A 56,778-nucleotide genomic window follows, 5' to 3' on the forward strand; every position below is an offset into this window, starting at 1 on the left:
TCCGGGTCGGTGACGGGAGCGACCGACAGCGTCGGCGTCAGCGACGTCGACACCGTGCCGTCCGCCGGGCCCACCAGCGTCGTCGCCGGAGCCGGCGTGCCGGTGTCGACGGTCAGCGTGGCGTTGAGGTTCTTGTACGTCCAGGTGCCGGGGTTCTCGGCGCCGATCATCATGAAGAACACCGAGCCGTCGCGGGCGTTGACGCGGTCGCGGATGAACCCGGTCAGGCCTTCGCCGACGAACGACCCGACGTCGCCGACCAGCGCGCTGGTCATGTAGCCGCCGACACCGTTGAAGTTGAACGCCGACGCGTGGTACAGGTTCGCGTTCCACGTCTTCAGCGAGCCGACGACGCTGGTGTTGCGGGTCAGGTCCATGCGGGCGCCGACCACGGTCTTGCCGAACAGCGGCGAGTAGTCCATGTGGAAGACGCTGCGGTTGTAGGTGTCGCCGTTGGCCTGGCTGTTGCCGATGCGCAGGCCACAGGCGTCGCAGACGGTGCCGTCGGAGCGGTAGGCGTGCGACTCGGTGACGCCGTAGGTGAAGGTCGGATCGACGGACACCGGGTAGACGCGCTTGGGATCGCGCAGCCAGTTCGGGTCGACCGCGACGGTCAGCCACCAGTCCGCCCCCGCCTTGTCGAGGGTGTACGTACCGCCGGTCATCGCCGGAGCGGTCTCGCCGTTGCCCGCGGAGTCCCAGGTCTCGATCGGCGGCAGCACGATCTTCGCCGCGCCGGTCTTGTCGGCGAGGGTGACCGCGCCGTTCTTCTCCAGCCTCGGGGTCAGGTCACCGGTGGTGAGCTTGAACTTCCACGACGACCGCCCATCGGCCGGCGGCCGCTTGAGCTTGATCGTCTCCTTGACCGCGCCCGGCGTGACCTCGTAGTCCAGGTCCGTGCCCGCGGTGACTTCCGGGTAGGTGACCGAATCACCTTTCACGGTGGCTGTCGCCGGGGCGGCCTGGTCGAGTGCCAGGCCCGCGGTGTGGCCGCCGGACTCGACCTGCAACACCGCGGCGTCGTTGGCCTTGGTGGCCAGGGACGGGCTCAGCGGGTGGTGGTCGGCGTCGGCGCGCTTGGTCGCCGGGTCGGTGGCCAGCGTGGTCTGGACCGGCTGCCACTGACCCCTCTCGTCCTGCACGTTCAGGGGCTGGTTCGACTGCTTCACCGAGTGCGTGCCGTCGGCGTTGACGTACTCGGTGACGAACGTCGACCGTGACACCGGCGTCGACCGCTGCGGGTCGAAGTGCGTTCCGGAGCCCCCGTCCAACCGGCTCTGAGCCGCGAAATCCGCCTTCGACGGCGCTTGCGGCACAACTGGCGCCGTCGTAGCCGACGACAGCAACCCGACATCGCGCGGATCGATCGGCTTCGGCGCTTCCGTCACCCGCGGTGGCGCCGCGATCGCTTCGGTGCTGCCGACGAGCAGCGTCACGGTCAAAGCGAGCACGATCGCTCTGACCCAGCGGACCAGATGGACAGGACGCGACAACCGCAGCACGACCGGTTCCTCCCCCAGCGACCCGGCATTCGCCGTGGTCGCCCCAGTGGCCCGCGGAGCCCACTGCATCCGCGGGTTGTTATCAGGCAATTCGCGCATAAATGCCCGTTTTGCCTGGGAAGTCAGGAATTCTCGTCCCTCATCCGCACCCTGCATCGACGAAACCTGACATCGTCGTTACACGATCCAGTGAGACGAATCACACAGTGGTAAATCCATTGTTCACGCGGTAAAACCGCCGACCACGGACCGATCCCGCGCAGGACCGCGCTTCCCGCCGGTGACCGCCTTTCGAATGCTCGACCTTCACGATTTCGCGCGCGGCGGCTCGGCCGGAGCGCGTAAGCCCGCCGCGACGAACGCGACCAGCCGTTCGCGTTCGGCCCGGCCGGAGAGGCCCGGACCCGAGGACAGGGCAGCGAAGGCGAGGATCGCCCCCACCGCGAGGCGGACCCGCTGCGCCGCCTGACCGGCGGGGACGAGGCCCCGATCCCGGAGTTCGCCGATCAGCCTGCCCACACCCGGATCCTCGAGCACCCGGTCGAGCGGCCGGCGCCCCGCCGTCGAATCGGACGCGACGGCCGACAGCACCCCCTGGACGGCGGACGCCGGCTCCTCGCTGAGCGGGTCGAGGAAGGCCCGCACCACGTCCTCGATGCCCGCCCCAGAGGTGAGCCAGGAAGTGCGCTGACGGCCGGTGTTTCAAGCGGGACCGATTCGCCATCCGTCGAGGGTCACCAAGCGACCCGGCCTTCGTCGTCGAAGAATCCGCCGGTTTCGGCGTCGTCGCCCACGGTTGCCCAGTGGACCGACGCGCGTGCCCCCTCCTCGGTGGTGCGGACACCCCTGAAGTTGTTGAGATCCGTCGCCACGAAGCCCGGTGTCACGGCGTTCACCTTGATGTGCGCGAGCTCCGGGTCGTCGAGGAACGCGTTGGCGTACTTGACCGTCAGCATGTTCACCGCGGCCTTCGTCGCCGAGTACACAAAAGACTCGTGAGACCGTGCGAACATCGAGCCCGGCTCGGTGGCCTTGGCGAACATCGCCGAATCGCTCGCCACATTCACGATCCGGGCCGAGCTCGACCGCCGGAGCAGCGGCAGCATCGCGTGGATCACCCGCACGAGCCCGAAGACGTTGGTCTCGAACTCGGGCCGCATGTCCTCGGCCGTCACCTCCACCGCCGGCTTGCGGATCAGCAGTCCGGCGTTGTTGACCAGCACGTCGAGCCGGCCGAACTCCCGCCCCACCCGAGCGGCGGCCTCCTGCACCGACGCGTCGTCGGCGACGTCGATGCGCACCGGGTGCGCCGTCAGGCCGTCGTCCGCCAGCTCCTTCGCCGCCTGGGTGCCCTTTTCCAGGTCGCGGGCACCGAGCAGCACCGTCAGGCCGCGCTCGGCGAGCTGCCGCGCGGTAGCCAGGCCGACACCCTTGTTCGCCCCGGTGACCAGCGCGATCGTTTCCGTGGACATGGTCCCCGTCCTCCCGTGCACGAAGCACGTAACATGAGAAGTGAAAGTACCCCTACACTTTAACCGTAGGGTTCCTACGGTTGTCAAACGAGGGAGGCGCGATGGAGCTGGTGCTCCCGAGCCGGCGACCCAAGCGCGCCGATGCCCAGCGCAACTTCGACGCGCTGGTCACGGCGGCCAGGGAAGCCTTCGAAGAACGGCGGTCACCGGTCTCGCTGGAGGACGTCGCGCGCCGGGCCGGAGTGAGCATCGCCACGCTCTACCGGAACTTCCCCACTCGTGAGGACCTGGTCGAGGAGGTCAACCGGGAGGCGGTCGAGGCGCTGTGCCAGGCCGCGGACGCGGTCGCCGGTCTCGAGCCGTGGGACGCACTCGCGACGTGGCTCCGGCGTTTCGTCGAGTACATCGGCACGAAGCTGACGTTCGCCGAGTCGCTCAACCGCACCACGGACGGCTTTCAGGCCTGCCGCAGGGCGATGCGCGAGGCGGGTGGGCCGTTGCTAGCCCGAGCGCAGGAAGCGGGCGTCGCTCGCCCCGAAGCGTCGATCGACGACATCCTGCGCATGATCTCCGGGATCACCGCGGTCGAATACGTCGACGAGGCCCAGCGCGAACGGGTCTTCGGCTTCGCGCTCTCCGGGCTGCGGCGCTGATGGGAGTGCCGTGGTCGGCGTCTCCCCAGGGTGATCGTCGGCTGTCGCGTTCGATCACCGCATGATCGCGGTGAGCACGTCGACGCCCATCGGCAGCAGGCGCTGGAGGTTCAGGCGGTGCTGGACCATCCGGCCGTCCCGGCGGGAGACCAGCAGGCCCGCCTCGCGCAGGCGGCCGAGGTGACGGGACACCTGCGGCACCGTCATGCCGGTCCGCGCCGCGAGGTCGGAGGTCGTGATCGGCTCGTTGACCAGGTGGCGGCACAGCGACAGCCGGGCCGGATCGGCGAGGATCGCCAGGCGCAGGCGGACCTGGGCCAGCGTGTCGCGAGCGCCGTCGCCCTCCACCGGGAAGTGCACGACCACCGGGTACTCCGGATCGACCTTGACGATCAGGTGCGGCCGGGCGTGCACGGACGGCACCAGCAGGCAGCGGCGGCCGCGCAGGTCCGCGTGCAGCGACTGCAGCTTGTCGAACACCACCGACGCCGGATCGTGCCGCACGGCCGCGTTCGGGCTCAGTGACGCCAGCACCTCGGCCACCGACAGCGCGCCCGTCCGGGCCCGCACCGCCGTGCACTCGGCTTCCAGCCGGTGCGACACCCGCGCCCACTCGTCGGCGAAGAACTCCTCGGCGCAGGCGCGCAGCACGTCCAGCAGGTCCGCGCGGAAGGCGTCCGGATCGGCGACCAGGTGCCGGGCCAGCTCTCCGCGGCCGAACGACCTCCGCTCGCACGAGACGACATAGGCGTCCCTCGCCGCCGCGTCGCCCAGCAGGTCTCCGAGCTCGACCAGGCCGCCGTGGATCGCCTCGGCCGCGGTCGAGGCGAACCGGTCGAGCGGCAACGCTTCGATCCGCCGCAGCTCCGCGTCGAAGGTCTGTCCGAGCGGCAGTTCGAACGGCAGCAACAGCCGGCAGCGGCGCCGGGCCCACAGGGGCGCGTAGGTGTTCAACCGGCCTTGAAGGACCTCCGACGTATCCGCGCGGATCCGGGTGAGCCACGGCCGTACCTCGAAGTGGTGTTCCGGCTCGGCGATCGAATGCAGGCACGCGAGCAGCTCGGCCAGCGGCGACACCCCGGTGACGAGGTCCGCCGCCCGGGCTCCCTGGACGGTCAGCACCACGGACATGACCGCAGCTTAGGACGGATGCTTACCGCGGCCGCGGTAAGCATCGGCGGCGTGGGCGGGAATCGGACCTAGCCTTCCGGGATCGCGACACGAGAGGCCAGGTCATGCACGACTTCCTCCGCACCTTCTTCGATCTCCGCGAGATCCTGGACGTGCTGCCCGCGCTGCTCACCGAGGGGCTGCGCAACACCTTGCTGATCGCCGCACTGGCGATCGTCTTCGGCGTCGTCGGCGGCGTGCTGCTGGCCATGCTGCTGCTGTCCCGGCGGCGGCTGGTCCGGCTGCCCGCCCGGATCTACGTCGACGTCTTCCGCGGGCTGCCGGCCATCGTCACCGTCAGCCTGGTCGGCGTCGGCCTTCCTGCGGCGGGCCTGCGCCCGTTCGGCCGCGAACCGCTCGGCTACGCCGTGCTCGCCATCGCGCTGATCTCCGCCGCGTACTCGGCCGAGATCTTCCGCTCCGGCATCCAGGCCGTCCCGGCCGGTCAGCTGCACGCCGCACGCAGCCTCGGCATGCCCTACCTCACCGCCATGCGGGTGGTGGTCGTCCCGCAGGGACTGCGGAACGTCCTGCCCGCACTGGCCGGCCAGTTCATCATCGACGTCAAGGAGAGCGCACTGGTGTACCTGCTCGGACTCGGCTTCGGCCAGCGGGAGCTGTACTTCATCGCCCAGGAACGGCAGGCGGCCACGTACAACTCTTCGGCGCTCGTCGCCGCCGGTCTCTGCTACCTGCTGCTGACCGTCCCCCTCACCTACGCGGTGAACCGGCTCGACCGGCGCATGCGCGAAGGACGGCGCTTCACCACGGCGGCGCCGGTGCCGTCCGCCCCGGCGAAGGCGGCAGTCTGATGGCCGCCGTGTCCGTGCGCGGCCTGCACAAGCGGTACGGCCCGGTCGAAGTGCTCCGCGACGTGGACCTGGATGTCGCCGCCGGGGAGACCGTCTGCGTGATCGGGCGATCGGGGTCGGGCAAGTCGACCCTGCTCAAGTGCCTCAACCTGCTCGAGGAACCGACGTCCGGGGAGATCCACATCGCCGGCACGGCGATCACCGGTCCCGGCGTGGACGTCGATGCCGTCCGCACCCGCGTCGGCATGGTGTTCCAGCACTTCAACCTCTTCCCGCACCTGAGCGTGCTCGAGAACGTCACCGCCGCGCTGCGGCACGTCCGCCGCCTCGGCAAGGACGCGGCCGAAGCCGCCGCCATGACGCAGCTGGACCGGCTCGGCCTGGCGCACCTGGCCCGCCAGCGCCCCGGCCGGCTCTCCGGCGGGCAGCAGCAGCGCGTCGCGATCGCCCGCGCCCTCGCCATGGAGCCCGAGGTGATGCTCTTCGACGAGGCGACCTCCGCGCTCGACCCCGAACTGGTGAAGGACGTCCTCGACGTCATGCGCGCCCTGGCCACGTCCGGCATGACCATGCTCGTCGTCACCCACGAGATCGGCTTCGCCCGCGAAGTGGCCGATCGCGTGGTGTTCATGGACGAAGGCCGCATCGCCGAAGCCGGACCCGCTCGGCCGACCCTCGACGCCCCGGAAACCGCGCGGCTGCGCGACTTCCTCGCCCGAGTCCTCTGAAGAAGCCCGAAAGGATCACCCATGCGCTCACTCCTGATCGCGGCCGCGTGCGGGCTGCTGCTCGCCGGGTGCGGCGGCGGTTCCGAGGCCGAAAACCCCTACGGCCTCATCGAACCGGGCACCATCCGCGCCGCCACGCAGACCAGCCAGCCCCCGTTCGCCTTCGGCGACCCGTCGGGCAAGCCCGCCGGGTTCGTCATCGACCTCACCGACGAAGCCGCCAAGCGGCTCGGGCTGAAGGTCGAGTACAGGTCGACCTCGGTCACGTCGTCACTGGCCGGGCTGACCAGCCGGCAGTACGACCTGGCCGCCGCCGGCCTCGGCGTCACCGAGGAACGCCAGAAGAGCGTCTCCTTCACCAAACCGCTCTTCTGGAGCACCACGGCGGTGCTCACCACCGCGCGGAGCGGTGCGTCGAAGCTGACCGACTTCGCCGGCCAGAAGGTCGGCGCGGTGACCGGCTCGACGCAGGAACCGTTCGTCCCGGCGAAGATGCCCGGTGCGGTCCCGATCGGCTTCCCCAACGCCAACGCCGCCGTGAGCCAGCTGCTCAACGGCAGCCTCGACGCCTTCGTCGTCGGCGGCCCCGACGCCGAACACTTCCTCAAGCAGTACCCCACCCTGCGCCAGGCCGCCTCGGCGCCGGTGGCGCACCCGACGTCGATGGCCGTGCCGAAAGACCACGGAGCACTGCTCACCGCGCTGGACCGGCAGCTCGGCGCGATGGTCGCCGACGGCACCTACGCGCGGCTGTACCGGAAGTACTTCACCACCGCACCGCTCCCCCAGCTCGTGGCGGCCTGGCCCGACCTCGGCGCGCAGTTCGCGGGCGGGCTCTGATGGGCGGCTGGGAGCAGGTCGGCCCGGACTGCTGGCGGCTCGTCCTCGACGTCCCCGCCCGCGACGGCACGAACCTGGTCGCCGACCTCTACGCGGCCCGGCCGGAGCCCCCCGCCGGGCCGGTGCTGCTGGAACGCACGCCGTACGGACGCCGGCTCGCCCGTCCCTCGGACGGCGCCGGCCCGCCGTCGCCCGAGGAGGTCGCTCGGCGGTTCGTCGACGGCGGCTACCTGGTGGTGCGCCAGGACTGCCGCGGGCGGGGCGACTCCGGCGGCACGTTCACCAAGTACCTCAACGAGCCCGAAGACGGCTACGACACCGTCGAGTGGATCGCGGGCCAGGACTGGTGCGACGGCCGGGTCGCGACGATGGGCGTCTCCTATTCGGCGCACGCGCAGGCCGCCCTCGCGTCACTGGGCGCACCGCATCTGGCGGCCATGTTCCTCGACTCCGGCGGCTTTGCCAGCGCGTATGAAGCCGGCACCCGGATGGGTGGGGCGTTCGAGCTGAAGCAGGTGACGTGGGCGTTCCACCGCGCCCGCAGCAGCGTGAAGGTGCTCGCCGACCCGGTGTTGCGAGCCACTTTGGACTCCGAAGACCTGCGGGCGTGGTTCACCCGGATGCCGTGGCGGCGCGGGGCGACCCCGCTGCGGTTCGTTCCCGACTACGAGGACTACCTGCTGCAGCAGTGGGAACACGGCGTCTTCGACGACTACTGGCGCCAGCCCGGCATCTTCGCCCGCGGCTTCTACGATCGCTTCCCGGATGTCCCGAGCCTCCACATCTCCAGCTGGTACGACCCCTACATCCGCACCGCGACCGAGAACTTCCGCGAGCTCGGCCGCAAGAAGCACAGCCCCGCCTACCTCGTGCTCGGGCCGTGGACCCACGGTGCGCGCAGCGCCCGGTACGCCGGCGACGTCGACTTCGGTCCCGAGGCGCCGCTGGAGGGGAACCTCGACGAGGACTACGTGACGATGCGGCTCCGCTGGTTCGACGCGCACCTGGCCTCCTCCGGCGAGCCGCCTCCCCCGGTGCGGTACTTCCTGATGGGCGGCGGCTCCGGTCGCCACACCCCCGAGGGGCGGCTCGACCACGGCGGCCGGTGGCGCACCGCCACGACGTGGCCGCCGGAGACAGCCGAAGAGCAGGTGTTCCACCTGGCCGCCGACGGCGGTCTCACCCGCGGCTCGCAGCCGGCGAAGGGCGGCTGCCTGGAGTACGACTACGACCCGGCGAACCCGGTGCCGACCCTCGGCGGCCAGGTCACCTCCGGCGAACCGGTGATGAGCGGCGGCGCGTTCCACCAGCGTCCCGACGAGCGGTTCTTCGGCGTGACGCCGCCGTTCCTGCCCCTCGACAGCCGGCCCGACGTGCTCGTGTTCCAGACCCCGCCGCTGGCGCGCGACGTGGCGGTCGCCGGGCCGGTGACCGTGCGGCTGGCCGTCTCCTCCTCCGCCGTGGACACCGACTTCACCATCAAGCTGATCGACGTCCACCCGCCGAGCACGGACTATCCCCAGGGCTTCGCCATGAACCTCACCGACGGCATCCTCCGCTGCCGCTACCGGAACTCCTTCGCCGAGCCGGAACCCCTCGTCCCGGGCGAGGTGTACGAGATCACCGTCGAAGCCCCCGACACGGCCAACCTGTTCCGGGCCGGCCACCGGATCCGGCTCGACGTCAGCTCCAGCAACTTCCCCCGCTTCGACGTCAACACCAACACCGGCGCCCCGGAGGTGGGCGACCGCCGGAAGGTCGTGGCCACCAACCGGGTCCACGTCGGCGGCCGTTCGTGGCTGACCCTGTCGGTGCTGCCGGCCGGTGCCGATGGCTGAGCAGTGCCTTCGCCGACGGTCACGTCCGTTCGAGGACCTGCGCACCGTCCGGGAGCCGTACGGCCGACCCGCGAGCCGCTCAGTGCGCGGCCGTGATCAGCTGCCGTGCCTTGCGGCTCACGGCGACGGCACTCGCGCCGTAGTTGCCGAGCACGACCGCCGTCCAGCCGGAATCGGGGAACCACTCCAGGTTGGTGGACACCCCCTTCGTGCCGCCGTTGTGGCCGTTGATCCGCTGGCCGTTCATGATGTGGGTGCTCGGGCCGTAGCCTTCGAAGAAGGAGTTGTCCGGGGCCAGCGGCCACTTCGGGCCGGCGGCGAGGTGGGTGTACGGCGACGAGTGCAGCTTGTCGCACTGGAAGGCGCTCGCGAAGCGCGCCAGCTCGGCCGCGGTGGCGAACGCGCCGCCGGCCGGGTTGCCGATGATGCCCCCGTCGAACTCGTCCACCACGTCGATCCACCCGGTGCGGTCCGGCAGCTTCTCGTAGGGGTGGGCGATCCGGCGGTCGGCACGCCACCGGGCCGCGGTGCAGAACCCCGCCGTGGCCATCGCGGCCGGGCCGAACACGTGCTCGCGGACGTAGTCGTAGTAGCTCTGCCCCGACACCCCGGCCACCACGGCGGCGAGCACGTAGTAGCCGTCGTTGCTGTAGACGTTCTTGGTGCCCGGGGTGAAGTTCAGCGGCAGACCGCGGAGGAACTCGACGGTGCCGTCGAAGATCTCCTCCAGCGTGGTCCACTGGTCCTGGCCCGGCGGACGCGGTGGGTCGACCGCCGGCCTGCCGAACCCGGAGGTGTGCGTGAGGAGCTGGTGGATGGTCACCGTCCCGGCGACCTCGGGCCGGAAGCCCGGCAGGTACGTGCCGAGCGTCGCCCCGTAGGACAGCTTGCCCTGCTCCGCCAGCTGGTGGACGGCGGTGGCCGTGAAGAGCTTCGTGATCGAGCCCAGCGCGAAGATCGTGTCCGGGCCGTTGGGGATCCCGCGGCCCTTGTCGGCCTGCCGGTGCGAACGGGCCAGGACGGTCCGGTCGCGCCACGTCAGCAGCACGGTTCCGGAGAACGCGTCCTGCTCGGCGAGCCCGCTCAGGTACTGGTCGAACTCGCCGCCCGGCCGCAGCGCGTCGGGGATCCGGGCGGCCGTGGCGTGCGCGGAGGCGGTGGCCGCGGGCAAGGCGGCGGCCGCGATCCCCACGGCGGTGAGCAGGGTTCGCCGCGACGGCCGGCTCGCGGTGCGGGTTGTCGGTTCGTGGTCCTCGGTCATGCCCCGGACAGTGCCGGGTGCCGGTCAGGAACCTGTCAGGATCGCGCCGTCACGAGGCTTTCTTGGCCGGTTCACAGGTAGCCGGGTGAAACTGCCTGGCATGCGGGCACGCATCCTGGTCGCCGAGGACGATCGCAAACAGGCCGAACTGATCCGCCGCTACCTCGAACGCGAGGGGTACGAGGCGACCGTCGTGCACGACGGCCGGGTCGCGCTCGACCACGCCCGCCGCCGCGCGCCCGACCTGCTGCTGCTCGACCTGATGCTGCCGCACCTGGACGGCGTGGGCGTGTGCCGCGCGCTGCGGCCGCACGACGACGTCCCGATCATCATGCTCACCGCGCGGACCGCCGAAGACGACGTGCTGCTCGGTCTCGCGGCCGGTGCCGACGACTACCTCACCAAGCCGTACCGGCCACGGGAACTCGTCGCCAGGGTGACCGCGGCGTTGCGGCGCGCCGCCCGCTCCTCGCGTGCCGAGCCCGAGCGGTACCGGGTCGGCGAACTGGTCGTGGACCTCGCCCGCCACGAGGTCCGCGCGGCCGGCCGGCCGGTGCACACCACGCCGGCCGAGTTCGCCGTCCTGGCCTGCCTCGCCGCCGCTCCCGGCCGGGCGTTCACCCGGCAGCTGCTGCTGGAGCGGGTCGGCGGGTTCGACCGGGACGTCACCGGCCGCACGATCGACATGCACGTGCTGAACCTGCGCCGCAAGGTGGAACCGGTCCCCACCAGGCCGCGCTACCTGCTGACCGTGTTCGGCGTCGGCTACAAGCTCGCCGAGGCACCGGAAGAAGCGACCGGCAGTGCGCCGTAGCGTGCTGCCGAGGCTGGTCGGGCTCTCCCTCGCGATCGCCGCCCTCGCGGTGAGCGCGACCGCGGTGCTCGCCACCTACGGCACTGGACACCGGCTTCGCGACCAGCTGGCCGGCGACACTTCGCTCCTGGCGACCGACAGCGACATCCTCGCGCAGCTCTACGCCTACGCCGACGAGCACCGCGACTGGACCGGCGTCGGCGGGCTGGTCCAGGACCTGGCGAAGCGGACCGGCCGCCGGATCGCGCTCACCGCGCCCGGCGGTGAGCTGCTGGCCGACTCGGCCGTCTTGCTGGGGCGCGGTGCCCTCGGCCTGCCACCGGTGCCGGCCGCGAAGGTCGACGCGACGCGGCCGGCGCCGGGCAGCGCCGGGGCGAAGCCGAACGTGATCGTCCGCGACCCTTCGCTCGGCGTGAACATCGGGTTCCACGTCTGGCGGCTGACCGAGGCCGAAAACCGGCAGCGGCAGGCCTACGCCCGGGAGGCCGTCGACTGCCTGCGCCGCACCGTGCCGGAGCACCGGTCCCCGCACCGCCACATCGTCACCGAGGGGGACCCTGACGACGTGCCGGCCGACCCGTGCCTGCCCACCGCGTTGTTCGCCCCCTCGGCGGCCACCCGGGCGCTCGACGAGCGGGTCATCGACCTGGCCACGCCCTGCCTGACGCGGCACGGCGTCGCCTACGACGTCACCACCGACCGGACCGGAACCCGGGCGCTGCGCCCGCGGCGGACGACCGGCCCGCAGTGGACCGGCTGCCTCGATACCGCCCGCGCCGAGGCGAAGGCGTCGTACGTGGCCGCACCCGCGGACCTGTACCTCGGGGAAAGCGATCGGTTCGACCCCTGGTCGGCCGAGGGCCGGTGGCGGACCGCGGCGACCGCGGCCGCCGTCCTGCTCGTCGCCGCCGTGGCGACGATGGCGGCCGGCCGCCGCCTGGTGCGCCCGATCCGCACCCTGACCGTCGCGGCCCGGCGGATGACGGACGGAGACCGCACGGCCCGCGTTCCGGTGCGGGGCAACGACGAAGTCTCCCGCCTGGCCGCCACCTTCAACTCGATGGCCGACGCCATCGCGAGCACCGAACGGCAACGCCGCGCGCTCGTCGGCGACGTGGCCCACGAGCTGCGGACCCCGCTCGCGAACGTCCGCAGCCACCTGGAAGCCGTGCAGGACGGCGTCCTCCCGCTCGACCCGGCACTCGTCGGGTCGCTGCTCGAGGAGCAGGACCTGCTCGAACACCTCGTTTCCGACCTCCACGACCTGGCCCTCGCCGATGCGGGGATGCTGCGCATCCACCCGGAGGAACGACAGGCGGCCGACCTCGCCGAGCAGGCCGTCGCCGCCCACCGCGCCCGGGCCGCATCGGCCGGCGTGGACCTGAGCGTCGAAGCGGCGGAAAACGTCGTGGTGCACGCCGATCCCACCCGCCTGCGACAGGCGTTGGGCAACCTGGTGTCCAACGCGATCCGCCACACCCCGGCCGGGGGCGCAGTGGTGGTCTCGGTGCGCGGTGAGGCGGACGCGGTGGAATTCACCGTGGCCGACACCGGTTCGGGCATCGCCGAGGAACACCTGCCGCACATCTTCGACCGCTTCTACCGCGCGGACCCGTCCCGCACCCGCACCACCGGCGGCAGCGGGCTCGGCCTGGCCATCGCCCGGCACCTCATCGAAGCCCACGCCGGCTCCCTGACCGTGACCACGACCCCCGGGCGCGGCTCGACCTTCACCATTCGCCTGCCCCCGGCGGACCTTTCCGGCGATTCTCAGAGAGCTCTGAGATCCGGTCGCTAGCGTGCACCGGCACGTATTCACACCGGTTTCAGGAGGGATTCGTGAGAGTGATGTTCCGGATCACCAGATCGATGCTCGTCCTCGCCTCGGCGCTCCTGTTGTCACTGGTCGGCACGTCCGTCGCCGCGTCGGCGCAGACGGGGACGTGGCATTTGGAGCAGTTCGACAGGACCAGCCGGATGTGCGTTCAGCACGGTCCCGACGGCAGGACCCACGCCTCTTATTTCATCTTCGTGGTGAGCGGGACGTGGACCACCGACCTCGAGTTCGGGATGCGTGAGCTGCCACCCGGCTGGACCGCCACCGAGTACCACCTGCCGCCGGGCTCGAACTTCCGCCACCCCGACGGCTCGATCACCGTCAACGGGTTCGTCGGCGTCCAAGGACCCGCGTCGGTGCCGATGGCGACCTATCACGCCCACATCCGGGTGTCGGACGGGACCGTGACCGAAACCCTCCCGACCGACATCGTCGTCACCACCGAATCCTGGGTGGACTGCATGAACCGGGCGTGAATCCCCGGCACCAGGCACCGACAGCGCCGCAGCACTGACCTGCCAGAACCGGCTCGCCCCCACCGGATCGGTCCACACAGGACAGTGCTGCGGCGCTGACTCGGTGGATCGCCGCGCCCGGCCCGTGGGCAACGACCGGTCGTCAGCTGCCGGCCTCGCGGCCGCGGGACCGGTAGTGGACCGTGATCCGGTCGACCCGGCCACCCGGGGTGTGCAGCTTGAAGGCCGCGCCCCCGGCTTGCTCCCGGTGGATGTAGTGCGCGAGTTTGATCGCGCGCCGAACGACTTCACCGAGATCGGCACCTTCGGCCTGCGCGATCTCCTCCACCTGCTTCAACGTGTCACCGACCAGGGTGGCGTTGAACCGCGACCGGCGCGCGGGGGACGCCAGGTCGTGCTCCGTCAGGTCGGTTGCACTGTCCATGGCTCCGGTCATTGACTCCACGCTACGGCACCCATACGTCATCAACAACGGCATCGGACGCCACGACACGGCAGATGTTGCTATGTGATGCACCAAAAGACCGCAAAAGTTGTCGCTTCGCTGTGGTGATAGCAGCGTTGAGCTCTTGAGTGCGCCTCCCGGCCGGACGACGATACATGGAACGCCGGACCGAGTAGGGAGGGTCACGTGACGGATAGCCGTCTGGCAACGGGCCCACAAGGGCTTGACACCGAAGAGAGCGTCGTGATCGGCGGCGGGCACGACGACGATCCCGTCGTCGAGCTCCACCCGGAATCGGGCACCAGGAAAATCCTCGCCATCATCTACTCGGTCGGCATGACCGTCGGCTTGATCCTGGTCCTGGTCGGGGGGTTGACGCATGCCTTCGACGCGACCCTGGTCGGCCCGGTCTGCGCCGCCTACGGCGGCGCGTCCGGCTCGGTGGCGTTCTTCTACTTCAGGCACCGCGAAGGAGGAGGCACCGATGCCGGACGTCGATCCCGTCCTTGATCCCGTGCTCGCTCGGATGGACTACGAGCTGATGCAGATGATCCGCAGCATGCAGGACCCGACCAGCTCGTTCGCCGAGATCGGCAAACGCTTCAACCGCGATGGCCGGACCGTCTCGCGCATCCTGCTCGAGTTCGACAAGGCCTACGAAGCCAACCACGGCCTGCACGTCCTCCAACGCGACTCCGGCCGCCGCGGCTACCGCCTGACACCGGCCGGGTTGGTGCTGGCGAACAACCTTCGCCGCATCACCGAAATGATGCAGCAGGCCATCGAACAAACCAAGGCGGCCACCCGGTTCGTCCCGGTCGTCTGCACGCAGAACTGCATGGACGAATACTTCGTCGCGCTGCGGAACGCGATCCCCACCTCCGCGGGCTTCGAGATCCGGCCCGACTCCCGCCGTACGGCGGAGATCAGGCTGCGGGAGCGCAGCGAGCAGGTGAAGGCCCAGGTCGGCCTCCTCTCGGCGATGATGGTGGCCGAGCAGCGGCCCACGGTCGGCACCGTTGTTCCCTGGAGCGATCGCATCGAGGTGCTGCCGCTGAAGGTCGAGCGGTTCCAGCTGCTGGCCGGCGAAGACCTGGGATTTCGCGAACCCGTCGACGTCCGGGAAGCGATCGTGTCGGGCGTGAGTTTCCTGTGCCCCGAGGGCGGCCCGGCCTGGGACTTCCTGGCTCGCAGTTTCCCGGACTGGTACCGCCTCCGGCCGTTTCAGTACGTCCGCACGACCGACCTCGAGTTCGGCATGAAAAGCCTGGCGGCCAACGCGGTCACCCGGTCCGCCATGATCGTGCACGGCCTCCCCGACGACGCGCTGAAGATCCTCAAGGGCCGCAAGAACCTGCGGGCCTACGAGATCGCGCAACCCGAAGATCATCAGATGGTCGCCGTCACCGGCGTCTTCTACGTGCACCCCGACCTGGCCGATGATCCCCACGAGGGCACTCCACAGACCGAGGTCTGGGAGATCGCGAAGAAACTCTGGGTAGAAAGGGAAGTGATCATATGACAGCAGATTCGCTCTACAACCGGGTTGTGCTGAAGATCAGCGGTGAATCGCTGAGCTTCGCCGGCACCGCCCTGCACCCGCGACGATTCGACGAAGTCGCCATGTCGATCGCCGAGGTCCACGACCTGCGCATCGGCGTCATCGTGGTCACCGGCGGCGGCAACATCTGGCGCGGCGCCGGCGCGGCGGGCTGGCAGATCAGTCCCACCTGGGCCGACATGATCGGGATGTACGGGACCGGGTTCAACATCGCCGCACTCGCCGCGCGCCTGGAACACATGCACCTGCCCGTCGAAACCCTCACCCGGGGCAACACCACCGGCCTCGGCGACCCCTACACCACCACCAAGCTCGGCGAGGCTCTCGACCACGGCAAGATCGTCCTGATCGCCGGTGGCATGGGCGTCACCGGAGTGTCCACCGACGTCGCTGCCGTCTCCGCCGCGATCGACGCCCACGCCGACGCGGTGATCATGGCCAAATACGGAGTCGACGGTGTCTACGATCGGGACCCCCGCCGGACCGAAGGCGCGGTGTTCCTGCCCGAGCTGACCGTGTCCGACGCCTTGGCCAAGAAACTCGCCGTGATGGACGCGACGGCGTTGACCATGGCGCAGGCCGGGAAGGTCCCGATCCACGTCATCCCGGCGGACGAAACCTCGGGCGTCCGCTACGTCATCGAAGGCAAGAAGTTCGGCTCGAAGATCCTTCCCGAGTAGCACGAGACCCGGCCCCCACCGCGACAGGTAAGGACGCCTCAATGCCATCTCAGGGCTCGCTGAGCGACCGCGCTATCGACCAGCGCCTACGGAAGCTTGCAGCGGAAATGATCGTACCGGCGTATGACCTCCTGCGCGTGGCGGGCACCCCGGCCGGCCTGCACAACGGATTCCACCACCTGCTCGTCACCCCGTACCCACGGCCGGGCTCTCCCGTCGCGATCCCGCTGCAACGGCGACCCGCAGCCACGCGTGACGTCGCCTTGAGCAGAGGTGCGGGTACCGCACGCAATGGCGACTGGAACCGGTAACAAACCCCAATGATCGCCGGCTGTTGCCGACGCACAAAAGCCGCGCACGACAACTCGAATGGCCGCTGGTAACCGCTCACCAACCGATGCAACCCTGAGCACGACGCCGCAGCGCCTCGGACACGCGGTTCTGCGTCGCCGCAGTTGTGGTGACGGCCGGCCGGCTCCCCTCCCCCCGCCCTGCCGGCCGCCACCACCACTCGGCCGCACTTCGGCAAGAATGCGGTGGTGGCCACCGTCCGGAAAGGCCTCAGCTTGCGCAGCGGATTGCGGTAAATGGTCGCTTGACGACAATTGCCTTGCGATGTGGATCATACTTGTTGGGATCACTGCCTCTGCCGATCCACAGATCAGAAAGGCCTCTTGATGCCGCTGTGCGCAAGATCCCGAAGACGACCCGTTGTCACCGCCGCCGCGACGGTGACCGCACTGGGGGCACTCGCCCTGGCCGCACCACAGGCCCAAGCTTCCGACATCGACGTGCCCTGTGATCCGGCCGCACTGGTCCAGGCGGTCGCCGCGGCCGGCGCTTCGACCGCCGCGGACACCCTGTCCCTGGCACCGAACTGCGTTTACACCCTCACCTCGCCGGCCGACAGCTCCTCGGGCACCGGGCTGCCTGCCGTTAACGGGAAGCTCACCATCAACGGCAACCACGCCACCATCGCCCGCGCCCAGGACGCGCCCCGGTTCCGGATCATCGACAACTGGGGCGACCTGACCCTCGACAAGGTCACGATCACCGGCGGCCACGCCCCCGACGGCGCCGGCACCGACTCCTACGGCGAAGGGACCGGGGGCGCCTCCGGTGGTGGTATCCGGAACTGGGGGCCGTTGACCATCACCGACAGCGTCATCACGGGCAACACGTCCGGGGCGGGCGCTCCCGGTGCCGACGCCACCGCCACCACCAGCGCCGGCCGCGGCGGGCTCGGCGGTTTCGGCGGGGGTATCTCCTCGTACTACTTCACCCCGGTGACCCTGACGATCACCAACAGCTGGATCACCGGGAACACCACCGGCGGCGGTGGCCGGGGCGGCAACGGCACGGGCACGAAGCCGGGCGGCAGGGGCGGCTCGGGTGGTTTCGGTGGCGGCATCGACCTCACCAGCGGCACCGTCCTGCGGGTCACCGGGAGCAGCTTCACCGGCAACACCACCGGAGACGGCGCTCCGGGCGGTTCCGGTGGCGCGAACGGCGGCGGATCGGGAGACGGCGGCAGCGGCGGTACCGGCGCCGGGGTGTTCGTGTCGGCCGAGCAGGACAAGCCGCTGAACCCGACCGTCGCCGCCACCAAGATCTCCGGCAATCAGGCGGGTCGCGGGGGCGACGCCGGTGTCCCGGGGTCCGGCGGATACCTCGGCTGGGCCGGCTTCGGTGGCAGCGGCGGCGGACTCGCCGTGTTCCACGACACCCTCACCCTCGACGGCGGGACGGTCACCGACAATGCCGCGGGAGAACCGGGAGCGGGCTACCTTCCCCTCCCCGCTTCCGGTGGCGGCATCGACACCCTGAGCGCGCAAGTCACGCTGGCCAACGGGGCCGTGGTGAGCGGCAACCGGCCCGACAACTGCTCTTCCGTCGCCGACGTTCCCGGCTGCGTCAACGATGTGCGGGCCGCGTGGACGGCAGGCACGGACCGCCGGGCCCACGACGCCGCGGCGCGGGACGCGGCCGCGGCGATGCCGGGGAAGTGACCGCCTGACACCCCACACTCCGGTAGCCGGGTGTCACGGGTAAAGAACGGTCCTTTCCCGGCAATTCTTACCGGGAAAGGACCGTTCCCCACATCCAGCCGGGCACTCCCCACGTCCCGCACATTCGTATGACGTCGAAGCAGATGGCGGCGCCAGTACCAGGCAATTCAGGACCGAGCTGTCATCGGTTCGGCTTGGTCCCCTCCGAGGTCGTGCCATTTCTCCCAAGCGGCTTGCTTGCTCAGGTGGAGAGCTGTGGCGATCTCGGCCCAGCTGCGGTCATCCCGGCGGGCGGTGGCGACCGCATTGAGTTCGGCCGTGTCCAGCAGAGTCCGCACGAAGTGGATGTCTTCAAGCGCTCGCAGAGCCGCCTCGCCGGTGTCCGGGTGCCCCGGTGATGCCGCCGGGTCCCGTTGATGCCAGCCGTTGAGTCGCTGCCAGGCACGACGGCCGTCCTGCCACCGAGATCTGCTACCCATGGCCGTCAAGATACGCTGACGGCGTCCGTCAAGGAAACCTGGCGCCTGCGCGTTCGACATTCCTCCTGCCGTCGGGGTATAACGGGTGCGAGTGGGACCTGGCGGGTATCTTGTCGGCGTTTTGGTGGGCGACAGGCGGAGCGAGGGACGCAGTGGCCGGACGTCGAAGAAACGGGAAATCTTTCGCCGTACTGGCCATCGCACTGGTAGCAGTCGCGACAGTTTATTTCTCCCCGCTGGGCGAATGGGTTGCCGCCGACCCGATGCCTGTCCAGCGATGGATGAAGGATCACACCTCGCTCGCGCTGGTGATCTTCGGCGCGGTGACGCTGCTGGGCGGAGCGTTGGGCCTGCAGCGACGACGCGATCAACCCGACCCCGGGCTTTCCCACCACCCGTTGGACCCGCAACAGGACGGCTACCTCGAAGACCTGCGCCGCAAGATGCAGGTGGTGTGGATCGACCAGTTCCTGTCCCGGTCACTGGACCGAGTCGTGCCCGCACAGCTGGGCTTGCGCGAACGGGGAGACGGGATAACCGCACCGTTGCGGATCGCCGGCGGTGAGCAATCCGATGAGGTCACGGACATCGTCTCCCTCTACCGGTCGGACCGCGCGGAGCGGCGCCTGGTCCTTCTCGGGGAGCCTGGGTCCGGGAAGACCACCCAGCTGCTGCACCTCGCGGAGCACTTGCTCAGCGACGAATCCGGTCCGGTGCCGATCGTGTTGTCGCTTTCGACGGGGAGCTGGAAGATCGAGCCCAACCGGACGAGCACGTGGCTGCCGGCCAGACGCCGAAACCCGAAAGCGGAGGAGGACGAGGAGGACCTGCGTCACGAAGGCCTCGGCAAGGCCCGCCGGGAGCAGGCCGACCGCGCCGTATCGGCGGCCACCCGGTGGTTGTCGTGGGAGGTTTCGCGGCTGTACCAGGTCCCGGACCTGAAGGTGAGGACGTGGCTGCGCATGGACCGCAGCCCGATCGTGCTGCTGCTCGACGGCCTGGACGAGATCCGTGACGTCGAGGACCGCAGGCGGTGCATCGAGGTGCTGTCGCTCATGCGGTCGCGGTTGCAGACCGGGATCGTGGTGTGCAGCCGTACCACGGAGTACTTCGAGCCGGCCCGGTTGCTGAGGTTCGGCGTCGCGGCCGAGATCATGCCGTTGGGTGCCGAGGACATCGACCGGTACCTCGCGGACGCCGGCAGCGAGTTGCAGTCGCTGCGCGATGCGTGCGGCCGCAACGCCGAACTGGTGCGGCTGCTGGACACGCCGCTGGCGTTGACCGTCGCGGTGCTGGCCTACCGCGGGAGGCTGGTCGACGACAAGGCGGTCGCCGAACTGCTCACCGGCCGGCTGGACCACCTGTGGTCGGCTTACCTGAAGGAGGCTCTCCGACATCGATCGAGCTTCGCCGCGTCCGCGAACCCGCGATTCGGTGACGAGGAGGCGATGGGCTACCTCCGGGCGCTGGCCCAGCTGATGGAACACGGAGGCCGAGACGCTTTCGCGGTGGAGGACCTCAACCTCGGCTGGGTTCGGACGGACGGTGCCGGCCCGCCCGGCAGGGTCACAGCGGGCGTTTACGTCCTGTTCGCGCTGTGCGCGGCGCTGGGGCTCACCGTGTACACGGCGCGGCAGTTGAGCGTCGGCTATGCGGTTGCCTGCGTGGCGCTGCTCGTGCTGACGGCAGCCGCGCACTGGTTGTCGGCGCGGTCGGCGACCGACCAGGGTCTGTCGCGGCTGGCGCTCCGTGAATTCGTGTCCAGCCGGTGGACACTCGCTCCGCGGGCGGCGGCGGCCAGGTCGTTCCCGAGCATCCTGGCCGGAATGTGCGCGGGCGTCTCCGTCGGGCTGCTTGGCGGCTTCGATGGACTGCTGCTCGGCCTTCTTCCGGGCGTGACCGCCGGGGCGGCGACTGCGGTGCTGGCGTTGCCGGAGCGCGTGACGACCGGACACGAGCGGGAGCGCGGCAAGGTGCGCTCCATGCGAACCGCGGCCGCTCGGTGGACGCTGGTCGTGCGCGTGGTGACCGGGCTGGTGGCGCTCGTGGCGTGCTGGCAGCTGTCCTCGGTACTCGCCCCGCTGGTGGGGACGGAGGTACGGCTGCTGACGTTCCATTTGATGGTCGCCGCGGCCGGTGGGGCGTGGCTGAGCGAGCTGGCCCTGTCGTTGAGCGGCTGGTGGAGCCACCGGGCGAGCGTCCGCTCGGTGCTTCGGCGTGGCGTGCTGCCCGAGGATGTGAGCGAATTCTTCTCGCATGTGGAGGAACACATCATCATGCGCCGCACCGTGACCGGTTACGCATTCCTCCACCGGACGCTTCAGAGCCACCTGGTCGGCTCGGCCAATTCGTCGAACGGCCATGCCACGGCCACCAGGATGCTTCCGGTCGCCGACTTGCTCAGGCGAATCGAACAAGAGGAACGGGAATAAAAGACTGCGACCAACCGTATCGCCGAGTCGAAACTTGACGAAGAACCGACATCGGTCGATCAAAGCATGCGGGAAGTCAGGCGAGGCGGCCGAGAACGTAGGTCCGGGTGCCGGCGTCCGTCGTCCGCTCGGCGATCCGGCGGAACTCGGTACTCTGCTCACCGCGATCGACGCGGATGGCTCGCGCCACGCCCTCTTGAGCCCGGCCGGGCAGCTCGGGCAGGCCCTCGATCAGTTCGTCGAGGACCGCGGGCGAACGGTCACGCAAGAACCACCCGGCTCGCATCACGACCCGCTCGACGAGTTCCGCGGCCTCGTCGATTTCGGAGAGAGCCGGAGCGCGTACCGAACGGTGGACCAAGTGCCGCAGCGCGGCTTCGTCGCAACCGGCCGCCAGCTGCAGGAGAAGGAGGGAGTACGCGGAGCGGATCAGCTCACGCGCCAGAGGTGCGCGAGCCGCCGGGTCTTCGCTGCGGGCGATGAGTTCTTCGGTGATGGCTGCCGCTCGTGCGGACAAGGGTCCCTGTCGTCGGACGTCGTCGGCGATGGCCGCGGTCAGCGCCGTGACAACCGGGCCCGCCGTCGCGCGGCCAAGCGCATCGACCAGGTCCGCAGCGAGGCCTTCCGGCAGGGGTTCGCGGACGACTTCGGTGATCCAGCGGCCGATGTTCTGCACCGCACCGGAATGATGTGAGGTGAGGAGCCGGCCGGCGAGCCCTGCATCGAACCAGCCGAGTTCGATCGCCGTGGCCACCAGGCGATGGACGGCGGCTTTCGTGGGTACGGCCGCCCCGCCGAGTGCCAGCTCTGCGCAGCGGTCCCGCGCGCGGGTGTCCATCGGCGCAAAGGTTCCGGCGACGCGTGCAGCCAGTACACCGGTCCCCTCGGCGACCGGACCGAGGCTGGGGAGCAGCGTGGCCAGCTCCTCGGTCGGGCAACCGCCGAGCACCGCGTTGACGATCCGGGAGAAGTCCCTGTCGGACAGGTGGCTCGTGCGGGCGATGACGTCCGCCAGGAGATCCACGTGTGTCGAAGCGGCGTGAGCCATCGCCTGCCCGACCCACCCGGGATCCACCGGGAGTACCGGTTCAAGCCAAACGATGAGCCGGGCGGCCAGCGCGCGGTCGATCGGGGGTGCCTTGATCAGCATCGTCCGCACCAGCGCCAGCTCCCGTCGGCCGGCGGGTGCCGGATCCGCCAGCAGCAGGCCGAACGTCAGTGACGGCTCCCCGGCGGCAACCTTTTCGAGCACGTACACCGCCTGTTGGGCCACCGCCGCGTCCGCGCCCAGGGCGGCACCGAGCAGCTCGGGCAGGGGCACCGAGCGCGCATCCAAGACCAGGCCGGCGACGAGCCGGCACTGGACGTCGTTCCATCCGGCCGGGTAGTCCTTCGCCAGCATCGCCTGCCAGGAGTCCCACTGGACGGTCTTCCTCGCGGCCGCGTCGGCGAACACGATCCTGGCGAGCGCCAGGGCTTCAGAGGTCGAGATCGTAGGCACCCGTAGCTGCAGAGCCACCTCGAGCAAGCTCGCGGCTTCACTCGCCGTCACTCCGGTGTGGAGGCGGAGGATCGCCATCTGCGCCATCGGCCCGAGCCTGCCGTAGTACTGCCGGAGCACCGCCCGATCGGCGTCGGTGTAAGTGTTCTCGCCGAGGGCTTCCAGAAATCGCTCCGGCAGCTGGCCGCGTTGATCGGCGTCGACCACGTCCGGCCGCCGCTCGGCGATCGCCTCCAGCGCCACAGGCAGGAGCCGCCCGCGATCCGCCGAGCGGGTGACCAGGTCGCCCAGAACGCGTGCGGCGAGGAACAGCACGGACGTCGAGACCCGAGCGAATCCGGCGAGCAGGAGGTCCGCTACCGCCATCGCGTCGCCTTCGGCGGTGGCGCCCAGGGCTTCCAGCACATGCCATTCGTGCTCGGGGGAAGTGCGGCGTTCGATCAGCTCGGCGATCAGGGTGAGGTCGCCGCGGGTGACCGCCGAGAGTGCCACCGCCCGCAAAGACAGGAGGTCGTCGAGGTCCAGCCGACCGACGATCTGCTGGTATTCCGCCTGCTCTTCGAGCGTGTAAAGCAGCTGGACGAGGATGGGCCCGAGGTGGCCGCGCTGGACCGGGTCGGCGAGCCGAGCCAGGAAATCCGTCCGATCGGCGTCGGCCTCCGCCAGATACCGCGCGATCACCCATTCGGCGAACGTCTGGTGGAAGAAGCGGAACCGGGTGGGATCGGCCGCGGGCACGAGGATCCCCGCCGAGCACAGGTCGTCGAGCGCCCTGTCGTCCGGGGCCGGGTCGATCCCGGCCGCCCGGAAGTTCTCCGCGAACGTCGTGGTGGAACGGGCGAGGATCGCGCGGCCGCCGGCCAAGCAGATCCGGCCCCGCTCCTCGGCCTCGGTGTAGGTGAGGCTTCGCCGCGGGCTGCCGACGACCTGGTGGTTCCAGTGGGTCTGGAACAAGCGCGCGACCGTGAGGTCCTCGGGGATCTCCCCGGTGGGTGCGTACAAGCTGCAGGCGAGGGCGAGCAGCAGCGGATTCCCGCACACCTCGACCACCGCGCGCCGTCGCCCACGCAAATGGAGCAGGCGCTCCAGGAACGCGTCACGCCGGTCCGGTGTCACTTCGGCGAGCGTCTGCACGTAGCACCGCGCGAAGTGCTTGGTCTCCGACTCGCTGAGCCGGTAGACCTCCCGGCGGTCGATCCGGGCCGCGAGCAGGGACATCCGCTCGCCGATCGGCTCCAGCTGCGTCCGGAACTCGAAGCTGCGGCAGGTGAAGACCACGGGAACGCGGCGTTCGACCAGCTGGTGGAGCCATTGCGTCAGCACCGGGCGGAGTTCCCGGTCCAGGATCAGGTCGAGAGTGTCCAGGAGCACCACGGGACGCAGTCCCCACGACTGCTGGAGCCCGACGACGTCGCTCAACGTCCCCGGGCGGCCGATCGCGGCGCCGAGCTGGGCGTCGAGTTCGGCCGGGGTGCGGGGCCGGTCGGTCACCTTCTCGCTCAGGGACACCAGGACGACACCGACATCCGGTCGCTTCGCGAGCTCGTCGTGCAGCTGCGCCAGCAGCACACTCTTGCCCATGCCGGCCTCGGCGTAGATGGCGACCACCGCCGGGACGGCCAAGGCCTGATCCACCGCGGGCACGAACACCGACTCCAGGCTCGCCCGGCGCAGCAGCGGCAGGATCAGCCGGGCGGGATCGGTGAGCGAGTCCCTGGTCGGGGAGACAACACGGTCGCGCTGGGGAATCCCGTCGCCCACTGCCACCGGCGGTGGTGTCCACGGCGCCCCGAGGGGCGGCTCGGGATGCGCGGCATGGCCGGTCAGGGCACGCAGCAGGTCGTCCGCGCCGCCGGGAGCGAACGAGAACCGGTAGTGCGTGGTCGTGTGCCCCTGGAGAAAGGGCGGGAGTTCGTCGACGTCGTGGCCGGGGAGGAGGACCGGGAGGATTCGGGCTCGCCACCGGGACCGGTCGGCCGTGAGCAGTTCCCGCAGCATCCCCGCCTCGTACTGCAAACCCCAGGTCCGGCTTTCGGAAGGCTGCTCCATCGAGCGGCGGTGGAACTCGCGTGACGCGATCACCAGCACGTAGTCCGCGGTCGGCATGGTCTGGTCGACCCACAGTGCCCAGTCGATCCGCTCCCGGTCGGCCCACTGGTCGAGACGGACGTCGATGCCCGATCCGCGCAGCAGGGTCGCCAAGCGGAGGACCACCCGCACGTGGTCTTCGTCGTCGTGGGCGTAGGACACGAACACGACCGGCGCGGTCGCTCGTGCCTCGGTCATGACGAACTACTTTACGGCCTCCGCGAAGCCGGTTGCGGCACCGCACCGCGGAGCCGGACAGTGACGTCGAGCCGGAGAAGGACGGTGGCGCTGCCCGACATGCCTCTTGATCACCTCGAGAACCCGAAGCACCCCCATGCCTTCGCCAAGACGAGACCAGGAAGGTGCCCGGCCGGCGGATTCCGGCAACCGCACGGGCCCACTTCAGGCGAACTCGAAAACGACGGTGCCGGCATGCCCGTGACGCCACGGCCGGGAGCCACCTGGATGGACCAACCCGGCCAGGCGGCCGGAAACACCGACGGCCACAAGTGCGACTCCTCTACCAACGGGAGGTTCGCCATGGTCTACGTCTACGTCTGCGGTGTGACGGAGGGCCGCGCGACCAGTGTTGACCTGCTTGAGCACGTCCGAGCCGGAACGGGAGCGACCGCAGACGACACGTGGGTGTACCCGAATCCGGTTCGGATCTGGTCCCGGGGACCTTTGGCACGACACGCGCTGGCACTCTCCGAGTCCATCCAGCAGTACTGGGAACACCGCGGATCTCCCCAGGCGATAACCCTGATCGGGCACAGTATCGGCGGCCTTCTCGTGCGTTACGCCTACCTACAGGCAACAGGAGCGTTGGGGGGCTTCCCCCGAGAGTGGTCTCGCCATGTGCGACGCATCGTTCTCTTGGCGACCCCGAACCGCGGCTGGGACACCAACCGCCTCGGGCGACTGGGTCAACGGCTGTCCTGGCTCACCCTGCCACTGACGAAAGGGTTCGCTGTCCGCGACGTCCTGGCCGGTTCGGCCTTCATGACAGCTCTTCGCCTCGAGTGGCTGCGCGAGATCGGCGCCCGACAGGCCGACGCTCCTGTCGTGGTACAGGTGCGCTCGGGCCAGGATACGTTCGTGACCTCGGAAGACAGCCGCGACGTCGAGACGTTGACGACCGGTGTTCAACTCGTCCTGCCCTGCGCGACCCACGCCGACATACCGCGGGTCACCGCCGTCCCCGAGGACTTCCCGGGCCAGCGGTGGAACCTTCTCCGGAAGGCCGTTCTGGAGGACGTCGAGCCCACTACACCGAAGCCCTTGCCCGCCGAAGATGCGGCGCTCACCTCGGTGGTGTTCATCCTGCACGGGATCCGGGCCGGCAACGACGGCTGGGTGGAGCAGCTGCGGCTCCACCTCGCTACGCAGAAGGACATCCGCGTCGTCACGGGTTCGTATGGACGTTTCTCCGCTTACAACTTTGCGATCCCCGTCACTCGTCGCCGCACTCTCTACTGGTTCCTCGACCAGTACAGCTACCTCCTCGCTCGCCACCCCGACCTACCGTTCCACTTCGTCGGTCACAGCAACGGAACCTACATGCTCGGACAGGCCTTGAAGTACGTGGCGTCAATACGCTTCGACCGCGTGTTCCTGGCAGGCTCTGTTCTCCCTGCGGAATTCGACTGGCGCGGGCACGCTGACAAAAGGCAAGTCGGCCGCCTGGTCAACGTCTGCGCGTCCAAGGACAAACCGGTGGCATGGCTGTGCAGCGGGCTGCGCGGCCTGCGCATGAGAGACATCGGGGTCGGCGGTTTCACCGGATTCCAGGAAGTGCCCCCGACAGCGGAGCAGTACCGCTACTTGCCCGGTGGCCACGGCGCAGCACTCGCACCCGAAAGGCTGCCTGATATTGCCGCGTTCGTCCGAACCGGTGTCGCAGTTCCGCCGCCGGGGCTCGCCGACTCCCCGCCCGCCGTGTTCGGCCTGGTCTCACGCACCGCACCGATACTGACCTCGTTGACCGCCATTTCCTGGCTCCTGGCAGCCGGATGGCTCGCTTTCGCCGGCCCGCTGCTGCTCGGAGGTTTACTGTTGTTCACGGTCCTGATTGCGATCGCGCTCATCGTCGCGTGAGCAGAGCAGCCACGGCGGCGTGGACACGAGCAGGCCGTCGCCTTGTTCGAGGGTTTCCAGCGGACGCGGGGCCTCGCTCCCCGAAGTGAGCGGGGCCCCGCTGACGCCGGCCCGGTTACCCCAGCCGGTACCCGCGGATGATCGTCTGGTCGACCGTGTTGCCCGCGCCGTCGGTCGCGGTGGCTCGCAGCGACACGAAGGCGGCCCCGGCGGGGTGTCGCAGGCCGGCGAGCCATTGTCCGCCTTCGCGCCGCACCGGCACGGTCTGCCAGGTGCCGCCATCGTCGTAGGACACCCGTACCGTCAACGACGTGACGCGGGCGAGCTCGTCGGTGTGCTCCACCCGCACCGGAACGAGGAACGGGACACCTCCCGGCGCGCGGTTGTGGTCGTCCAGCCGCGGCGTGAACCGCACCGCCATCATGGGGATAGGGCGCACCTGGGCTCCCGGCACCGTGCCCGAGCGGAACGTCCAGTCCGCGGTGACCTTTGTGGACAGCTCAGCCGAGCCGCTCCGCACCGACTCGGTGTGCAACCGGTACGGGCTCTCCCCCGGCGGCACGTCGAACTCGTGGTAGCCCACCCACGGCTGGGCGCCGATCCGCTCGTCTCCCTGGTACAGCACGGTTTCGGCGGAGCCGGTCGCCGACTGTCCATAGTGGCCGGTCGACGGGTCGCTGAACGGCCACAGGTCGAAGTACACCGTGTCACCGGTCCGGCCGGCCCATTCCGCCGGAGACCCCGGATATCGCGGGAAAGCCGGCCCGAACACCCCGGTGTTCCACTGTTCGGCCACGGACTCGCCCCGCCGGAACGTCCTCGGCACGGTCTGCGTGAACCACTCGTACAGCGGCTTTTCCACGGGCTTGCCGAAGAAGCGCTCCCAGGGCGTGTCGGGACTGTAGTACTCCTGGAGCGTGAACGGCAGCGGCGCCCGCACGGTGTAGTCGCGTTCGCCGATCTCCCCGCTGCCGCTCGCGGCGTGCGTGGACCGGACGGCGGCGAGGTCGCGATCGGCGAAGTGCCGCACGAGCTCGGCCGGCACGCGGCCCTGCTCCGCCCACCGGAGGTGGTACAGGTACGGGCTGCCGGTGAAGCCGCCCTGCCCGTCGCGCCGGGCGAACAGCCCCTCCGCGGTGAACGTGAACTCGGGTGCGCTCGTGGCCGAGGGACGCACCCACACCTTGTCGAACGAACCGAAGGTGCGGAAGCCTGTCTCGCCGTAGGGCGTCGTGCGCAGGAACGACTGGATCGTCTCGGAGTCGCCGGCGTCCGGCCGGTCGACCCGCATGCCGACGGGTTTGGCGTCCCGGGCGTCGACGACCATTCCGGTGTCCCCGGTGACGGTGATCTCCGGTTCGGCGAACAGCGCCCTGATCAGCTCGTTGCCGGTGTCCCGGCCGAGGACGGTGGCGTGGAAGAAGTACCGGCCGGGTGGCAGCCGGACGACGGCCGACCCGGTCGTCACGGTGGCCAGGTACGCCGAGGGCTGGTCGAGGCCGACGAAGCGGTACTCGGCGCGCTGTGCGGGGTTTCCCTGCCAGTCGAGGAAGCCGAGCTTGACGTCGTGGTTCTCGGCCTCCCGCTGGACGCCGACCGGGGTGCGGACCACGTTCCCGTCACCGGTGGCGACGACCGTGCCGCCGTAGGTGCCGTCGGGGCCGTCCACCGAGGTGTCCGCGGTCAGCGTCGCGGTGGCCTGGCCGCCCGCGGGGACCTCGAGGGTGCGCGGCGCCACGGTGAACATCCCGGCGGGCGCCGGTTTCCCGGCCGCGTCCCGCACGGTCACGGCCAGGTCCAAGGTGACCGGGGTGGTCCCGGTGTTCCGGTAGGTGAGGACCGTCGGGATCGGCTGGTCGTCCTCGTGCGGCCACCGCGCCTGCCCGAGGGACACGCTCGCCGGGCTGGCCACCACAGGCTGGCTGACCGCCCGCGCGAGGTCGACCCGGCCGGCGCCCTGTTCGTACACCGTCACCCCGTCGCGGGGCGCGGCGCTGCCCATCAGCGCGGACTTCAGCCGCGCCGCGTCCCAGTCCGGGTGCATCCCGGCGAGGATCGCCGCCGCGCCGGCCACGTGCGGTGCCGACATCGAGGTGCCGGACAGGGCCGTGTACGCGTCGTCGACGGGCGTCCCGAGGTGCCCGTTCTTCGCGCGGGCGGCGACGATGCCCACCCCCGGCGCGGTGATGTCCGGCTTGATGGCACCGTCGGCGCGCGGGCCCCGGCCGGAGAACTCGGCCAGCGCGTCGGCGCCGTCCACCGCCCCGACCGTCAGCGCGGCCTCCGCGACACCGGGGCTGCCGACCGACCCGCCGCGCGGGCCGTTGTTCCCGGCGGAGACCACGAACAGCGCGCCGGACTGCGCGGTGAGCCGGTTCACCGCCTCCGAAAGGACGTCCACGCTCGTGTCCTTGCCGGGGGCCACCGACCCGCCGAGACTCATCGCGACGACGTCGGCTCCCTGCGCGGCCGCCCATTCCATGCCCGCGACGACCGAGGACTCGGTGCCGTAGCCGTTGTCGTCGAGCACCTTCCCCACCAGCAGCCGGGTGTCGGGAGCGACGCCCCGGAACCGGCCGGCCGACGCCGCTCCGCTGCCGGTGATGATCGACGCGACGTGCGTGCCGTGCCCGACCCGGTCGTCGCTGCCGCTGGGGCTTCCGGTGAAGTCACTGGCCCCGGCCACCGCGTCGGCGAGGTCCGGGTGGGTGGTGTCGATGCCGGTGTCGAGGACGGCGACGGTCGTGCCGCGGCCGGTGTACCCGGCCTGCCAGGCCTGCGGCGCGCCGATCTGCGGCACGCTGTGGTCCAGATCGACCCGCACCGGACCGTCGAGCGCCACCCGCCGGACCCCGGGCGACAGCGTCTTTTCGCCCCCGGCGTCCAAGGCGGCCCACACCGAGGACAGCGCGTCCTTCGCCGGGCGGATGGCGGTGGCGCCGACGCTGGGCAGCTCGCGGCCACCGGCGACGGCGGCACGCAGGCCACCGCCGGCGTGGGTCACCACCAGCGGCAGGTCCCGCCGGGCTTCGTCGTGATAGCCCGCCTCGACCAGGGACGAGACGTCGAACAGCCGCGGGTCGAGCTGCCCGCCCGCGACGAGCGCCGCGACGTCGCGAGGGACCACGACGCTGTGGCCGTGCTCGTCGATCCGCTGCTCGAACCCGACGTGCTCGCGGCCCGGCGCGGGTCGCACCCGGACGTCGTCCCGGCCGGTGAGCGTCACCCGGTCGCCGGTCACGAGGGTGACGGTCGTCCCGGCCGGCCGCGCCGGTGCGGTGGCGGCGATGCCGTTCGCGGACGCCACCGGTGGCGAGACCACGGCGACGAGCGCCACGGCGGCCAACGCCGCGTGGCCGAGGCGTCGGCGCGTCACGAGGTCGCCCCCACCGAGTCGACGACCACCTGGTCGGTGCTGGACCAGGCGATCACGGTCCCGGCCGGCACGTCGGTCCCGGCCGTCGCGACCATCCTGGTGCCGAGCACCCTGGAGGTCACCGGGTCGAGGATGATTTCGCTGCGGAAGCCTTCCCCGTTCCGTCCGATGGCCACGCCGGCGCGGCCGGTCAGGTCGACCTGGCCCGGCACCCGCTGGATGCCCGGCAGCAGGGCGATGGCCTGGTACAGCGCCGTGCGGACCGCCGGCGTGAGCAGGGCGTCGGCCCGGGCGGCGAAGCCGGCGGCGGTCTTGAAGGTCAGGTAGTCGGCGTCGTGCCTGGTGGTCGTGCCCGCGGCGGCCCGGAACACCGCCAGCAGCCGCTCCGGGTCGGTGGGCAGACTCGCCACCCAGGACAGCGTGGGGTGGTCGACGCCCGGTTCCTTCGGCTCGCTGACCGGCAGTTGTTCCTTCGGATCGCCGTTCGGGTTCGGGTACACCTGCGTGTGCGGCTTCGGCAGCGACCTGCCGCTGTCGGCGAGCTTGCGCGCGTCCACGTCCGTCGCGGGGCGCGCGTCGAGGTCGGTCGACAGCTCCATCCGCACCGTCCGCAGCCCGTCCGCCGCGAACCAGGCCCTGGTCTCGTTCTCCGAGACCACCTGGGCCTCGCCGCCGGCGCCCACCGGGATCCCGTTCGTGACCTGACCGCGCAGGTGCGAGTACACGAACTGGCCCGGCCGGACCGTCAGCGGCCGGAGGTCACCGGTGTGCGCGGCGAGCGTGATCAGTGCCTCGCGAGCCGGGGTGTCCGCGCCGACGAGCGGTGTGGAGTTGCCAGGACGGGCCGGACCGGCGGTGGCCGGAAGCGCGGTCGAGGGAGAACCGTCGTCGGTCGGCTGCACCGCGATGGTGACGCCCAGGCCCGCGACCAGCGCGACCGACGCGGCGACGAGCACGACGCGCCCCCGGTGGCGGGGGGCCGGCGGAGCCTGCATCGAGCGGAAGGCCTTGGCGCGCATCCTGGCGAGGCTGCCGTTGTCCGGCGCAGGGGTGTCGAGGACGGACCGGAGCAGGGTGATCTCGTGCTGCTCGTCCGGTGCTTGCTGGGTGCTCATGAGGTCATCTCCCGGGAGGCGGCTACGTCGGCATGGGCGGGCAGGACGTCACGCAGCCGTGTCCTGGCCCGGTGCAGCGCGGAGCGCACCGTCCCGATCGGAATCCCGAGCGCGGTGGCGATCTCGCCGTAGCCCAGGTCCGCCAACGCGAAGAGCAGGAGCACCTCCCGCTGCCGACGCGGCATCTTTTCCAGTGCCGAACTGATCAGCTGCACGTACTCGGCGGCATGGGTGCGCTCGACGGCCCGCAGCGCGGGCTCGTCACCCCCGGCAAGAGGCGGCACCACCTTCGCCATGGCGCGGTACCGCGCCACCTCCTGCCGCCACCGCCGCCGCACCAGGTTGGTGGCGATCCCGTACAGCCAAGGCAGGGCGTCCACCCGGCCGGCGTCGAACCGGTCCCGCTGCTTGAAAGCCAGGCAGAACACGTCGGCGACAACGTCCTCCGCCACCGCGGCGCCGACCCGGCCGGCACAGTACCGGTGCAACACCCCCGCGTACCGGTCGAACAGCACCCCGAACTGCTCGGCATCCCCCGTCACCAGCTCCGCATCCGACCCCGGCGGATCGCTGTCTCCCACAGAACGCAACGATGTCATGCCCCTCTTTGCCACCACGCTCCGCTCGGGTTCCGCGACGACTGGATCGACCGCCGGTCAGTGACCTGCCCCACAGACCCGTGCCTGAAATAAGCTAGCCGTCCATGCTTATTTCATGACCTGGCTCGCGACCGCGCGCTACGACCTCACCCCCGCCCCCGGCGGGCTGGGGTTCGTCCACGACCTGCTCAACACCCGGTCCGCCGGCCGCCCGCGTCAGCCGGACCTGCTCGCCGACGTGGCGTCGGCGCAGCGGTGGGCCGACAGCGCGCTCGCGGCCTGGACCGAGGAAACCGGCCAGGTCGTCCCCGCCGTCGTCATCGACGAAGGCGACCTCGACCCGCTTCGCGACCTTCGGGTCGATCTCCACGCTCACGTGGCCGGATCGGGTGCGCCCGCACCGGAGCACCAGGCCGGAGTGGTGCTCCACCTCGGCCCGGACGGCCGGGTCCGGCCGCAGCCGCGTGGCTCCGGCTGGCGGGCGCTGGCCGCGCTCGCGCTGATCGCGGTCGCGGACGCGCAGTCCGCCGACACGTGGCGCCGCCTCAAGACCTGCCGCAACCCCCGGTGCGAAGCCGCGTTCTTCGACCGCTCGCGCAACAACAGCGGCACCTGGCACGACGTGCGCGTCTGCGGCAATCCGGCCAACTTGCGCGCCTACCGCGCCCGGCAGCGTTCCGGAAACAACTGACCACAACACACCTGTTTCGGAGGACACCCCCATGCGCGCCATCCAGTACGACGAGTTCGGCGGCTACGACGTCCTGCGGCCCGTCGAGGTCCCCATCCCGGTGCCGGCCGACGGCCAGGCCCTCGTGCGGCTCACCTTCGCGGGCGTGAACCCGCTGGACGACACGGTCCGCCGCGGCAAGCTCCCCGCCGCGGCCGTCAAACCGCTGCCGATCCGGCCCGGCGGGTTCGGTGTCGGCGTCCTCACCGAGCCCGGCGCGAGCGGGCTGCCGGCGGGCACCCGCGTAATCCTCAGCGGCGGCCGGTACGGCGTGGGCGCCGACGGCGCGTGGGCCGAGTACATCGCCGTCGACCCGCGGCACGTCGTGCCGGTCCCGGACGACGTCGACGACACCGCCGCGGCCGCGCTGACCGCCGCGACCGGGCACCTCACGGCGTACCTGGCGCTCACCGAGCTCGCCGGGTTCCGGCCCGGGCAGTCGGTCCTCGCGCCCGGCGCCGGCGGCGGCGTCGGGCAGGGCGGCGTGGACGTCGCCCGGGTGCTCGGCGCGAGCGCGGCGATCACCACGGCCACCACCACCGCGAAGGCCGAGCGCGGCCGCGCACTCGGGTTCGAGGTGATCGACCTGTCCGCCGAGTCCCTCCGCGCCGGAGTGCACCGGCTGACCGGCGGCCGCGGCGTCGACATCGTCCTCGACGGCGTCGGCGGCACCGTCACCGGTGACTCGCTGAGCGCGCTCGCCGTGGACGGCACCCTGGTCAGCGTCGGGTACGCGGCGAGCACCCGCACCGAAATCGACGTCACCGACCTGATCTGGAAGAACGCCCACATCCACGGCTTCCGGTTCGCCCTGTTCACCCCGGAACAGATCAACGCCGCCAACACGCGCCTGCTCGAACTGGTTGCCCGCAAGGAGATCACGCCCCTGGTCGACCGGGTGTTCCCGCTGGAGCAGGCCGCGCAGGCGCAGCGGCACCTGGCCGAGGGCGGGCCGTTCGGCCGGGTCCTCCTGGCGCTGTAGCCGGACCGGCACCTCGGCCAGGGCGTGCCGGGCTCGCCGCCGGGTCCGGACGGCGGCCTGGGCTCAGGTGGTCATCACCGCGCGCCGGACGGCGTCCCGCAGCAGGGCGCGGCGTTCGTCGTGCCGTTCCCGGGGCTCGTCCGCGGTTGCCGCGTAGACGTTGCTGACCGGCGACCACGCCATGGACATGGCGATGACCACGGCCATCACGTCGAACGGGTCGCCCGGTCGCACGATCCCGCCGGCCTGCGCCGCGGCGATCGCGCGCAGCTTCTCGTCGTCGAGCCGATCGGCCTCCGCGACCAGGTGACCGGCCGGCCGCCGCTCCAGGCGGGCCCAGGTGGCCAAGCGGATGAGGTCGGGGCGGCGCAGGTACTCGTCGTAGAGGCGCACGGCCCAGTCCGCGAGATCGGCGGCGTCGATCGGGACGACGTTCACGATCCGCTCCAGCGAGGCGAAGAAGATCGCGTCGAACAGCCCGTCCTTGCTGCCGAAGTACGCGTACAGCTGCGCCTTGTTGGTCCGGGCCGCGCGCACGATCCGATCGATGCGGGCGCCCGCGATCCCGTACTCGGCGAACTCCCGGGTCGCCGCCTCGAGGATGCGGTCGCGAGTCGCGGTGCCACGGGCGGTCGTGGGCTGATCGGCCATGCGGGGACCCTACCAAACAGAACAGTTGGTTTGCCTTTCCGCGACCCCGTCGCTACGGTGAAACAGACCGAACAGTCTGTTTGCCGAAGGAGAACACATGCGGACGACCACGGGATGGGGCGCCGACGGCAACGCCAAGGTGCTGCGGCAAGTGCGGGTGCCACGGCGGAACCTGCGTTCGGACGACCTCGCGGTCCGGGTCGGCTACTGCGGGGTCTGCCACACCGACGTGCACTCCCTCGACGCTCATTCCGAGGGCCTGCTGGTGCCGGGACACGAGTTCACCGGGGTCGTGACCGAGGTGGGGCCCAAGGTCACGAAGTTCGCCGTCGGTGACTCGGTGGCCGTCGGCAACATCGTCGACTCGTGCGGCGGGTGTGTCATGTGCGAGGCCGGTCAGGAGAACTTCTGCCGCGAGTTCCCCACGCTGACCTACGGCGGTACCGACCGTCGTGACGGCTCGACGACCTCGGGCGGGTACGCCCGCGAGTACGTCGTCCGCGACCGGTTCGCCTACCGCCTGCCCGCGGGGCTCGATCCGGCGGGTGCGGCGCCGCTGCTCTGCGCCGGGATCACCGTGTGGGAGCCGTTGCGCAGCCTCGAAGTCGGCAAGGGCGTGCGGGTCGCGGTCGCCGGGCTCGGCGGCCTCGGGCACCTCGCGGTCAAGTTCGCCGTCGCGCTCGGCGCGGAGACGACGGTCATCAGCCGGACCGGGGACAAAGCCGCCGACGCCCGCCGGCTGGGTGCCGGGAACATCGTGGTGTCCACGGACGCGGAGCAGATGGCCGCCGCCCGGGACCGGTTCGACGTGGTGATCGACACCATCTCCGCGCCGCACGACCTCGGTCCGTACCTCGGGCTCGTCGCCATGGACGGAACCCTCAGCCAGGTCGGCTACCTCGGGCCCGTCACCGTCCGGACGATGGACCTGCTCGTGGGCCGCAAGAAGCTGACCTCGGCCGGCAGCGGGGGCCGCCCCGCGACCGCCGCCATGCTGGACTTCTGCGCCGAGCACGGCGTCGCCGCCGACGTCGAGGTGCTTCCCTCGGCGCAGGTGAACGAAGCCCTCGATCGGTTGCGGCGCAACGACGTGCGCTACCGCTTCGTGCTCGACCTGTCCGATCTGCCCGAGTCGGCGGACTGATCCGAACGGCACCTGCCGGGGAACCGAGCCGGCAGTGCGCTGGTTCAGGCGAGCTGCCGAAAGCCGCTGCCGTGGAACACCAGCGGCCGGGAGGAGGACCGGACTTCGACCGCCGTCACCCTCAGAAGCGCGATCACGTGGTCGCCCGCCGGCACCTCCTGGTGCAGAACACCGTCGAACCAGGCCGTTGCCCCCTCGATGAAGACCGCGTCCGACGAAGACGTCGTCCAGGCAACTCCCGCGAACCGGTCCCCCGGCCCCGACAGCCGCCTGCCCACTTCCCCGTGGTGCTCCGCCAGCACGCTCACCCCGAGCGCGGCGGCGCCGCGGAGCATCGGCCACGTGGTGGACGTGCGCTGGATCGAGGCGGCGATCAACGGCGGTTCCAGGGAAATCGAGGCGAACGAACTCACCGCCATCCCCACCGGCTTGCCGTCGACCAGCCCGGCAAGGGCGGTGACGCCGGTGGGAAAGCACGCGAAAGCCGCCCGCAGCTTCGTGGGATCCATCGTCAGATCCGGAAGTAGTCGAGGACGTCGGGGAACTCGCCCGAGAGTTCGTACGCTCCGATGAGCGCGTTCTTCGCGTCGATCGAGTCGTGCGTGGCGAAAGTCCTGGCGTTGCGCCAGAACCGGTCGAACCGGTACCGGTTGGCGGTGCTGCGGGCGCCGGTCAGGTCGTGGATCCGCCCGGACACGGCCAGGCTCACCCGGTTGCTCGCGACCTTCGAGCGGAACCCGTGGATCGTGATCGTCTCCGGATCGGCGCCGGGATCCTCCAGCCGTCCGGCCACGCTCAGCAGGTACGCCCGGGCGGCGGCCAGTTCGCTGGACATCTCGCCGAGCTGCCGGTGCATCAGCGGGTCCTCCAGGGCGGTGGGGAACCTGGGCATGCTCCCCCGGTTCAGGCTCCGGAGGTAGCCGACGGCGGACTCGAACGCGCCCTCCCCGATGCCCTGCATCAGTGCCGCGTGGAACAGCATGCCCGCGCCGAACGTGTTCGCGTCCGCCGGCGTCGCGGCGAAGTGCCACCCGTCGGGGACGAACACGTCTTCGTAGGTGATGGTCTGGCTGTGGGTGCCGCGCTGTCCCATGTTGTCCCAGTCGTGCGCCTGCCGGACACCCGGCGCGTCCAGCCGGACCAGCGCTTCGTGCCTCGTTGCCGTCCCCGGGTTCGCATCGGACCCCGACAGGGCGAAGCCGACGATGAGGAGATCGCGGCCCCCGCCGCCGCTGTTGGTGTTGAACGTCTTGGTGCCGTTGACCACCACGCCTCCCGGCACCCTCCGGCCGGTCACCGGCCCCTTGGCGCCGGCCTCGGAGTTGGAGGAGACCAGGCGCCTGCCCTCGTTGACCAGCTCGTCGGCCAGCTGCTCCTTGGTCTCGCGCGGCAGGTCGGCGGTGAACAGGCGGCGCGGGTGCAGCCCGTTGTTGGTCCAGCACATGCCGGTCGAACCGTCGGCGGCGGAAATCTCCACCAGCGCCTCGGTCGTGTCACGCCAGCCGCTCCACATTCCGCCGGCCCACAAGCCGCCGTACTCGGCGGGCACGCTGAGCCGGTTCACGCCCGTCTCGCCGAGCAACCGCAGGTTTTCCGCCACGTCGGTGCCCTCGGCGTCGATGCGCACGCCGTTTTCACTCATTTCGCCACGCAGCTCACGCACGCGGGCAAGAACCTCCGCGCGCTCTTCGGCCAGGTCTTCTTGCTCCAAAGCAGTGATCTTCACGAGAACGACGCTAACCGCGGGGTGGCCGGAATCCGCCTGATCCGGGAGAAGCGAGAAACGTCCGCGCGAAAGCTTCTCGAATGACGTTCAGGCGAAGTCGGCGCCCAGCAGCGAAACCGGCGCGGGATCCGGCAGAGGCGCGGTGCGGGCGGAGAACGACTGCAGGAGGTAGGCGACCAGACGGCGCGCTGCGGCGGGGGACGTCACCGCGAGGCTGTCGCTGGCCTGAACGAGCAGGGCGAGGTCGCTGGGCGAGAAGTCGGCCCGCAGGTCCCCGCTCTCCTGCGCCCGGCGCACCAGCTCGGTGATGTTGCCCATCGCCCGTGTCCGTGCCCCGCCCGGCTCCACCCGGTTCCGGGACTCCGCCCCGATCGCCCAGGTGACGGCCCGCGCCCGGACGGCGTGGTCGACCACGCCGCGCAGGGCCCGCCACGGATCGGGGTCGGCGAGCGCCTCTTCGCTCAGCCGGTCGCAGTCCGCCAGCTCGTGCTCGAACGCCGCGACGGCGAGCGCCTCCCGGTCCGGGAAATGCCGGTAGAGCGTGGCCACCCCGAGCCCGGCGCGCCGGGCGACGGCGCGCATGGTGACGTCGAGCCCCTTGGCCGCATACAGCTCCCTCGCGGCGTCCAGGATACGGGCACGGTTCTGGCTCGCATCGGTGCGCACGGGACTCGCCTCCGGTTCCGGACGGGGTGTTCCGGTCACCAGTGAATCACGGGGTGGTCCGGACCAGCCACCTCCGCCCGGCGCCGGCTTCAGTGCCGCAGCCGCGCGAGCAGGAGGTCCGGGTTGTCCCCGGCCAGGTTGGCGCCGTTGGTGACGTAGACCCGGTTCCCTCGAACGACGACGGCGGTGGTCCCTTCCATGCCGTCGTCCTTGTCGAGCAGGGTCTCCCGGGTGCCGTCCGGTCCGACGCGCACGAGCTCGCCGGCCTGGTTGATCGCGGCGAGGATCTCGGTGCCCCGGCCGGTGAAGTCGAAGTCGTCGACGCCGGCCAGCCCGGTCGCCCGGACCTGCGCCCGGCCCGCGCCACCGCCCGCCACCACCGGGATGCGGACGAGGGTGCCGCGGTCGGAGTTGCTCGCCCACACGGCGCCGTCGTGGACCTTCAGGCCGTTGGCCCCGAAGAAGCCGTCGGGCGCCAGGGCCGGGTCCGCCGACCACACCGACGCCGCCCCGCCGGCCAGCGGGGCCTGCCAGATGCGCCCGACGGCGGAGTCCGTGACCAGGAACCGGTCCCGGGCGCCGTCGATGACCAAGGCGTTCGGCATCGCGTCGGCGGGCAGCCGCACGACGAGCCGGGGCGCACCGGAGGGACGGACCTCCCAGATCCCGGTCAGCCCGCCCTGCCCCGCGGAGTAGAGGAAGTACACGTTGCCGCGGTCCGACCGGGCGACCCCGGTGACCACGGGTATCCCGACGATCGGCGTGGTTCCGCCACCGCCGGGCGGCAGCGGCATGGTGACCAGCACCCGGACCGCCCCGTCCGGCCCGACCCGCACCACCTGGCGCGCGGGGATCATGCCGATGACCGCGCCGCCGCCGGGCTCCGGGGCGATGCTCTCGGCGGCCTGGCCCGCGGACCGGTCGAAGCGGGCGATGACCCGCACCTCACCCAGGTGGGTACCGGCGAGACGGTGCGCCGGGGCCGCGAGCGCGGCCGGGGCGGCGGCACCGGCGACGAGCAGCGCGGCGAGGCCGAGCGTGGCGGTGCGCCGCAGATCGGGGGGTCGAAGCGAGGACATGGCTTCCTTTGGTCAGGGCGGGCGGTCACGGGGTGAGCAGTTCCCGGCCGAGCACGGCCAGCAGCTCCAGCCGGGAGGCCGCGGCGGTGCCCGGCGCCGGTGAGTACACGATCAGGCGCCGGTCCTGCCGGCCGGTGGCCAGGACGTCGAAGTCGAGCTCGAGGAGACCGACCGCGGGGTGCAGGAGGCGCTTGCGGTCGCTGCGCCGGACCGCGACGTCGTGCCGGGCCCAGAGGCCGGCGAACTCCGCGCTCTCGGCTCGCAGGGCCTCGACCAGTGTCACCGCCGCGGGATCGGCGGGGCGCGCGGCGATGGTCGCCCGCAGGTCGTCCACCTGCGCCCGGCTTTCGTGCTCGTGGTCTTCGGTGGGGTGACGCCTGCGCAGGCCCGGTTCGGTGAACCACCGGTAGGTGCAGCTGCGGGCGAAGCCGCGGAACCGGGTCTGCTCGCCCAGCAGCGCCTCGGCCATCGGGTTCTGCGCGAGCACGACGTTCAGGTCGGTGGCGACCAGCGCAGGCAGGCCCGCCAGTCCGTCCAGCAGCCGCGCGAGGCCGCGGCCGACGAGCTCGTCACCACCCGCTCGGGGCGGCGCGTGGTGACCGGCGAGGCGGAAGAGGTGGTCGCGTTCGTCGATCGTCAGCCGCAGCGCGCGAGCCAGCGCGGTGAGCAGCGCGATCGACGGCTGCGGGCCGCGGCCCTGCTCGAGCCGGGCGTAGTAGTCCGGTGACATGCCGGCGAGCTGGGCCAGCTCGAACCGGCGAAGCCCCGGGGTCCGGCGCCGTCCGCCGGCCGGGATTCCGACGTGTTCCGGCTGGAGCAGCGCACGCCGGCGCCGGAGGAAGCCCGCGAGTTCGTTCCGTTCCACGGTTTCATCATGATCTTCGCGCGACGGGGCTACCAGGACCCGTCGATACCACCTTTGCCCGGTGGCGGCCGGCCGCCGCGCGGGCCGGCCGGCCGCCACCGGGCCGAGGTCAGCGAGCCAGCAGGTCCTGGATCGCGGCCGCGATTTCGCCGGGTGCTTCCTCGGCCATGAAGTGCCCGGCCCGGGTCAGCCGGTGGTCGAGATCGGGCGCCCACGCCTTCCACACGCCGGCGGCGTCGTAGCCCAGCTGCGCGCCCCAGTCCTGCTGGACGACCGTCACGGGCATGGCCAGCTGCGAGCCGGCGTCGAGGTCGGCTTGGTCGTGTTCGACGTCGATGTCCGCCGAGGCGCGGTAGTCCGCGACGATCGACGGCACCGCGGCGGCGCTCGCCCGCAGGTACTCCGCCCGCACCTCGTCCGGGATCGCCGCCGGGTCGTTGGCCCAGGCGTCGAGGAACGAACCGAAGAACGCGTCCGCGCTGGCCGCGATCATCGTCTCGGGCAGGCCCGGCGGCTGGGCCATGAGGAACAGGTGGTAGCCGACCGCCGCCGGGACGCCGTGCAGGACGTGCCACATGTCGAGCGTCGGCACGACGTCGAGGATGCCCAGGTGGGTGACGGCCTCGGGGTGGTCGAGGCCGGCCCGGAAGGCGACCAGGGCGCCCCGGTCGTGCCCGACGAGGGCGAAGCGTTCGTGGCCGAGCGCCGCCGCCAGCTGCACCACGTCCTCGGCCATGGTGCGCTTGGCGTACACGCTGCGGTCGCCGGCCGCCGGCTTGTCGCTGGCGCCGTAGCCGCGCAGGTCGGGGCAGATCACCGTGTGCTCGCCGGCGAGGCGCGCGGCGACGTGGCGCCACATCAGGTGGGTCTGCGGGAAGCCGTGCAGCAGCACGACCGGGTCGCCGCTGCCGCCGACGGCGGCCGCCAGTTCCACGCCGCCGGCGCCGGGCAGGCGGACGTGGTCGAAGCCGCGGATGGTGGGAGTCATGGAAGCCGTCTTTCTGCTGGGGAACCGACCAGGCCAGACTGGCCGCCGCCGATCAGCAACCGATCAGCACGAGGGGCGCGGCGGGCGCGCGACCGGTGATGATGAGGGCATGCGAATCGACGTGCTGGGTGCCGTGCGGGCGCTGCGCGACGACGGGAGCCCGGTCGACCTGGGCGGGCCCCGCCATCGCGAGGTGCTCGCCCGGCTCGTGGCGGCCGAGGGGCGGATGGTCACCACCGACACCCTCGTCGGCGACCTGTGGACCGACCCGCCCGCGCGCGCGGTGGGCGCGCTGCGCACGTTCGTCGCCGCCCTGCGCCGCGCGCTCGAACCCGGCCGGGCGCCCCGGACCCCGCCCCGGGTGATCGTGACCGAAGGGCCCGGCTACGCACTGCGCCTGCCGCGCGAGGACGTCGACGTCCACCGGTTCGAGGACGCCCTGGAACGAACCCGGCGGTCTCCGGGCGCTGTGACCGACCTCAGCGCGGCTTTGGCGGCCTGGCGAGGAACCGCGTACGCCGACGTGCCTGACTCCGCCTGGGCCGAGCGCGAGCGGACCCGGCTGGAGGAGCTGAGGCTGACGGCCGTGGAGCTGCGCGCCCGGGTCCTGCTCGACTCGGGCGAGGGTGGTGACCTCGTGGCCGAACTCGGCGCCCACGTCGCCGGGCACCCGTGGCGCGAGCCGGCCTGGGGACTGCTGGCCCGCGCCCTGCACCGCGCCGGACGGCAGGCCGACGCGCTGGCGGCTCTCCGCCGCGCCCGCGCGATGCTCGTCGACCAGCTCGGGCTCGACCCCGGGACCGAGCTCCAGCAGCTGGAGACCGAAATCCTGACCGGGACCGGCGCCGCCCGGCCCGCTGCCGGCGCGCGGTTCGGTCCACGCACCACAATGGACCTCGCGCGCACCCTCGCACTGGCCGGAGGCGACGCCCTCGTCCACTCGCGACGCGACCGCCTGGGCGCGATCCAGGCGGCCGAACGCACCGGCGACCTGCTCCTGACCGCACGGATCATCGGCGCCTACGACGTGCCCGCGATCTGGAGCCGGGCCGACGACCGCGAACAGTCACGCGCCGTCGTGGAGGCGGCCGAGCGCACGCTCTTCGCCCTCGGTCCCGACAGCCCGCCCGACCTGAGAGCGCGCCTCCTGGCGACGGTCGCCGTCGAGAGCCGGAGCGGCGATCTCACCGGCGCCGAGCGGAAACGCGCCCATCAGGCCGCCGAAGAGGCCGAAGCACTGGCCCGCGGCCTCGGCGATCCCGCGCTGCTGGCGTTCGCGCTCAACGGGGTGTTCCTGCACTCCTTCACCCGCCCCGGGCTGGCGGCCGCCCGGGGCCGGATCGGCGCCGAAATCCTCGACGTGGCGACGCGGCACGAGCTGCCCGCCTTCGCCGTCCTCGGCCGGCTCATCCGCCTGCAGTCCGCCTCGGCCGTCGGCGACCTCGCCACCGCGACCGAGCACGCCGCCGCGGCCGAACAGCTCGCCGCCACCGCCGAATCGCCGTTGGTCGCGGTCCTCACCGCGTGGTTCCGGGCCCGGGTGACCGCCGCCCGCAGCACGGAACCCGGCGGCCCCGCCCCCGCCGCGGCGGCGGCGCAGTACCGCGCCGCCGAAGACGCCCTCCGGACGGCGGGGATGCCGGGGCTGCACCGCGGCCTGTTCCCCCTGGCGTTGCTCGGATTGCGCTTGCTGCACGATCGGGCCGCGCCCACCGACCCGCACCTCGACTGGGGCCGGTACCGCCCGTGGACCGAGCCGCATGTGTTGCTCGCCCAAGGCAGACGCGAAGAAGCGCGCGCCGCCCTCGCGGCGGCGCCCGAACCCGCGCCGGACCACCTGCAGGAGGCGATGTGGTGCCTGACCGCCCACGCCGCGGCGAGCCTCGGCGAACGCGGCATCGCGGCCGTCGCCGCGGAACGCTTGCGTCCCGCCGCGGGGGAAGACGCCGGCGCGGCGAGCGGAATGCTGACCTTGGGGCCGGTGGCGTGGTACCTGGCTGAACCGGCAACGGGATGAGCGCCGGGTTCACGCGCTGAGCCGCCGGCTTCCGGACGGCTCACGGTGACGGCCGCGGCGGCCGTGCTACCTCGCCGGGCAAGGGACCTGACCTCAGGTCAGCGGCTACCTCGTCGCCGCGCCACGGCGAGCAGGGTCAGGCCGGCCCCGAACAGGACCAGCAGCACGGCCGCCTGGGCGGGCAGGGCACCGATGCCGGTTCCGGCGAGGCTGCCCGTCGCCGGCGGGCTGCCGGGCGAGCCGGGAACCGGAGAGCCGGCCGGAGTACGTGACGTGGTCGCCGGCGTCACGGTGGCGCTGGAAGGCGCGGTCGTCACTGAGGTCGAAGCCGGAGTGGAGGTCGAAGCCGAGGTCGAGGTCGAAGCCGAGGTCGAGGTCGAAGCCGAGGTCGAGGTCGAAGCCGAGGTCGAAGCCGAGGTCGAAGCCGAGGTGGAGGTCGAGGTGGAGGTCGAGGTCGGTGTGGAGGACGTGGTCCGCGTGGTCGTCTTCGACGTGGTCGAGGTGACCGGGGTGGTCGTCGGCGGCCGGGGCTCGCAGTGCGCCTCGGCTTCTCCGAGCCGCACCGACGTCAACGGCCCGTCGTACACCGGCTTGCCGTCGTGGTCCTTCAGCGACGCGGTGACGTCGATGTCCAACCAGGCCCGGGCGTAGCCCTGGCGGCTCTGCGCGGACGGGTCCTGGAACGGCGTCACCACGACCGTCAGCGTGCTCTTGCCGACCTCGCGCGCTCCCAGCTCGGCTCCGGTCACGCTGAGCTCGGTCCGGCCCGGCCGCACGATGTGCCCGAGCACCTCGATCGCGCCGCCGTTCATGCGGTGGTACGCCAGCGCCCACGGGCCCACCGGCGGCGGCACGCATTCGGCATAGGAATCGAGCGAAGCCACCTTGAGGAACGGCTTCCGCCCGAGCTTCACCTCCAGCGCCGTCAGCTGAGCCTGCGCCCAGTTCTTGGCCGGGTCGGCGGCGGTCCGGGTCTCCTTGGTGGCGACGCCGATCCGGCGCAGCATCCCGTCGGGGTCGCCGAAGTCGCCGTTGTCGACCTGTCCGGGACCTGATGACTCCGCGACGCCGTACCGGCCGGTGTAGGCCTCGAGACCGAGCGCCCCCACCGGCGATACCGCCAAGCGGACGAGGGCCGCGGAGGCGGGCGCCGAAGACCGCGCAACCCGGCCGACCGCCGGTTCGGCCACCGCGAGCACCGCAACGCCCGCGGAGACGACCAAGCCGGTCAGGACGTGGGCGAGGCGAGACGGAGGCACTGGATCAACGAAGCACAGTTGATCAAGCTTGGCGAGCGCGGTCGCTGGTTCGGACCCGGTGATCAGCCGAAGGGGTGATCACCGGGTCCCGGCGTGCTCACCTCGTCGCGAAGACCCACCGGTTGCTCGCCAACGCGTCGTCCGGCACCGGATCCAGACCGGCGCCGAACTCCGCCGAGAACTCGAACGGCGTGCGCACCGACGTCGACCAGCCCCGTGCTCGCAGCGCCCCCGCGGAGTCCGGGCGGGGTGCGGCGTCGAACAGCGCTGTCAGATCCACCCCGATCTGTTCGCGCGCCGCGCGGTAGACCGGTCCGGCGCGGACCGCCGGCGTCTCGTGCCAGAACTTGGCCTCGAACGCGCACGCGCTCCCCGGCGCCGCCAGCCCGTCGACCGTCTCGACGAGCCGGCGCTCGACGTCCGCGGGCAGGTAGAGGAACAGGCCTTCCGCCAGCCACGCGGCCGGGCGATCCGGGTCGAACCCGGCCTCGCGCAGCGGTCCCGCCCAGTCGTCGCCCAAGTCCACCGCCACGGTCACCCGGGCCGCCTCCGCCCGCGCCCCCACGTCGTCGAGGACGTCCTGCTTGAACGCCAGCACGCCGGGGCGGTCCAGCTCGAAGACCCGGCAACCGGGCGGCCAGCCGAGCCGGAACGCCCGCGTGTCCAGTCCCGCGCCCAGCAGCACCACCTGCCGGGCGCCGTCGCGCGTGACGCCGAGCAGGAAATCGTCCAGCACCCGGGTGCGCAGACCGAGGTACCGGCCCAGGCGACCCCAAAGCGGGTTCGCCGTCCCGCCGGGTACGTCGCTCCAGCGCACCGGCCACCGGCCCGAGGGCGCCGCGGCGTGCACGAAGTGCCGCGCGAACCGGTCCTGCGCCAGCGAATCCGGGCGCGTCGCCTCGATCGCGCGCGCCGCGGCGACCATCAGCGCGGTCCGGCCGACTCCGCGCTCGACGCCTGCGGTGGTGTCCACCCGTCCTCCTCCTCGGGGAAGTGCGTCCAGCCCGCCGTCCGGTCGTGCGTGGCGGTCCGGGCCCCGTAGACGACCTCCATGAACCGCACCGCCTCCTCGTCGTCGCGGTGCAGCGCCGTCGTGCAGTCGGTGAGGATCGTGAGGTGGAAGCCCAGCTGGAACGCGGTCCGCGCCGTCGAGTCCACGCACACGTCGGCGTAGACGCCGGCGAACACGAGGTGCCCGATCGCCCGGTCGCGCAGGTACCGGCCGAAGCCGTCGACGAGGAACGCGTCGAAGCACGCGTGTTTGGTGAAGACGCGTTCGCCCACCGACGGCACCACCCGGTGGAACTCCGCACCCCAGGTGCCTTCCCGGCACTTCGGCCGCTTGCCGAGGAGCCGGTCGCGGCGCCGCCAGCTCGGCCGCTGGAACCCGATGTCCCCGGCGAACCGCACGAAGACGACCTCGACGCCGGCCTCCCGCGCGAGGTCGACCGCGCGCGCCGCGTTCGCCGCGACCCGCGCCGGCTTCGCCGGGTCACCGTGCCGGGCCGCCGCCACCGGCCCGGCGCAGAAGTCGTTCTGCAGATCCACCACGACCAGCGCCGACCTCACGCGCCGGCCGCCGGGAGCCGATCGGCGGCCGGTCCCAGCTCCGCCAGGACCGCCGCGACGACCTCGTCCGTCGAGTGCGCACCACCGGTGTCCGGGGTGCCCACACCGCGGCTCCGGGCCGCTCGCAGGGCGTCTTCGAGCGCGGCGATCGCACCCGGGCAGCCCGCGTGCCGCTCCGCGATCGCCGCCGCGGCCCGCAGGGTCGCGGTCGGGTTGACCCGGCCCGTGCCGGCCAGGTCGTCGGCCGACCCGTGCACGGTCTGGTACTCGACCAGGCCGGCCACGTCCGGGTGCAGGTGCACGTTCTCGGTGCACCGGTCCTCCTGGCGCGCGTCGCCGAACCGGTCGAGCAGCACCACGTGCATGACGTCGCCCCACTCGTTGCCCGCCACCACCAGCGTCCGCCCGCGCAACCCGTGTTCGATCAGGTTCCGGTTCACGGTGTCCGGCTGGCACAGCTCGACGCGGACGCCGTGGCGCTGCGCGATCTCCGCCACCCACGCCCCGAACGCGCCGTCGAGCAGGTGGAACTTGTACGCCAGGACGATCCGGTCGGGCCCGGCGCCCGGCCACTGCGTCCAGGCGCGGCGCAGCGCGAACACGATGACCTTTTCGGTGAGCTCCCGGGTGAAGACCGTCGTGCGGGTCACCGTTCCGGGCCCGTGCCGGTTCTCGCCGGTGTAGAAGCCCTGCATCTGGTCGCGGACCATCAGCAGCGACGGCGTCACCGCATCGACCTTGACCGCCTCCAGCCGCTCGCGGACCAGGTACAGCGACTGCGCGTTCATCGCCGTGCGGAAGACCGCGGTGACACCCGCCCGGGCCTGTTCGCGGCAGAACCGTTCGTAGTGCTCCGCGTCGTCGTGGGTGATCCGGCGGACGTCCTCGGCGCCGCCTTCGCCTTGCAGCGAAAAATAGGAATGGTACGCACGGGCCGAACGGGTGATTCCGATTTCCGTCGAGAACAGCCCGCCGATCCGGTCCAGCGCGGCGCTGAAGACGTCAGCCAGTTCCGGTCCGGTTCCGCGGCCGACCGCCAGTCCGACGGCCGGTCGCGCACGAGGGGCGCCCATTCAGCCGGCGGCGTTCGCGACGAGGTGGTCGCCCGCGATGCCGACCTTGCCCGGGTCGTAGTAGTCCTTGATCCCCTCGGCCCACACGCCGACCTCGATGCGGTCTTCGGCGTCCGGCCCGAACGCGTCGAAGAGCGCCTCGATGTTGGGCCGGTCGAACCCGATGGCCGTCATCAGGGCGGCGAACACCGGACGTTCGATCTTCCCGTCGCCGTCGGGATCTCCCAGCGCCGCCAGGGATTCCGCGAAGTCGGCGACGGTGGCGCCGAACCGCTCCGGCGACAGCACGCAGGCGGTGAACTCCTCGTGGCTCACCCGGCCGTCCCGGTCGGAGTCCAGTTCGCGTTCCAGGGTCTGCCAATAGTGCCTGAAGGCGCTTTCCATCGCCTGTTTCGCGGTGGCACCGGACCCGTCGGCCGCACTCACCACGTTCGCCGCCATCGCCGAGAAGTCGCGCTCCTCGAGGTAGCCGTTCCGGTCCACGTCGAACAGGGAGAAAATGATCTTCACCCGGTCTTCGGCCGTCACACTCATCGAACGATCACCTTTCCGTCGAATTGCCCGCGGTGATCAATCCTGCCCGAGCCGGGTGTTTCCCGGAATCGTCGTCAACCCAAGGTGGGACGACACCCTTCCATCCGTTCCGAAAACGGAGCGGCGCAGGGCACCCCCGTCGGCAAACGGGGACCGGCTGCCACCCCCGGGTCAGGCCGGCACCGGCTTCGCGCACTGACCGTGACGGCCCGTGGAAGCGCTGTCACGCCCGCCGGTTGACGACCCGCAGGATGAGCCACTGGTCGAACCAGGCGCCGGCGGTGGTCACGACGAGCATCACGAGGCCGAGGATCAGGTGCGTGTAGCTGTGCAGCGGCGCGGCGCTGTCGGTCAGCTTCGACAGCCCGAACTGCAGGCCCAGCCGCAGCGCGAACAGCACCGCGACGAGCACGAGGGCCTGCTTGCTGCGCCAGATCGCGCGCAGGTACCTGCGGCGCCGCGACAGCAGCGTGAACCACAGCGTCAGGTGCACCGCGACGAGCACGAGCGGCAGGTAGACCACCCAGCCGTACCGGTCGCTGAACTGGAGGCTCAGGTCGTTGCTCGCGACCAGCAGCCCGACGAGCACGAAGTACCAGCCCGGCAGCCCCTCGACCTTCTCCGGCCGGGTGTCGGCCACCGCCTTGTCCTCTCGCATCAGGAATCGGTTCATGCCCGCCAGCCTCGCCGAACCGGCGGCGGGCGCGATCAACCGGCGGTACGAGGTTGCCGCCGTCGCCTCATACCCAGGTACGAACTCCGCTCCCGGGCGCGGCACCGAGCCGCCCGGTGCGGCACCATCGAGCAGGTGACCGACCGGATTCCGTGGACCGGCCGCCGCGGCCCGCTGGTGGCCGAGGCGGTCGTGCTCGGCGCGCTGGTCGTGCTCGACCTGGTCTTCGCGGCCCACGCGGTGCCGGGCCAGGGTGGGCTCACCGCCATCGCGGTCGAGTTCGCGCCGGGGGCCGGCCCGGTCGTCGCGGTGCTCGCCGTGCTGCGCCGCCGCTTCCCCGACCACGTCGCCGGGCTGGCCACCGCCGTCTCCGGGCTTTCCCTGCTGGGCTCGGCGATCGCGGCCGCGTTGGCCGTCGCGGGCACGCGGCTCCCGGCGCAACCCGGCGCCGCCGAAACCCTCGCGATCGCCCTGCTGGTCGGCGCCTCCTGCCACCGGCTCTCGCCGCGCACGGCCACCGTCCAGGCCGTGCTGGGCGGCTGCGCGGCCACGCTCGCGCCCATCCTGCGCTACGGCACCGGCTCCCCCGCCGCGCTCTACGCCGCCGGCGCCGCGGTGGTCTGGGGCGGCGCGCTGGCCGGCGGCCTGGTGCTGCGCGACGCCGACGTCCGCCACCGCGTCGACGTCCTCGAACTCCGCTCCGCCGAACGGCTCCGGCTGGCCCGCGAGCTGCACGACCTCGTGGCGCACCAGATCACCGGCATCGTCGTGCGCGTGCAGGCGGCGCACCGCGTCGCCGAACGCACCGGCGGCGACACCGAGACGTTCGCCGAACTGGAGACCGCGGGCGCCACGGCGCTTTCGGCGATGCGCCGGCTGGTCGGGGCGCTGCGGACCGGCGAAGAAGACCTCTTCGTGCCGCCCACCGACCTCGCCACCGCCGTGGACCGCACGGTGCCCGACGACGACCGGATCCACCTCGACGTCAGCCCGGACCTCGGCGAGCTCGCCGTCGCGCCGGAGGTCGTGACCACCGCGCACCGGCTGCTCACCGAGTCGCTCACCAACGTCCGGCGGCACGCGCCCGACGCCACCGACGTCCGGGTGCTCGTCCACCACGCACCGCCGGGCGAGGTCCGCCTCGAGGTGGTCAACGACGGCGCCGCGCGGCCCGCGCGCCGTGGCGGCTACGGCCTGCTCGGGATGGCGGAGCGGGTCGCGGCGGTGGGCGGTACGGTGCACGCGGGACCGGCGGACGGACGGCGCTGGCGCGTGGTCGCGCGGCTGCCGCTGCAGCCGGACTGACCGCGGCGGAGGGGAGAGCGGGTGCCGACGCGAGTGCTGATCGCCGACGACCAGGCGATGGTCCGCGCGGGGTTTCGGATGATCCTCGAAGGCGAGCCGGACATCGAGGTCGTCGGCGAGGCCGCCGACGGCGACCAGGCGGTGCGGCTGGCCCGCGAGCTGCGGCCCGACGTCACGCTGATGGACATCCGGATGCCCGGCGTGGACGGGCTGCGCGCCACCGAGCTGCTGGCCGGCCCGGACGTCCCGGACCCGCTGCACGTGGTGATGGTGACGACGTTCGGGCTCGACGAGAACGTGCACGCGGCCCTGCGCGCCGGGGCCTGCGGGTTCCTGCTCAAGGACGCCGGGCCGAACCTGCTGGTGGAAGCCGTGCACGCGGCCGCGCACGGCGAGGCGCTCGTCTCCCCCGCGATCACCACCCGGCTGCTCGCGCACTTCACGCGCGGCACGTCCCGGCCCGCGCCCGAAACCCCGCTCACGCCCCGGGAACTGGACGTCGTGCAGGCCGTGGCGCGCGGCGCGACCAACGACGAGATCTGCCGCTCACTCGTGGTTTCGCTGCCCACGGTCAAAACGCACATCGGCGCCGTCAAGCGCAAGCTGGGGGCCCGCAACCGCACCGAAATCGCCATCTGGGCGTGGGAAAGCGGCCTCGTCCGCTGACTCGTCGTTCCGGCGCTGCGGGACGCGCTCGACGACCGTGCGCGCCACGACGTCCCCGAACCGCTGCCGGCGGCGCGTCACGAGCATCACCACGGTGCCCGCGAGGCCCCAGGCGAACCCGTCGACCACCATCAGCAGCTCGCGGACGAGGAACGCGCCCAGCGTCGGGTGGCCGCCCTCGAGGGTCCGGACCCGCAGGCGCAGCCAGCGCATCGCCGGCGTCTGCCCGCCGTGCCGGTAGGGCCACCACACGGTGACGAACATCAGCCCCGCGAAGTCGACCACCAGCATCGCGTAGACGACGACCTTCAGGAACGTGAGCAGGCCGGGCCCGTGCGGCCGGAACAGCCAGACCACGGCGATCGCCAGCAGCAGCATCGGCAGGAAGACGAGCAGCTCGTCGAGCAGGAACTGCACCAGGCGGCGGCCGACGACGCCGATTCCCGGACGGGTCATCCACCCATGATCCCGATCGTCGCGGACTGGCGCGCGCTGAGGGGCTCATACGTCGGGCCGAGACCGCTTGCCGGACAGCTCCTCCGAGGGTATCGGCCACGCCGGGATCGAGGTCGCCCGGCCGGACGGCAGCCGCGATTCCCGAGGGTTCTGGGCGGCCGGGGCGGGCGCCCCGGTCATCGGCGTGGTCCTGCATCCCCGACAACCGCCACCGCGCACGGGTCCAACCCACCACGCTGGTGACCGAGCGACAACTGGGCCGAGGGATCGCCTACGTCCGCCGCCACGACACCGAGCCGCGAACCGCACCCGGTGCCGGGTCAGTTGCCCGGGGACGGGCCGTAGAGCTGCGCCGGGTCGCCGGACAGAGCGGATTTGACGAAGCGGCCGGCGTCGTCGACCAGCACCTCGACGGCTCCTCGCTGCACGCCGTCGAGTGCGGCGCGTGCGACGTCCGCGGGGTCGGTCTTGGGTGCGTCGCTCCCCGCCATCATGTCGGTGTCCGCGGCTCCGAGGTGGACGCCCTGCACGAGCGTGCCCTGGGCGGCGAGCTCGACGCGCACGCCGTTGGTCATGTTCCACTCCGCCGCCTTGGCCACCGAGTACGTGCCCGACCCTTCCGCGGTGGCGACCCACGAGAGCACGGACAAGACGTTGACGATCGCGCCCCCGCCGTGGGCGGCCAAGGCCGGGGCGAACGCGCGGATGACGCGCAGCGTTCCGAACAGGTGGGTCTCCAGCTCGTGCCGGAGGAGGTCCAGGTCGTCGGTCAGGAGGCCGCCCCGGGTGCTGATGCCGGCGTTGTTCACCAGCAGGGTGACGTCCCGCGCCGCGGCGGCCGCCTCCGCGATCGACTTCTCGTCCAGCAAGTCGAGGTACAGCGGCGTGACCCGCGCGTCCTGGAGGTCGATCGCCTCCGGACGGCGAGCGGTGGCGTAGACCTTCCCCGCGCCGTACTCCAGCAGCTGTTCGACGAAGTGCCGGCCGATCCCTCGGTTGGCCCCGGTCACCAGGGCGGTGGATCCGGCGATTTTCATTTTCGTTGCCTCTCCGGGCTTCTGGATCACTTGCGGCACGAGACCGGCGCTTCAGCCGAAGTGCGCCTTGGCCCAGTCGGCGAAGGAGGTCATCGGGATGCCGAAGCGGGCTGCGATCGCCGGATCGGCGGTGATCCCGGCGCCGTTCATCCCCACCTGGTTGTCGATCAGCTCCGGCAGCATCCCGCGCGCTTTGCCCTGCTCGGGGGTGACGAACTCCACCCGGGCCGGGTCGCCGGCCGCGGTCAGGGCCGCGGCCATCTCCTTCAGCGACAGCACGTCGCCGGCCAGTCCGATGGCGTGCCCGTGGAAGCGGAGCGGGTCGGCGAACGCGGCGGCCACCGCGGTGCCGATGTCCGGCACGGCGACCACGGCCATCGGCTGGTCCGGGTCGACCGCGGTGACGATCGCCGCACCGGTCAGGTTCTCGAACCAGATCGACGGCCGGACCAGGTTCGACGTGAAGAACGCCGGCCGGAACTCGGTCCACGAGGTGAAGCCGGCGTCCGGCAGCACCTGACCCACCGCGGCCTTGCTCTCCCAGTAACCCGGGTTGCCCGACTCGGCGGCCTTTCCCAGAGCGGCTTGCCGGAGGAACTTGCCGAGCCCGGCCACCGACGAGTGCACGAACTGCGAGACGCCGGCCTGTTGGGCGGCCTCGACCAGGTTCAGGCCGTTGACCCGTTCGACGTTCGAGGTCAGGTCGTCGAGATCCGGCGACTGGACCGAAAACACCGCCCGGGCACCCCTCAACGCCGGCTTCAGTGAAGCGCGGTCGGTCAGATCTCCGGTCACGAGCTCGGCGCCGGCGGCCGCCAGCGCCGTCGCCGCGTCCGACTCGGGCCGCCGGACCAGCGCCCGCACCGGCACGCCGTCCGCGAGCAGCCGCCGCGCCACGGCTCCCCCTTGCCGACCGGTCGCCCCGGTCACCACCACCACGTCCGTCATCACATCTCCAGGCTAGAAATGGGGCATGCCCCCATTTACGCCTGCTAACATACGGGGTGCCACCCCACTTATCAAGCCGGAGTTGCGATGAAGACCTTGCGAGCCGACGCCCGGCGCAGCCGCGAGCGGATCGTGCAGGCGGCCGGGACCGCGTTCCGGCAGTCCGGCGTCGACGCCTCACTCGAGGCGATCGCCAAGGACGCCGGCGTCGGATCGGCCACCCTGCACCGCCACTTCCGGTCCCGGCGCGAGCTGGCGGAGGCGGTGTTCCAGGACCGCACGGAGGCCGTCGCCGCGGTCGCCGACGAGTTGAAGGCCGAGCAGGAACCAGGCCCGGCGCTCTTCCTCTGGCTCCGGGCGGCACTGGAGTACACGGTGGCGAACCGCGGGCTGGTGATGACCTTGCTGCCGCCGTCGGACGAAGACGCCCACCCGGCGGTTTGCGGCCACCAGACCCTTGCCGCCGCGGCGGATTCCCTGCTGAGCGCGGCCCAGGCGGCGGGCGACGTGCGCGCGGACGTCACCGTGGCCGACGTGCTGGCGCTGGTCAACGCGATGTCGCTGCTAGCCGAGCGGGATGCCACCGCGGATGTTCGCCACCTGCTCGGATTGGCGATCACGGGCATCGGTCCCAGCCAGTGCGGAACCGGCGAACCGGTCCATTAGCGCGCGGCGAGGCCGGAGAACCTGCCGCCGCGGTGGGTCCGTCACAGCGGCGGGGCCGGGACCACCAGCCTCGCCAGCGGCACGTGGTGCTGTCCCGCGTGCATGTCCCGGTCCCTCAGCGAGCCCTGGCTGACCGGCCGGGGGAACGAAATCTTCACCACGTTGAGCGACGGGATGCGGAAGATCCGGATCGTGTCCTGGTCGACGTGGTAGAGCGACGCGATCACCCGCTCGTTCAAGAAAGCGCCGTCCGCCGCGACGCGGTAGCCGTCGGTGTCGCGCATGAACAGCTCCATCGTCACCCAGAACGGGCCCGCGTTCTTCGAGCGGACTTCGTGGGCCAGGTCCGCCAAAGTGGTTTCAGGCAAGGGTCTTCCCCTCCAGTTCGATCCGGAACAGCTCCAGCGGCGCGCAGTCGACGACGTGGTTGAGCACGAACTCGTACGCCGCGCCGCGCTCGACCTCCGCCGGGGACGAGGGGAACGCGAAGCTCGGCAGGTAGTCCATCGACGGCGTGGGCAGGTGCAGCATCAGCGGGTTGGCCACCTTCGCCACCGCCGTCGCGGTCGCCTGGTCCGGCGCGCTGACCAGCAGCATCACGCCGACCTCGCGCGGCGGCCCGCTCTCCGGTTCCAGCTCGCCCAGCACCGCGTTGTGGCCGTAGAGCCGCAGGTCGAACGCGTACTCCCCGGCGGACAGGCCCAGCGTCTGCCCGACGCGCTGGGTGAGCACCGTGCGCATCAGCGACGCCCATTCGTCGATGTCGGCCAGCACCAGCGGGTCGCGGATCGCCGAGAACGACATGGTCTCGTAGCCGGTGATCCGCGCGCCTTCCAGCTTGATCGTGTACTGGTCCGCGACGTGGAACTGCGACCCCGTGACCCGCACGATCCGGTCGTCGACCGCGGTGTACTCCGCCTCGCGGACGTCGAGCGTGCCGTCGGGTTCGCGCATCTGATGCGGGTCCGCCGTTTCGTACAGCATGTGCGCGGCCACCAGGATCGGCGTGCACGCCGAGGCGGGATCGAGCGGCTCGATCGTGAAGCCGTCGGCGTCGATGGTCGCCAGGACGCCGCCCGCACGCGGGTTGTCCGTGCACTGGCCGCCGCACTCGATGATCTTGGCCGCGTGCCAGGTCGGGCCGGCCGGCATGCCCTTCATCAGCGGGAACGCCGCCGCCACCGCGGTGTCCGTCGCGCGGCCGGCCAGCACCACCTGCGCGCCCGCGCGCAGCGCCTCGACGATCGGCTCGTGGCCCATCGCGCCGACGATGTGGGTGCAGCTCTCGAGCGTCTCGGCGTCGAGCTGTCCCAGCGGCGGCAACGGGTGGATGCGGTCGAGGTACTCCTTCAGCCCGGCCGCGTCCTGCTCGCTGTAGATCCGCGCCACCTTCAGGTCCAGCCCCAGTTCGGCGAGCACGTCGGCGGCGATCCCGGCGACCCAGTCGACGCCGGCGTCGGTCCCGCTCGTCCCGCACGAGCCCACGATCACCGGGATCCCGGCCCCCGCGGCCGCGGTGAACAGGCTGCGCAGGTCCCGCGCCACCGCCTTGGCGGTCGTCTTCGCCGTCGCCGCGCCCAGGTAGTACGGGCCCGAGTCGGTCGAGCCGCCGTCGATGCTGATGACGTCGGCACCCAGGGCGATGCCGCGCTCGACCGTCGCGTGGTCCCAGCCGGCGCCGAGCATCCCGCTCGGCGCCAGCACCCGCACCTTGTCCATGTCCCTCACTTCTCTCCGTTCACCACGAATCGGGCCCGCCCGTCGAGGGCCGCGACCAGTTCTTCGGCCCCGCGCAGGCCGGCGGCCCGGCGGGCTTCGGCGGTCTGCCCGGCCAGGTGCGAATAGACGACGATCCCGGGCACCCCGCGCAGCGGACTGTCCGCGGGCAACGGCTCTTCGCCCATGACGTCGAGCGCCGCACCCGCGATCTCACCGGACAGGACCGCCGAGACGAGCGCGTCTTCGTCGACGATCGCGCCGCGCGCGGTGTTGACCAGCAACGCCGTCGGCTTCATCAGCTTGAACGCCGCCGCGTCCAGCAGTCCCCTGGTCCGCTCGGTCAGCGCCGTGTGCACCGAGACGTAGTCCGATGTGGACAACAGCTCCGGCAGCCCGGTGAACCGGACGTCCGGGCCGCGCAGGCCGGACGTGCACACGACGTCCATCCCGAACGCGCGCGCCAGCGGCACCACCGCCCGCGCCGCGGCGCCGTAGCCGATCAGCCCGAGCGTCGAGCCGCGCAGCTCGTGCCCGTCCTCGCGCGGCCACTCCCCCCGCGCCACCCCGGACGCCGACTGCACCAGCCGCCGGGCCCCGGCGAGCAGCAGGCCGAAGGTGTACTCCGCCACGGCGTTCGCGTTGACGCCGGGCAGGTTGCTGACGCTGATCCCCCGCCGCGCCGCGGCCGCCACGTCGATCGAGTCGTACCCCACGCCGGTCCGGACGATGACGCGCAGCCTCGGCGCGCGGGCCAGTACATCGGCGGTCATCGGCTCGTTGGCCACCAGCGCCGCGTCGGCCCCGGCCAGCAGACCGGCCAGGTCGTCCGGGTCGCGCTTGCCGGTCATCGGCGCGTGCACGGTCGCCAGCCCGGCGCCGCGCAGGTACGCGTCGACCTCGTCGCCGGGGCGCAGGTAGTCGGTGGTGATCAGGACCCGCTTCACAGCGCCCGCCCGTCGGAGCGGCGGCGCTGCAGCACGGCGACGCGGGCGACCAGCAGCACCGCGACCGCCGTGACGAGCGCGAGGTCGAGCAGCAGGAGCGGCCAGCCGGTCACGTCGACCATGCCGCCGACGAGCGCCGGCCCGAGGAACCCGCCGCCGGCCCAGCCGACGGTGTAGAGCCCGGTGTAGGTGCCGAGCACCCGCGCCGAGGGCGCGAGGTTCCACAGCACGACCGCCATGTTGACGATGAACGCCGCCGCGCCCGCGGCCCCGGCGCACAGCGCGGTGACCGTGCCGGCCGGCGTCCGGACCACCGTGCCGAGCACCATCGCCGCGGCGAACACGGCCATCCCGGCCAGGATGACCCGCAGCCGGCCGAAGCGTTCGGCGAGCAGCGCCACCGGGTAGGCGGCCGCGATGAAGGCCAGCCCGCTGGGCAGGGTGAGCCCGCCGGCGTCGCCGCGGGACATGCCCAGCGCTTCCATGCCGTAGTTGGTGATCAGCGAGCGGGAGGCGAACCACGCGCTGCCGAAGGCGAGCACGGCCAGGACGACCAGCAGCCGGCTGCGGTCGGCGTCGCGGACGATGTCGAGCAGGACGTCCCGCATCCGCACGCGGGGCGAGTTCTCCGTGTGCCCCGCGCGGTCTTCTTCCAGCGCGGCCCGGTAGGCCGGGGACTCGCTGTCCCGGACCCGCCAGGCGAGCACGGCCACCGACGCCAGCATCAGCACCGCCGGGATCGCGAAGGACAGCTTCGGGAGGTCGTCGATGAGGAACAGGCTGATCAGCGCGGCGACGATCACCGTGATGCTCGAGGCGATCTTGACCGCCGCGTTGGCCCGGCTGCGCCGTTCGGGGGCGATGAAGTCCGGGACCAGCGACTCGGCGATGGGCTTGAAGGAGTTCGCGACCAGCGCGTAGCCGAACATCGTGAGGATCAGCAGCGGCAGCGAAACCGCCGCGTGCGGGATCAGGACGAACAGCAGCCCGGCGATCGGCATGCCGGCGACGAGGTACGGGATGCGCCGGCCCCACGCCGTCCGGGTGCCGTCCGAGCGGTTGCCCATCCACGGCTGGATGAAGATGCCGAACAGGTTGTCCATCCCCATCAGCGCGCCGATGAGCGCGGCGCTGCTCACGTGCTCGCGCAGCAGCGGCGGCACCTGGGAGTCGTAGAGGTTCCACGTCGACTCCTGCGCGAAGACCGCCAGTGCCACGAAGAACGTGATGCGCCCGGTGCGGACGCGCGGGGTGGTCAACGTCATCGTCGGCCCCTTCCGTGGGAGATGGCGCCAC

50 protein-coding genes and 1 pseudogene are annotated in these 56,778 nt (G+C 71.6%); 21 read left to right on the forward strand and 30 right to left on the reverse strand.

Going from position 1 to position 56,778, the window contains the following annotated elements; all coding sequences use genetic code 11:
• The 3 genes and pseudogenes from ACWEGE_RS12965 to ACWEGE_RS12975 form a co-directional block, all read right to left on the reverse strand.
• Window positions 1-1,451, reverse strand: a pseudogene (locus ACWEGE_RS12965) (PA14 domain-containing protein); the annotation flags it as partial.
• Window positions 1,452-1,808: 357 nt separating this feature from the next.
• Window positions 1,809-2,147 (reverse strand): hypothetical protein, encoded by a 339-nt coding sequence (locus ACWEGE_RS12970; protein WP_449660616.1) that lies wholly within the window; start codon window positions 2,145-2,147, stop codon window positions 1,809-1,811.
• A gap of 89 nt (window positions 2,148-2,236) precedes the next feature.
• On the reverse strand, window positions 2,237-2,974 hold the full coding sequence (locus ACWEGE_RS12975) for an SDR family NAD(P)-dependent oxidoreductase (RefSeq protein WP_449660617.1): 738 nt from the start codon (window positions 2,972-2,974) through the stop codon (window positions 2,237-2,239).
• A gap of 101 nt (window positions 2,975-3,075) precedes the next feature.
• Between ACWEGE_RS12975 and ACWEGE_RS12980 the strand changes: the two genes are divergently transcribed.
• Window positions 3,076-3,627 (forward strand): TetR/AcrR family transcriptional regulator, encoded by a 552-nt coding sequence (locus tag ACWEGE_RS12980; protein WP_449660618.1) that lies wholly within the window; start codon window positions 3,076-3,078, stop codon window positions 3,625-3,627.
• 54 nt (window positions 3,628-3,681) lie between these two features.
• On the opposite strand, the gene ACWEGE_RS12985 is transcribed toward ACWEGE_RS12980, so the two are convergent.
• Window positions 3,682-4,758 carry a DUF5937 family protein gene (locus ACWEGE_RS12985; protein WP_449660619.1) on the reverse strand — a complete coding sequence of 359 codons (1,077 nt, stop codon included), beginning with the start codon at window positions 4,756-4,758 and terminating at the stop codon, window positions 3,682-3,684.
• Window positions 4,759-4,862: 104 nt separating this feature from the next.
• Here ACWEGE_RS12985 and ACWEGE_RS12990 point away from each other — a divergent pair, with 104 nt between their 5' ends.
• Genes ACWEGE_RS12990 through ACWEGE_RS13005 form a run of 4 tightly spaced genes read left to right on the forward strand, consistent with a single transcriptional unit; the run spans window position 4,863 to window position 9,015 of the window.
• Window positions 4,863-5,609 carry an amino acid ABC transporter permease gene (locus tag ACWEGE_RS12990; RefSeq protein WP_449660620.1) on the forward strand — a complete coding sequence of 249 codons (747 nt, stop codon included), beginning with the start codon at window positions 4,863-4,865 and terminating at the stop codon, window positions 5,607-5,609.
• Complete coding sequence (locus ACWEGE_RS12995; protein WP_449660621.1) at window positions 5,609-6,337, forward strand: amino acid ABC transporter ATP-binding protein; 729 nt, start codon at window positions 5,609-5,611, stop codon at window positions 6,335-6,337. Before ACWEGE_RS12990 ends, ACWEGE_RS12995 begins: the two co-directional genes overlap by 1 nt.
• Before the next feature lie 21 nt (window positions 6,338-6,358).
• The gene (locus tag ACWEGE_RS13000; protein ID WP_449660622.1) at window positions 6,359-7,177 is read left to right on the forward strand and encodes an ABC transporter substrate-binding protein; all 819 of its coding nucleotides are present in this window, start codon (window positions 6,359-6,361) and stop codon (window positions 7,175-7,177) included.
• Window positions 7,177-9,015, forward strand: coding sequence for a CocE/NonD family hydrolase (locus tag ACWEGE_RS13005; RefSeq protein WP_449660623.1), 1,839 nt, complete (start codon window positions 7,177-7,179; stop codon window positions 9,013-9,015). The genes ACWEGE_RS13000 and ACWEGE_RS13005 overlap by 1 nt, the downstream gene beginning before the upstream one ends.
• A gap of 79 nt (window positions 9,016-9,094) precedes the next feature.
• Here ACWEGE_RS13005 and ACWEGE_RS13010 read toward each other — a convergent pair whose 3' ends face one another.
• Entirely contained in the window at window positions 9,095-10,276 is a 1,182-nt protein-coding gene (locus tag ACWEGE_RS13010) for a serine hydrolase domain-containing protein (protein ID WP_449660624.1), read from the reverse strand.
• Window positions 10,277-10,376: 100 nt separating this feature from the next.
• Between ACWEGE_RS13010 and ACWEGE_RS13015 the strand changes: the two genes are divergently transcribed.
• Genes ACWEGE_RS13015 through ACWEGE_RS13025 form a run of 3 tightly spaced genes read left to right on the forward strand, consistent with a single transcriptional unit; the run spans window position 10,377 to window position 13,403 of the window.
• Window positions 10,377-11,090 carry a response regulator gene (locus ACWEGE_RS13015; protein WP_449660625.1) on the forward strand — a complete coding sequence of 238 codons (714 nt, stop codon included), beginning with the start codon at window positions 10,377-10,379 and terminating at the stop codon, window positions 11,088-11,090.
• Window positions 11,080-12,888, forward strand: a complete 1,809-nt coding sequence (locus tag ACWEGE_RS13020; RefSeq protein WP_449660626.1) for a sensor histidine kinase — start codon at window positions 11,080-11,082, stop codon at window positions 12,886-12,888. Before ACWEGE_RS13015 ends, ACWEGE_RS13020 begins: the two co-directional genes overlap by 11 nt.
• Before the next feature lie 50 nt (window positions 12,889-12,938).
• Window positions 12,939-13,403: a DUF5980 family protein gene (locus ACWEGE_RS13025; protein WP_449660953.1), complete on the forward strand. Its 465-nt coding sequence runs from the start codon at window positions 12,939-12,941 to the stop codon at window positions 13,401-13,403.
• Between the two features lie 142 nt (window positions 13,404-13,545).
• Here ACWEGE_RS13025 and ACWEGE_RS13030 read toward each other — a convergent pair whose 3' ends face one another.
• Window positions 13,546-13,827, reverse strand: coding sequence for a hypothetical protein (locus ACWEGE_RS13030; RefSeq protein WP_449660627.1), 282 nt, complete (start codon window positions 13,825-13,827; stop codon window positions 13,546-13,548).
• A gap of 207 nt (window positions 13,828-14,034) precedes the next feature.
• Here ACWEGE_RS13030 and ACWEGE_RS13035 point away from each other — a divergent pair, with 207 nt between their 5' ends.
• From ACWEGE_RS13035 to ACWEGE_RS13055, 5 genes are all read left to right on the forward strand, one after another.
• Window positions 14,035-14,358 (forward strand): hypothetical protein, encoded by a 324-nt coding sequence (locus ACWEGE_RS13035; RefSeq protein WP_449660628.1) that lies wholly within the window; start codon window positions 14,035-14,037, stop codon window positions 14,356-14,358.
• A complete protein-coding gene (locus ACWEGE_RS13040; protein WP_449660629.1) occupies window positions 14,333-15,370 on the forward strand; it encodes a hypothetical protein in 1,038 nt (345 codons plus the stop codon). Before ACWEGE_RS13035 ends, ACWEGE_RS13040 begins: the two co-directional genes overlap by 26 nt.
• Window positions 15,367-16,089 carry an amino acid kinase family protein gene (locus tag ACWEGE_RS13045; RefSeq protein ID WP_449660630.1) on the forward strand — a complete coding sequence of 241 codons (723 nt, stop codon included), beginning with the start codon at window positions 15,367-15,369 and terminating at the stop codon, window positions 16,087-16,089. The genes ACWEGE_RS13040 and ACWEGE_RS13045 overlap by 4 nt, the downstream gene beginning before the upstream one ends.
• A 731-nt stretch (window positions 16,090-16,820) precedes the next feature.
• Window positions 16,821-18,098 (forward strand): hypothetical protein, encoded by a 1,278-nt coding sequence (locus ACWEGE_RS13050; protein ID WP_449660631.1) that lies wholly within the window; start codon window positions 16,821-16,823, stop codon window positions 18,096-18,098.
• A 631-nt stretch (window positions 18,099-18,729) separates the two neighbouring features.
• Complete coding sequence (locus ACWEGE_RS13055; RefSeq protein WP_449660632.1) at window positions 18,730-21,009, forward strand: NACHT domain-containing protein; 2,280 nt, start codon at window positions 18,730-18,732, stop codon at window positions 21,007-21,009.
• 76 nt (window positions 21,010-21,085) lie between these two features.
• On the opposite strand, the gene ACWEGE_RS13060 is transcribed toward ACWEGE_RS13055, so the two are convergent.
• The gene (locus ACWEGE_RS13060) at window positions 21,086-24,796 is read right to left on the reverse strand and encodes an SEFIR domain-containing protein (RefSeq protein ID WP_449660633.1); all 3,711 of its coding nucleotides are present in this window, start codon (window positions 24,794-24,796) and stop codon (window positions 21,086-21,088) included.
• Window positions 24,797-24,880: 84 nt separating this feature from the next.
• Between ACWEGE_RS13060 and ACWEGE_RS13065 the strand changes: the two genes are divergently transcribed.
• Window positions 24,881-26,695: an esterase/lipase family protein gene (locus ACWEGE_RS13065; protein ID WP_449660634.1), complete on the forward strand. Its 1,815-nt coding sequence runs from the start codon at window positions 24,881-24,883 to the stop codon at window positions 26,693-26,695.
• A 115-nt stretch (window positions 26,696-26,810) separates the two neighbouring features.
• Here the strand turns inward: ACWEGE_RS13065 and ACWEGE_RS13070 are convergent, their stop codons facing one another.
• Genes ACWEGE_RS13070 through ACWEGE_RS13080 form a run of 3 tightly spaced genes read right to left on the reverse strand, consistent with a single transcriptional unit; the run spans window position 26,811 to window position 31,767 of the window.
• Complete coding sequence (locus ACWEGE_RS13070; protein WP_449660635.1) at window positions 26,811-30,071, reverse strand: S8 family peptidase; 3,261 nt, start codon at window positions 30,069-30,071, stop codon at window positions 26,811-26,813.
• Window positions 30,068-31,186, reverse strand: coding sequence for a CU044_5270 family protein (locus ACWEGE_RS13075; RefSeq protein ID WP_449660636.1), 1,119 nt, complete (start codon window positions 31,184-31,186; stop codon window positions 30,068-30,070). The genes ACWEGE_RS13070 and ACWEGE_RS13075 overlap by 4 nt, the downstream gene beginning before the upstream one ends.
• A complete protein-coding gene (locus ACWEGE_RS13080; RefSeq protein WP_449660637.1) occupies window positions 31,183-31,767 on the reverse strand; it encodes an RNA polymerase sigma factor in 585 nt (194 codons plus the stop codon). Before ACWEGE_RS13080 ends, ACWEGE_RS13075 begins: the two co-directional genes overlap by 4 nt.
• Window positions 31,768-31,900: 133 nt before the next feature.
• Here ACWEGE_RS13080 and ACWEGE_RS13085 point away from each other — a divergent pair, with 133 nt between their 5' ends.
• Window positions 31,901-32,476, forward strand: a complete 576-nt coding sequence (locus ACWEGE_RS13085; protein ID WP_449660638.1) for a CGNR zinc finger domain-containing protein — start codon at window positions 31,901-31,903, stop codon at window positions 32,474-32,476.
• Window positions 32,477-32,507: 31 nt separating this feature from the next.
• Window positions 32,508-33,497: a quinone oxidoreductase family protein gene (locus ACWEGE_RS13090; RefSeq protein ID WP_449660639.1), complete on the forward strand. Its 990-nt coding sequence runs from the start codon at window positions 32,508-32,510 to the stop codon at window positions 33,495-33,497.
• Window positions 33,498-33,560: 63 nt separating this feature from the next.
• Here the strand turns inward: ACWEGE_RS13090 and ACWEGE_RS13095 are convergent, their stop codons facing one another.
• Entirely contained in the window at window positions 33,561-34,148 is a 588-nt protein-coding gene (locus ACWEGE_RS13095; protein ID WP_449660640.1) for a TetR family transcriptional regulator, read from the reverse strand.
• A 97-nt stretch (window positions 34,149-34,245) separates the two neighbouring features.
• Here ACWEGE_RS13095 and ACWEGE_RS13100 point away from each other — a divergent pair, with 97 nt between their 5' ends.
• A complete protein-coding gene (locus ACWEGE_RS13100) occupies window positions 34,246-35,292 on the forward strand; it encodes an NAD(P)-dependent alcohol dehydrogenase (RefSeq protein ID WP_449660641.1) in 1,047 nt (348 codons plus the stop codon).
• A 44-nt stretch (window positions 35,293-35,336) separates the two neighbouring features.
• Here ACWEGE_RS13100 and ACWEGE_RS13105 read toward each other — a convergent pair whose 3' ends face one another.
• From ACWEGE_RS13105 to ACWEGE_RS13130, 6 genes are all read right to left on the reverse strand, one after another.
• Complete coding sequence (locus tag ACWEGE_RS13105) at window positions 35,337-35,801, reverse strand: flavin reductase family protein (protein ID WP_449660642.1); 465 nt, start codon at window positions 35,799-35,801, stop codon at window positions 35,337-35,339.
• A gap of 2 nt (window positions 35,802-35,803) precedes the next feature.
• Window positions 35,804-37,018 carry an acyl-CoA dehydrogenase family protein gene (locus tag ACWEGE_RS13110; protein ID WP_449660643.1) on the reverse strand — a complete coding sequence of 405 codons (1,215 nt, stop codon included), beginning with the start codon at window positions 37,016-37,018 and terminating at the stop codon, window positions 35,804-35,806.
• Window positions 37,019-37,105: 87 nt separating this feature from the next.
• Window positions 37,106-37,684: a TetR/AcrR family transcriptional regulator gene (locus ACWEGE_RS13115; protein ID WP_449660644.1), complete on the reverse strand. Its 579-nt coding sequence runs from the start codon at window positions 37,682-37,684 to the stop codon at window positions 37,106-37,108.
• A gap of 89 nt (window positions 37,685-37,773) precedes the next feature.
• The gene (locus ACWEGE_RS13120) at window positions 37,774-38,763 is read right to left on the reverse strand and encodes a hypothetical protein (RefSeq protein ID WP_449660645.1); all 990 of its coding nucleotides are present in this window, start codon (window positions 38,761-38,763) and stop codon (window positions 37,774-37,776) included.
• Window positions 38,764-38,788: 25 nt separating this feature from the next.
• Window positions 38,789-39,628, reverse strand: coding sequence for an MmyB family transcriptional regulator (locus ACWEGE_RS13125; protein WP_449660646.1), 840 nt, complete (start codon window positions 39,626-39,628; stop codon window positions 38,789-38,791).
• Window positions 39,629-39,737: 109 nt separating this feature from the next.
• Window positions 39,738-40,616, reverse strand: a complete 879-nt coding sequence (locus tag ACWEGE_RS13130; RefSeq protein WP_449660647.1) for an alpha/beta fold hydrolase — start codon at window positions 40,614-40,616, stop codon at window positions 39,738-39,740.
• Window positions 40,617-40,725: 109 nt separating this feature from the next.
• On the opposite strand from ACWEGE_RS13130, the gene ACWEGE_RS13135 reads away from it, so the two are divergent.
• Complete coding sequence (locus ACWEGE_RS13135; RefSeq protein WP_449660648.1) at window positions 40,726-42,633, forward strand: BTAD domain-containing putative transcriptional regulator; 1,908 nt, start codon at window positions 40,726-40,728, stop codon at window positions 42,631-42,633.
• A gap of 98 nt (window positions 42,634-42,731) precedes the next feature.
• Here the strand turns inward: ACWEGE_RS13135 and ACWEGE_RS13140 are convergent, their stop codons facing one another.
• From ACWEGE_RS13140 to ACWEGE_RS13165, 6 genes are all read right to left on the reverse strand, one after another.
• Window positions 42,732-43,892 (reverse strand): hypothetical protein, encoded by a 1,161-nt coding sequence (locus tag ACWEGE_RS13140; protein ID WP_449660649.1) that lies wholly within the window; start codon window positions 43,890-43,892, stop codon window positions 42,732-42,734.
• A gap of 97 nt (window positions 43,893-43,989) precedes the next feature.
• Window positions 43,990-44,865: an SAM-dependent methyltransferase gene (locus ACWEGE_RS13145; protein WP_449660650.1), complete on the reverse strand. Its 876-nt coding sequence runs from the start codon at window positions 44,863-44,865 to the stop codon at window positions 43,990-43,992.
• Window positions 44,817-45,461: a cysteine hydrolase family protein gene (locus ACWEGE_RS13150; protein ID WP_449660651.1), complete on the reverse strand. Its 645-nt coding sequence runs from the start codon at window positions 45,459-45,461 to the stop codon at window positions 44,817-44,819. Before ACWEGE_RS13150 ends, ACWEGE_RS13145 begins: the two co-directional genes overlap by 49 nt.
• Window positions 45,458-46,534, reverse strand: coding sequence for an isocitrate/isopropylmalate family dehydrogenase (locus ACWEGE_RS13155; RefSeq protein WP_449660652.1), 1,077 nt, complete (start codon window positions 46,532-46,534; stop codon window positions 45,458-45,460). Before ACWEGE_RS13155 ends, ACWEGE_RS13150 begins: the two co-directional genes overlap by 4 nt.
• Complete coding sequence (locus tag ACWEGE_RS13160) at window positions 46,535-47,068, reverse strand: EF-hand domain-containing protein (RefSeq protein ID WP_449660653.1); 534 nt, start codon at window positions 47,066-47,068, stop codon at window positions 46,535-46,537. It abuts the gene before it with no gap.
• A 223-nt stretch (window positions 47,069-47,291) separates the two neighbouring features.
• Complete coding sequence (locus ACWEGE_RS13165; protein WP_449660654.1) at window positions 47,292-47,741, reverse strand: hypothetical protein; 450 nt, start codon at window positions 47,739-47,741, stop codon at window positions 47,292-47,294.
• Window positions 47,742-47,876: 135 nt separating this feature from the next.
• On the opposite strand from ACWEGE_RS13165, the gene ACWEGE_RS13170 reads away from it, so the two are divergent.
• Both ACWEGE_RS13170 and ACWEGE_RS13175 read left to right on the forward strand, forming a co-directional pair.
• On the forward strand, window positions 47,877-49,046 hold the full coding sequence (locus ACWEGE_RS13170) for a sensor histidine kinase (RefSeq protein ID WP_449660655.1): 1,170 nt from the start codon (window positions 47,877-47,879) through the stop codon (window positions 49,044-49,046).
• A gap of 21 nt (window positions 49,047-49,067) precedes the next feature.
• Window positions 49,068-49,712, forward strand: coding sequence for a response regulator (locus ACWEGE_RS13175; RefSeq protein WP_449660656.1), 645 nt, complete (start codon window positions 49,068-49,070; stop codon window positions 49,710-49,712).
• On the opposite strand, the gene ACWEGE_RS13180 is transcribed toward ACWEGE_RS13175, so the two are convergent.
• From ACWEGE_RS13180 to ACWEGE_RS13190, 3 genes are all read right to left on the reverse strand, one after another.
• Window positions 49,593-50,168, reverse strand: a complete 576-nt coding sequence (locus ACWEGE_RS13180) for an RDD family protein (RefSeq protein ID WP_449660657.1) — start codon at window positions 50,166-50,168, stop codon at window positions 49,593-49,595. The genes ACWEGE_RS13175 and ACWEGE_RS13180 overlap by 120 nt on opposite strands.
• Window positions 50,169-50,488: 320 nt before the next feature.
• Window positions 50,489-51,205 (reverse strand): SDR family oxidoreductase, encoded by a 717-nt coding sequence (locus ACWEGE_RS13185; RefSeq protein WP_449660658.1) that lies wholly within the window; start codon window positions 51,203-51,205, stop codon window positions 50,489-50,491.
• Between the two features lie 51 nt (window positions 51,206-51,256).
• Window positions 51,257-52,153, reverse strand: a complete 897-nt coding sequence (locus ACWEGE_RS13190) for an SDR family NAD(P)-dependent oxidoreductase (RefSeq protein ID WP_449660659.1) — start codon at window positions 52,151-52,153, stop codon at window positions 51,257-51,259.
• 87 nt (window positions 52,154-52,240) lie between these two features.
• Here ACWEGE_RS13190 and ACWEGE_RS13195 point away from each other — a divergent pair, with 87 nt between their 5' ends.
• Window positions 52,241-52,819, forward strand: a complete 579-nt coding sequence (locus tag ACWEGE_RS13195) for a TetR/AcrR family transcriptional regulator (protein ID WP_449660660.1) — start codon at window positions 52,241-52,243, stop codon at window positions 52,817-52,819.
• Window positions 52,820-52,860: 41 nt separating this feature from the next.
• On the opposite strand, the gene ACWEGE_RS13200 is transcribed toward ACWEGE_RS13195, so the two are convergent.
• From ACWEGE_RS13200 to ACWEGE_RS13215, 4 genes are read right to left on the reverse strand one after another with little or no spacing between them, the layout of a single operon-like run.
• Complete coding sequence (locus tag ACWEGE_RS13200; RefSeq protein ID WP_449660661.1) at window positions 52,861-53,187, reverse strand: DUF4387 domain-containing protein; 327 nt, start codon at window positions 53,185-53,187, stop codon at window positions 52,861-52,863.
• On the reverse strand, window positions 53,180-54,538 hold the full coding sequence (locus ACWEGE_RS13205; RefSeq protein WP_449660662.1) for an acyclic terpene utilization AtuA family protein: 1,359 nt from the start codon (window positions 54,536-54,538) through the stop codon (window positions 53,180-53,182). The genes ACWEGE_RS13200 and ACWEGE_RS13205 overlap by 8 nt, the downstream gene beginning before the upstream one ends.
• 5 nt (window positions 54,539-54,543) lie before the next feature.
• A complete protein-coding gene (locus tag ACWEGE_RS13210) occupies window positions 54,544-55,482 on the reverse strand; it encodes a phosphoglycerate dehydrogenase (RefSeq protein WP_449660663.1) in 939 nt (312 codons plus the stop codon).
• Window positions 55,479-56,747 carry an MFS transporter gene (locus ACWEGE_RS13215; RefSeq protein ID WP_449660664.1) on the reverse strand — a complete coding sequence of 423 codons (1,269 nt, stop codon included), beginning with the start codon at window positions 56,745-56,747 and terminating at the stop codon, window positions 55,479-55,481. The genes ACWEGE_RS13210 and ACWEGE_RS13215 overlap by 4 nt, the downstream gene beginning before the upstream one ends.
• Window positions 56,748-56,778 lie beyond the last annotated feature (31 nt).

The sequence above is a fragment of the Amycolatopsis sp. NPDC004747 genome (assembly GCF_053601335.1).

Excerpts from the sequence above, each read along its gene's own strand:
- ACWEGE_RS12975 (WP_449660617.1), bottom strand. The coding sequence starts at position 2,974 with ATGTCCACGGAAACGATCGCGCTGGTCACCGGGGCGAACAAGGGTGTC.
- ACWEGE_RS12980 (WP_449660618.1), top strand. The coding sequence starts at position 3,076 with ATGGAGCTGGTGCTCCCGAGCCGGCGACCCAAGCGCGCCGATGCCCAG.
- ACWEGE_RS12985 (WP_449660619.1), bottom strand. The coding sequence starts at position 4,758 with ATGTCCGTGGTGCTGACCGTCCAGGGAGCCCGGGCGGCGGACCTCGTC.
- ACWEGE_RS12990 (WP_449660620.1), top strand. The coding sequence starts at position 4,863 with ATGCACGACTTCCTCCGCACCTTCTTCGATCTCCGCGAGATCCTGGAC.
- ACWEGE_RS12995 (WP_449660621.1), top strand. The coding sequence starts at position 5,609 with ATGGCCGCCGTGTCCGTGCGCGGCCTGCACAAGCGGTACGGCCCGGTC.
- ACWEGE_RS13000 (WP_449660622.1), top strand. The coding sequence starts at position 6,359 with ATGCGCTCACTCCTGATCGCGGCCGCGTGCGGGCTGCTGCTCGCCGGG.
- ACWEGE_RS13005 (WP_449660623.1), top strand. The coding sequence starts at position 7,177 with ATGGGCGGCTGGGAGCAGGTCGGCCCGGACTGCTGGCGGCTCGTCCTC.
- ACWEGE_RS13010 (WP_449660624.1), bottom strand. The coding sequence starts at position 10,276 with ATGACCGAGGACCACGAACCGACAACCCGCACCGCGAGCCGGCCGTCG.
- ACWEGE_RS13015 (WP_449660625.1), top strand. The coding sequence starts at position 10,377 with ATGCGGGCACGCATCCTGGTCGCCGAGGACGATCGCAAACAGGCCGAA.
- ACWEGE_RS13025 (WP_449660953.1), top strand. The coding sequence starts at position 12,939 with ATGTTCCGGATCACCAGATCGATGCTCGTCCTCGCCTCGGCGCTCCTG.
- ACWEGE_RS13030 (WP_449660627.1), bottom strand. The coding sequence starts at position 13,827 with ATGGACAGTGCAACCGACCTGACGGAGCACGACCTGGCGTCCCCCGCG.
- ACWEGE_RS13040 (WP_449660629.1), top strand. The coding sequence starts at position 14,333 with ATGCCGGACGTCGATCCCGTCCTTGATCCCGTGCTCGCTCGGATGGAC.
- ACWEGE_RS13045 (WP_449660630.1), top strand. The coding sequence starts at position 15,367 with ATGACAGCAGATTCGCTCTACAACCGGGTTGTGCTGAAGATCAGCGGT.
- ACWEGE_RS13060 (WP_449660633.1), bottom strand. The coding sequence starts at position 24,796 with ATGACCGAGGCACGAGCGACCGCGCCGGTCGTGTTCGTGTCCTACGCC.
- ACWEGE_RS13075 (WP_449660636.1), bottom strand. The coding sequence starts at position 31,186 with ATGAGCACCCAGCAAGCACCGGACGAGCAGCACGAGATCACCCTGCTC.
- ACWEGE_RS13085 (WP_449660638.1), top strand. The coding sequence starts at position 31,901 with ATGACCTGGCTCGCGACCGCGCGCTACGACCTCACCCCCGCCCCCGGC.
- ACWEGE_RS13090 (WP_449660639.1), top strand. The coding sequence starts at position 32,508 with ATGCGCGCCATCCAGTACGACGAGTTCGGCGGCTACGACGTCCTGCGG.
- ACWEGE_RS13095 (WP_449660640.1), bottom strand. The coding sequence starts at position 34,148 with ATGGCCGATCAGCCCACGACCGCCCGTGGCACCGCGACTCGCGACCGC.
- ACWEGE_RS13100 (WP_449660641.1), top strand. The coding sequence starts at position 34,246 with ATGCGGACGACCACGGGATGGGGCGCCGACGGCAACGCCAAGGTGCTG.
- ACWEGE_RS13105 (WP_449660642.1), bottom strand. The coding sequence starts at position 35,801 with ATGGATCCCACGAAGCTGCGGGCGGCTTTCGCGTGCTTTCCCACCGGC.
- ACWEGE_RS13120 (WP_449660645.1), bottom strand. The coding sequence starts at position 38,763 with ATGTCCTCGCTTCGACCCCCCGATCTGCGGCGCACCGCCACGCTCGGC.
- ACWEGE_RS13130 (WP_449660647.1), bottom strand. The coding sequence starts at position 40,616 with ATGACTCCCACCATCCGCGGCTTCGACCACGTCCGCCTGCCCGGCGCC.
- ACWEGE_RS13135 (WP_449660648.1), top strand. The coding sequence starts at position 40,726 with ATGCGAATCGACGTGCTGGGTGCCGTGCGGGCGCTGCGCGACGACGGG.
- ACWEGE_RS13155 (WP_449660652.1), bottom strand. The coding sequence starts at position 46,534 with ATGGGCGCCCCTCGTGCGCGACCGGCCGTCGGACTGGCGGTCGGCCGC.
- ACWEGE_RS13160 (WP_449660653.1), bottom strand. The coding sequence starts at position 47,068 with ATGAGTGTGACGGCCGAAGACCGGGTGAAGATCATTTTCTCCCTGTTC.
- ACWEGE_RS13165 (WP_449660654.1), bottom strand. The coding sequence starts at position 47,741 with ATGAACCGATTCCTGATGCGAGAGGACAAGGCGGTGGCCGACACCCGG.
- ACWEGE_RS13180 (WP_449660657.1), bottom strand. The coding sequence starts at position 50,168 with ATGACCCGTCCGGGAATCGGCGTCGTCGGCCGCCGCCTGGTGCAGTTC.
- ACWEGE_RS13185 (WP_449660658.1), bottom strand. The coding sequence starts at position 51,205 with ATGAAAATCGCCGGATCCACCGCCCTGGTGACCGGGGCCAACCGAGGG.
- ACWEGE_RS13190 (WP_449660659.1), bottom strand. The coding sequence starts at position 52,153 with ATGACGGACGTGGTGGTGGTGACCGGGGCGACCGGTCGGCAAGGGGGA.
- ACWEGE_RS13195 (WP_449660660.1), top strand. The coding sequence starts at position 52,241 with ATGAAGACCTTGCGAGCCGACGCCCGGCGCAGCCGCGAGCGGATCGTG.
- ACWEGE_RS13205 (WP_449660662.1), bottom strand. The coding sequence starts at position 54,538 with ATGGACAAGGTGCGGGTGCTGGCGCCGAGCGGGATGCTCGGCGCCGGC.
- ACWEGE_RS13215 (WP_449660664.1), bottom strand. The coding sequence starts at position 56,747 with ATGACGTTGACCACCCCGCGCGTCCGCACCGGGCGCATCACGTTCTTC.